The sequence below is a fragment of the Kribbella sp. NPDC050820 genome, assembly GCF_040653975.1.
GTDB lineage: Bacteria > Actinomycetota > Actinomycetes > Propionibacteriales > Kribbellaceae > Kribbella.
In genome coordinates, this window is record NZ_JBFAHB010000017.1 from 1 (window position 1) to 55,409 (window position 55,409).

58 protein-coding genes (1 of these 58 running past the window's edge) are annotated in these 55,409 nt (G+C 68.6%); 26 read left to right on the forward strand and 32 right to left on the reverse strand.

The window, feature by feature from the left end:
- Positions 1-228 precede the first annotated feature (228 nt).
- Complete coding sequence (gene cutA, locus AB0H36_RS17235; protein ID WP_360523407.1) at positions 229-657, reverse strand: divalent cation tolerance protein CutA; 429 nt, start codon at positions 655-657, stop codon at positions 229-231.
- Between the two features lie 161 nt (positions 658-818).
- Between cutA and AB0H36_RS17240 the strand changes: the two genes are divergently transcribed.
- Together AB0H36_RS17240 and AB0H36_RS17245 are read left to right on the forward strand one after the other, a co-directional pair.
- On the forward strand, positions 819-1,304 hold the full coding sequence (locus tag AB0H36_RS17240; RefSeq protein ID WP_360523410.1) for a DUF6326 family protein: 486 nt from the start codon (positions 819-821) through the stop codon (positions 1,302-1,304).
- 368 nt (positions 1,305-1,672) lie between these two features.
- Positions 1,673-2,563, forward strand: coding sequence for an aminoglycoside phosphotransferase family protein (locus AB0H36_RS17245; protein ID WP_360523813.1), 891 nt, complete (start codon positions 1,673-1,675; stop codon positions 2,561-2,563).
- Here the strand turns inward: AB0H36_RS17245 and rarD are convergent.
- The gene (gene rarD, locus AB0H36_RS17250) at positions 2,560-3,501 is read right to left on the reverse strand and encodes an EamA family transporter RarD (protein WP_360523413.1); all 942 of its coding nucleotides are present in this window, start codon (positions 3,499-3,501) and stop codon (positions 2,560-2,562) included. The two genes, AB0H36_RS17245 and rarD, sit on opposite strands and share 4 nt — an antisense overlap.
- Positions 3,502-3,588: 87 nt before the next feature.
- Between rarD and AB0H36_RS17255 the strand changes: the two genes are divergently transcribed.
- The gene (locus tag AB0H36_RS17255) at positions 3,589-4,479 is read left to right on the forward strand and encodes a LysR family transcriptional regulator (RefSeq protein ID WP_360523416.1); all 891 of its coding nucleotides are present in this window, start codon (positions 3,589-3,591) and stop codon (positions 4,477-4,479) included.
- Here the strand turns inward: AB0H36_RS17255 and AB0H36_RS17260 are convergent.
- Entirely contained in the window at positions 4,461-5,081 is a 621-nt protein-coding gene (locus AB0H36_RS17260) for a dihydrofolate reductase family protein (protein ID WP_360523419.1), read from the reverse strand. The two genes, AB0H36_RS17255 and AB0H36_RS17260, sit on opposite strands and share 19 nt — an antisense overlap.
- 213 nt (positions 5,082-5,294) lie before the next feature.
- On the opposite strand from AB0H36_RS17260, the gene AB0H36_RS17265 reads away from it, so the two are divergent.
- From AB0H36_RS17265 to AB0H36_RS17280, 4 genes are all read left to right on the forward strand, one after another.
- Entirely contained in the window at positions 5,295-5,822 is a 528-nt protein-coding gene (locus AB0H36_RS17265) for a helix-turn-helix domain-containing protein (protein ID WP_360523422.1), read from the forward strand.
- On the forward strand, positions 5,819-7,060 hold the full coding sequence (locus tag AB0H36_RS17270; RefSeq protein WP_360523425.1) for an MFS transporter: 1,242 nt from the start codon (positions 5,819-5,821) through the stop codon (positions 7,058-7,060). Before AB0H36_RS17265 ends, AB0H36_RS17270 begins: the two co-directional genes overlap by 4 nt.
- 74 nt (positions 7,061-7,134) lie before the next feature.
- Entirely contained in the window at positions 7,135-7,998 is an 864-nt protein-coding gene (locus tag AB0H36_RS17275; RefSeq protein WP_360523428.1) for a DUF1028 domain-containing protein, read from the forward strand.
- A 6-nt stretch (positions 7,999-8,004) separates the two neighbouring features.
- Positions 8,005-8,565 carry a hypothetical protein gene (locus AB0H36_RS17280; protein ID WP_360523431.1) on the forward strand — a complete coding sequence of 187 codons (561 nt, stop codon included), beginning with the start codon at positions 8,005-8,007 and terminating at the stop codon, positions 8,563-8,565.
- Positions 8,566-8,568: 3 nt separating this feature from the next.
- Here AB0H36_RS17280 and AB0H36_RS17285 read toward each other — a convergent pair whose 3' ends face one another.
- The gene (locus AB0H36_RS17285; protein WP_360523434.1) at positions 8,569-9,789 is read right to left on the reverse strand and encodes an MFS transporter; all 1,221 of its coding nucleotides are present in this window, start codon (positions 9,787-9,789) and stop codon (positions 8,569-8,571) included.
- Between the two features lie 113 nt (positions 9,790-9,902).
- On the opposite strand from AB0H36_RS17285, the gene AB0H36_RS17290 reads away from it, so the two are divergent.
- The 3 genes from AB0H36_RS17290 to AB0H36_RS17300 all read left to right on the forward strand — a co-directional run bounded on the left by AB0H36_RS17290 (position 9,903) and on the right by AB0H36_RS17300 (position 12,895).
- Entirely contained in the window at positions 9,903-11,204 is a 1,302-nt protein-coding gene (locus AB0H36_RS17290; protein ID WP_360523437.1) for an amidohydrolase family protein, read from the forward strand.
- Between the two features lie 99 nt (positions 11,205-11,303).
- Positions 11,304-12,272 (forward strand): ring-cleaving dioxygenase, encoded by a 969-nt coding sequence (locus AB0H36_RS17295; RefSeq protein WP_360523441.1) that lies wholly within the window; start codon positions 11,304-11,306, stop codon positions 12,270-12,272.
- Positions 12,269-12,895: an alpha/beta hydrolase gene (locus AB0H36_RS17300; RefSeq protein WP_360523444.1), complete on the forward strand. Its 627-nt coding sequence runs from the start codon at positions 12,269-12,271 to the stop codon at positions 12,893-12,895. Before AB0H36_RS17295 ends, AB0H36_RS17300 begins: the two co-directional genes overlap by 4 nt.
- 12 nt (positions 12,896-12,907) lie before the next feature.
- Here AB0H36_RS17300 and AB0H36_RS17305 read toward each other — a convergent pair whose 3' ends face one another.
- On the reverse strand, positions 12,908-13,663 hold the full coding sequence (locus AB0H36_RS17305) for a DUF4118 domain-containing protein (RefSeq protein WP_360523447.1): 756 nt from the start codon (positions 13,661-13,663) through the stop codon (positions 12,908-12,910).
- A gap of 71 nt (positions 13,664-13,734) precedes the next feature.
- On the opposite strand from AB0H36_RS17305, the gene pta reads away from it, so the two are divergent.
- Both pta and AB0H36_RS17315 read left to right on the forward strand, forming a co-directional pair.
- Positions 13,735-15,813, forward strand: coding sequence for a phosphate acetyltransferase (gene pta / locus AB0H36_RS17310; RefSeq protein WP_360523450.1), 2,079 nt, complete (start codon positions 13,735-13,737; stop codon positions 15,811-15,813).
- Positions 15,814-17,010, forward strand: coding sequence for an acetate kinase (locus tag AB0H36_RS17315; RefSeq protein ID WP_360523454.1), 1,197 nt, complete (start codon positions 15,814-15,816; stop codon positions 17,008-17,010).
- 270 nt (positions 17,011-17,280) lie between these two features.
- Here the strand turns inward: AB0H36_RS17315 and AB0H36_RS17320 are convergent, their stop codons facing one another.
- Positions 17,281-17,877: an HAD-IA family hydrolase gene (locus tag AB0H36_RS17320; RefSeq protein ID WP_360523457.1), complete on the reverse strand. Its 597-nt coding sequence runs from the start codon at positions 17,875-17,877 to the stop codon at positions 17,281-17,283.
- A 47-nt stretch (positions 17,878-17,924) separates the two neighbouring features.
- On the reverse strand, positions 17,925-19,208 hold the full coding sequence (locus AB0H36_RS17325) for an MFS transporter (RefSeq protein WP_360523460.1): 1,284 nt from the start codon (positions 19,206-19,208) through the stop codon (positions 17,925-17,927).
- Between the two features lie 139 nt (positions 19,209-19,347).
- Here AB0H36_RS17325 and AB0H36_RS17330 point away from each other — a divergent pair, with 139 nt between their 5' ends.
- Positions 19,348-20,010 carry an aminoglycoside phosphotransferase family protein gene (locus AB0H36_RS17330; protein ID WP_360523462.1) on the forward strand — a complete coding sequence of 221 codons (663 nt, stop codon included), beginning with the start codon at positions 19,348-19,350 and terminating at the stop codon, positions 20,008-20,010.
- On the opposite strand, the gene AB0H36_RS17335 is transcribed toward AB0H36_RS17330, so the two are convergent.
- Positions 20,007-20,603 carry a class I SAM-dependent methyltransferase gene (locus AB0H36_RS17335; RefSeq protein ID WP_360523465.1) on the reverse strand — a complete coding sequence of 199 codons (597 nt, stop codon included), beginning with the start codon at positions 20,601-20,603 and terminating at the stop codon, positions 20,007-20,009. The genes AB0H36_RS17330 and AB0H36_RS17335 overlap by 4 nt on opposite strands.
- 126 nt (positions 20,604-20,729) lie before the next feature.
- Here AB0H36_RS17335 and AB0H36_RS17340 point away from each other — a divergent pair, with 126 nt between their 5' ends.
- Complete coding sequence (locus AB0H36_RS17340; protein WP_360523468.1) at positions 20,730-21,350, forward strand: dihydrofolate reductase family protein; 621 nt, start codon at positions 20,730-20,732, stop codon at positions 21,348-21,350.
- Here the strand turns inward: AB0H36_RS17340 and AB0H36_RS17345 are convergent.
- Positions 21,316-21,936, reverse strand: coding sequence for a hypothetical protein (locus tag AB0H36_RS17345; protein WP_360523471.1), 621 nt, complete (start codon positions 21,934-21,936; stop codon positions 21,316-21,318). The genes AB0H36_RS17340 and AB0H36_RS17345 overlap by 35 nt on opposite strands.
- A 131-nt stretch (positions 21,937-22,067) precedes the next feature.
- Between AB0H36_RS17345 and AB0H36_RS17350 the strand changes: the two genes are divergently transcribed.
- Positions 22,068-22,598, forward strand: a complete 531-nt coding sequence (locus tag AB0H36_RS17350) for a DUF6458 family protein (protein WP_360523473.1) — start codon at positions 22,068-22,070, stop codon at positions 22,596-22,598.
- A 30-nt stretch (positions 22,599-22,628) separates the two neighbouring features.
- On the opposite strand, the gene AB0H36_RS17355 is transcribed toward AB0H36_RS17350, so the two are convergent.
- Positions 22,629-23,648, reverse strand: coding sequence for a GNAT family N-acetyltransferase (locus tag AB0H36_RS17355; protein ID WP_360523476.1), 1,020 nt, complete (start codon positions 23,646-23,648; stop codon positions 22,629-22,631).
- A gap of 111 nt (positions 23,649-23,759) precedes the next feature.
- Here AB0H36_RS17355 and AB0H36_RS17360 point away from each other — a divergent pair, with 111 nt between their 5' ends.
- From AB0H36_RS17360 to AB0H36_RS17370, 3 genes are read left to right on the forward strand one after another with little or no spacing between them, the layout of a single operon-like run.
- A complete protein-coding gene (locus AB0H36_RS17360) occupies positions 23,760-24,401 on the forward strand; it encodes a DNA/RNA non-specific endonuclease (protein ID WP_360523479.1) in 642 nt (213 codons plus the stop codon).
- A 9-nt stretch (positions 24,402-24,410) separates the two neighbouring features.
- Positions 24,411-24,830 carry an immunity protein YezG family protein gene (locus tag AB0H36_RS17365; RefSeq protein ID WP_360523482.1) on the forward strand — a complete coding sequence of 140 codons (420 nt, stop codon included), beginning with the start codon at positions 24,411-24,413 and terminating at the stop codon, positions 24,828-24,830.
- Positions 24,827-25,636, forward strand: a complete 810-nt coding sequence (locus tag AB0H36_RS17370) for an aldo/keto reductase (protein ID WP_360523485.1) — start codon at positions 24,827-24,829, stop codon at positions 25,634-25,636. The genes AB0H36_RS17365 and AB0H36_RS17370 overlap by 4 nt, the downstream gene beginning before the upstream one ends.
- On the opposite strand, the gene AB0H36_RS17375 is transcribed toward AB0H36_RS17370, so the two are convergent.
- The 4 genes from AB0H36_RS17375 to AB0H36_RS17390 all read right to left on the reverse strand — a co-directional run bounded on the left by AB0H36_RS17375 (position 25,620) and on the right by AB0H36_RS17390 (position 30,490).
- The gene (locus AB0H36_RS17375; RefSeq protein WP_360523488.1) at positions 25,620-26,840 is read right to left on the reverse strand and encodes an MFS transporter; all 1,221 of its coding nucleotides are present in this window, start codon (positions 26,838-26,840) and stop codon (positions 25,620-25,622) included. The two genes, AB0H36_RS17370 and AB0H36_RS17375, sit on opposite strands and share 17 nt — an antisense overlap.
- 33 nt (positions 26,841-26,873) lie before the next feature.
- Entirely contained in the window at positions 26,874-27,569 is a 696-nt protein-coding gene (locus tag AB0H36_RS17380) for a DUF4386 domain-containing protein (protein ID WP_360523491.1), read from the reverse strand.
- Positions 27,566-27,805 carry a hypothetical protein gene (locus AB0H36_RS17385; RefSeq protein ID WP_360523494.1) on the reverse strand — a complete coding sequence of 80 codons (240 nt, stop codon included), beginning with the start codon at positions 27,803-27,805 and terminating at the stop codon, positions 27,566-27,568. The genes AB0H36_RS17380 and AB0H36_RS17385 overlap by 4 nt, the downstream gene beginning before the upstream one ends.
- Positions 27,806-27,868: 63 nt before the next feature.
- Positions 27,869-30,490 (reverse strand): LuxR C-terminal-related transcriptional regulator, encoded by a 2,622-nt coding sequence (locus AB0H36_RS17390; RefSeq protein ID WP_360523497.1) that lies wholly within the window; start codon positions 30,488-30,490, stop codon positions 27,869-27,871.
- Between the two features lie 126 nt (positions 30,491-30,616).
- Between AB0H36_RS17390 and AB0H36_RS17395 the strand changes: the two genes are divergently transcribed.
- Positions 30,617-31,006: a universal stress protein gene (locus AB0H36_RS17395; RefSeq protein ID WP_360523500.1), complete on the forward strand. Its 390-nt coding sequence runs from the start codon at positions 30,617-30,619 to the stop codon at positions 31,004-31,006.
- A 115-nt stretch (positions 31,007-31,121) separates the two neighbouring features.
- Here AB0H36_RS17395 and ppk2 read toward each other — a convergent pair whose 3' ends face one another.
- Genes ppk2 through AB0H36_RS17420 form a run of 5 tightly spaced genes read right to left on the reverse strand, consistent with a single transcriptional unit; the run spans position 31,122 to position 32,935 of the window.
- Positions 31,122-31,925 carry a polyphosphate kinase 2 gene (ppk2, locus tag AB0H36_RS17400; RefSeq protein WP_360523502.1) on the reverse strand — a complete coding sequence of 268 codons (804 nt, stop codon included), beginning with the start codon at positions 31,923-31,925 and terminating at the stop codon, positions 31,122-31,124.
- Positions 31,926-31,976: 51 nt separating this feature from the next.
- Positions 31,977-32,105 carry a hypothetical protein gene (locus tag AB0H36_RS17405; RefSeq protein WP_360523505.1) on the reverse strand — a complete coding sequence of 43 codons (129 nt, stop codon included), beginning with the start codon at positions 32,103-32,105 and terminating at the stop codon, positions 31,977-31,979.
- On the reverse strand, positions 32,099-32,317 hold the full coding sequence (locus AB0H36_RS17410; RefSeq protein WP_360523508.1) for a hypothetical protein: 219 nt from the start codon (positions 32,315-32,317) through the stop codon (positions 32,099-32,101). Before AB0H36_RS17410 ends, AB0H36_RS17405 begins: the two co-directional genes overlap by 7 nt.
- Positions 32,314-32,496: a hypothetical protein gene (locus tag AB0H36_RS17415; RefSeq protein ID WP_360523511.1), complete on the reverse strand. Its 183-nt coding sequence runs from the start codon at positions 32,494-32,496 to the stop codon at positions 32,314-32,316. Before AB0H36_RS17415 ends, AB0H36_RS17410 begins: the two co-directional genes overlap by 4 nt.
- Positions 32,497-32,512: 16 nt before the next feature.
- A complete protein-coding gene (locus tag AB0H36_RS17420) occupies positions 32,513-32,935 on the reverse strand; it encodes a DUF1801 domain-containing protein (protein ID WP_360523514.1) in 423 nt (140 codons plus the stop codon).
- Between the two features lie 107 nt (positions 32,936-33,042).
- Here AB0H36_RS17420 and AB0H36_RS17425 point away from each other — a divergent pair, with 107 nt between their 5' ends.
- On the forward strand, positions 33,043-33,546 hold the full coding sequence (locus AB0H36_RS17425; RefSeq protein ID WP_360523517.1) for a hypothetical protein: 504 nt from the start codon (positions 33,043-33,045) through the stop codon (positions 33,544-33,546).
- A 3-nt stretch (positions 33,547-33,549) separates the two neighbouring features.
- Here the strand turns inward: AB0H36_RS17425 and AB0H36_RS17430 are convergent, their stop codons facing one another.
- Both AB0H36_RS17430 and AB0H36_RS17435 read right to left on the reverse strand, forming a co-directional pair.
- Positions 33,550-35,007 carry an SDR family oxidoreductase gene (locus tag AB0H36_RS17430; RefSeq protein ID WP_360523520.1) on the reverse strand — a complete coding sequence of 486 codons (1,458 nt, stop codon included), beginning with the start codon at positions 35,005-35,007 and terminating at the stop codon, positions 33,550-33,552.
- Positions 35,007-35,438 carry an SRPBCC family protein gene (locus tag AB0H36_RS17435; protein WP_360523523.1) on the reverse strand — a complete coding sequence of 144 codons (432 nt, stop codon included), beginning with the start codon at positions 35,436-35,438 and terminating at the stop codon, positions 35,007-35,009. Before AB0H36_RS17435 ends, AB0H36_RS17430 begins: the two co-directional genes overlap by 1 nt.
- A 67-nt stretch (positions 35,439-35,505) precedes the next feature.
- On the opposite strand from AB0H36_RS17435, the gene AB0H36_RS17440 reads away from it, so the two are divergent.
- Entirely contained in the window at positions 35,506-36,381 is an 876-nt protein-coding gene (locus tag AB0H36_RS17440; protein ID WP_360523526.1) for a hypothetical protein, read from the forward strand.
- Here AB0H36_RS17440 and AB0H36_RS17445 read toward each other — a convergent pair.
- From AB0H36_RS17445 to AB0H36_RS17475, 7 genes are all read right to left on the reverse strand, one after another.
- Positions 36,378-37,202: a class I SAM-dependent methyltransferase gene (locus tag AB0H36_RS17445; protein ID WP_360523529.1), complete on the reverse strand. Its 825-nt coding sequence runs from the start codon at positions 37,200-37,202 to the stop codon at positions 36,378-36,380. The genes AB0H36_RS17440 and AB0H36_RS17445 overlap by 4 nt on opposite strands.
- Before the next feature lie 90 nt (positions 37,203-37,292).
- Positions 37,293-37,655, reverse strand: coding sequence for a BlaI/MecI/CopY family transcriptional regulator (locus AB0H36_RS17450; protein WP_360523531.1), 363 nt, complete (start codon positions 37,653-37,655; stop codon positions 37,293-37,295).
- A gap of 33 nt (positions 37,656-37,688) precedes the next feature.
- Complete coding sequence (locus tag AB0H36_RS17455) at positions 37,689-38,564, reverse strand: M56 family metallopeptidase (RefSeq protein ID WP_360523534.1); 876 nt, start codon at positions 38,562-38,564, stop codon at positions 37,689-37,691.
- Positions 38,565-38,674: 110 nt separating this feature from the next.
- Positions 38,675-39,739, reverse strand: a complete 1,065-nt coding sequence (locus AB0H36_RS17460) for a cation diffusion facilitator family transporter (RefSeq protein WP_360523537.1) — start codon at positions 39,737-39,739, stop codon at positions 38,675-38,677.
- Positions 39,736-40,143, reverse strand: a complete 408-nt coding sequence (locus AB0H36_RS17465) for a metalloregulator ArsR/SmtB family transcription factor (RefSeq protein ID WP_360523540.1) — start codon at positions 40,141-40,143, stop codon at positions 39,736-39,738. Before AB0H36_RS17465 ends, AB0H36_RS17460 begins: the two co-directional genes overlap by 4 nt.
- Positions 40,144-40,165: 22 nt before the next feature.
- A complete protein-coding gene (locus tag AB0H36_RS17470; protein ID WP_360523543.1) occupies positions 40,166-41,485 on the reverse strand; it encodes an NAD(P)/FAD-dependent oxidoreductase in 1,320 nt (439 codons plus the stop codon).
- Entirely contained in the window at positions 41,482-42,111 is a 630-nt protein-coding gene (locus AB0H36_RS17475) for a VOC family protein (protein ID WP_360523546.1), read from the reverse strand. Before AB0H36_RS17475 ends, AB0H36_RS17470 begins: the two co-directional genes overlap by 4 nt.
- A 179-nt stretch (positions 42,112-42,290) precedes the next feature.
- Between AB0H36_RS17475 and ftsH the strand changes: the two genes are divergently transcribed.
- Positions 42,291-44,264, forward strand: a complete 1,974-nt coding sequence (gene ftsH, locus AB0H36_RS17480; protein WP_360523549.1) for an ATP-dependent zinc metalloprotease FtsH — start codon at positions 42,291-42,293, stop codon at positions 44,262-44,264.
- 8 nt (positions 44,265-44,272) lie between these two features.
- Here the strand turns inward: ftsH and AB0H36_RS17485 are convergent, their stop codons facing one another.
- Positions 44,273-44,638, reverse strand: a complete 366-nt coding sequence (locus AB0H36_RS17485; RefSeq protein WP_360523552.1) for a VOC family protein — start codon at positions 44,636-44,638, stop codon at positions 44,273-44,275.
- 64 nt (positions 44,639-44,702) lie between these two features.
- The gene (locus tag AB0H36_RS17490; RefSeq protein ID WP_360523555.1) at positions 44,703-47,402 is read right to left on the reverse strand and encodes an AAA family ATPase; all 2,700 of its coding nucleotides are present in this window, start codon (positions 47,400-47,402) and stop codon (positions 44,703-44,705) included.
- A gap of 146 nt (positions 47,403-47,548) precedes the next feature.
- Between AB0H36_RS17490 and AB0H36_RS17495 the strand changes: the two genes are divergently transcribed.
- The gene (locus AB0H36_RS17495) at positions 47,549-49,120 is read left to right on the forward strand and encodes an alkaline phosphatase D family protein (protein ID WP_360523558.1); all 1,572 of its coding nucleotides are present in this window, start codon (positions 47,549-47,551) and stop codon (positions 49,118-49,120) included.
- Between the two features lie 54 nt (positions 49,121-49,174).
- On the opposite strand, the gene rox is transcribed toward AB0H36_RS17495, so the two are convergent.
- Positions 49,175-50,593, reverse strand: a complete 1,419-nt coding sequence (rox, locus tag AB0H36_RS17500) for a rifampin monooxygenase (protein WP_360523561.1) — start codon at positions 50,591-50,593, stop codon at positions 49,175-49,177.
- A gap of 147 nt (positions 50,594-50,740) precedes the next feature.
- Positions 50,741-52,198 (reverse strand): PHB depolymerase family esterase, encoded by a 1,458-nt coding sequence (locus AB0H36_RS17505; protein WP_360523564.1) that lies wholly within the window; start codon positions 52,196-52,198, stop codon positions 50,741-50,743.
- Positions 52,199-52,541: 343 nt separating this feature from the next.
- Between AB0H36_RS17505 and AB0H36_RS17510 the strand changes: the two genes are divergently transcribed.
- The 3 genes from AB0H36_RS17510 to AB0H36_RS17520 all read left to right on the forward strand — a co-directional run.
- The gene (locus tag AB0H36_RS17510; RefSeq protein WP_360523568.1) at positions 52,542-53,741 is read left to right on the forward strand and encodes a trypsin-like peptidase domain-containing protein; all 1,200 of its coding nucleotides are present in this window, start codon (positions 52,542-52,544) and stop codon (positions 53,739-53,741) included.
- A gap of 114 nt (positions 53,742-53,855) precedes the next feature.
- A complete protein-coding gene (locus AB0H36_RS17515; RefSeq protein ID WP_360523571.1) occupies positions 53,856-55,016 on the forward strand; it encodes an FAD-binding oxidoreductase in 1,161 nt (386 codons plus the stop codon).
- A 25-nt stretch (positions 55,017-55,041) separates the two neighbouring features.
- A protein-coding gene (locus AB0H36_RS17520; protein WP_360523574.1) for an aldehyde dehydrogenase family protein crosses the window boundary here: on the forward strand, positions 55,042-55,409 show its 5' end (the start). Its footprint extends 1,168 nt past the window's final position; only the first 368 of its 1,536 coding nucleotides appear in the window; its start codon is at positions 55,042-55,044; its stop codon lies off the right edge, out of view.

The following is a 55,409-nucleotide window of genomic DNA, read 5'->3' on the forward strand; positions in this document are numbered from 1 at the left end:
TCGTGGTCACCCCCGACGCGAACCAGGACCAGACGGTCGACTGGCAGGACGGCGCGATCGCGTTCCGCTCGATCATGACCGGGCCGAAGGGCGGCCCTTCGTCGCGTCCTGCACCGGCGGCTCCCGCCCACCCATGGGGCCTCGTGCCGTCGCCCGCTTTCGACTACACAGTGGTCGGGGGCCAGTGTGGACACCTTGCTGTGGCGCAGATGGGCCTGCGGGCCTTGACTACTCCTTCGCCGTGGAGCTTTCGAGCCAGGCCAGGTATCCGACCGATCCGGTCACGATCGGAGTTGCGGCGATCTCGGGGTTGTCCCACGGATGCTGGGCGAGGAGGAGTTCCTCGAGTTCGGAGTAGCGGGCCTCTGTGGTCTCGAACAGGACCTGCGACTCGTCGCCTTCGCCGTATTCGCCCGCATGCCAGAACACCGACACGACCGGACCGACGACTTGGGCCCAGCCGCGAGACCGGCTCGCACAGCCGCTCCGGCCAGCCTCACGGCGTCGTCGCGAGTTGGAAGCCAAGCCCGGCCGAGCGATGCCCTCGACCAAGGCGGCGGCCGCGAACACGCCCACCAGCAGCCAGTCGAGCCGACCGATGGGTGGGGCGTCAGCAGGCCGCGGCTCATGCCAGATGGAGCGCCAGACAGTGACCACGGCTCCAGCCTAGGGGTCGGCGCGCCTCGGCGTACCGCCGAAAGAACGAGAGCCAGACCATGCTATCGGCCAGGCGAACCCCAGCCTCCGGGCCGAGGCGCCCGCTGCCGGGCTCAGCGATCGTGGACCTACCGATCCTCGCCACAACAACGGAGCCCATGATGAGAACACCTCAACCCACCACACTGGAAGACCAGCCGATCCCGGTGAGAGCCAAGCTCGCCGCAGCGTGGACAAGCTTCATGTTCCTGTACGTCTACGTGGACATTCTCAACTTCTTCACGCCCGGCGTCATCGAAGACATTCTCGACGGCAAGGTCTTCGAGTTCGACCTCTCCCAGACCTTTTCGACCACGGCGCTGACCCTCGTGGCCATCCCGATCCTCATGGTCGTGCTGTCGATGACGCTGCCCGCCCGGGCGAACCGCATCACGAACCTCATCGTCGCCTCGCTCTACGTCCCCGTCACGGCATTCAACGCCGTGGGCGAGTCCTGGCTGTACTTCTACGGCCTTGGCATCGCACTGGAATTGATCCTTCTCGCCCTCATCGTGCGGTACGCCTGGACCTGGCCCCGCACCGCACCGTCGGCGATCATGGCGACCAGCCCGGACCGTGAAACCGTTCGCGCCCAGCCACAAGCGTGAACCCACAGCAGTCCCCATCCTGTCCGGAGCCATCTGCCTCGGAGCCGCGCTGTGGGCCTCCTGGCGGTGGGACACCAACTACCACTGGGACGTCGCGTGGGGGCCTTCCAAGGCCCCTACCCAGGAGGTCCCTGGTCATGATCACCACACCAACCGTGTCCGGGAAACCGGGTCAGGCTCCCACGGGTCTATCCTGCGAGCTGTACCACTAATCGGCTCTCACAGCACCTGGACCGATCCTCGGGGGCCCGTCACTTTCACCGGCCGGCGCGACAAATCAGTCGCGGGTGGGGGCGTCCGGGTGGTGGGGTGGCACGGTGATCAATCGTGGTGATCTGGGGGCTGTACGGCCGTTGACGTTGGAGTGGGTGGGGCGGCAACTGGGGGTTGGGGAGGGGGTCGTCAAGGTCGAGGCGCTGCATGGGGGGATCAGTGCTGAGATGCGGAGGTTGACGATTGGCTCCCGGGACGGCGGGACCCGTGAGTTGGTGCTGCGGAGCTTTGTTGACGTGGAAGGCGCCGAGGAGTGGTTGAACCGGGAGGCTGGGGCGCTGACGATGCTCGCAGGGACCGGGGTGCAGGCTCCAGGTCTGGTTGCGGTTGATGCGACCGGCGCGCATTGTGAGTATCCGTCGCTGTTGATGACACATCTGGCGGGCCAGACAGTGCTCGACGACGACGGGCTGGAGACGCGTGTCCCTATGCTCGCCCGTCAGCTCGTGGCGATCCATGCGTTGCGTCCCGTCGAGCGGCCTGGGAAGTACGTGGCGCTGACGACGGCCGACACCGTCGTGACTCCGGAAGGCGCCGACGAGGATGCATGGGCGGCGGCGATCGACACTATCCGCCGGCCGGCACCGCCGTACGAAGGGCGCTTTTTGCACCGGGACTTCCAGCCCGGCAACGTGCTGTTCAACGGGGCGGCAGATGCCCGGATCACCGGCGTCGTCGACTGGGCATCGACGTCCTGGGGCCCGGCGGATCTCGATGTCGCGCACTGCTCTGTCAACCTCGCGCTGCTGCACGGCCCGGCGTGGGGTCTGCGGTTCGCCGAGGCATACGAGCAGGCCGGCGGCGTACTGGCCGCGACCGCAAGCGAGCGACTGTACTGGCTCGTGCGGGACGCCCTCGCCTCCTCAGAAGAAGTGCAGCAGGTGTCGCAGCCCTGGCGAGAGGCAGGCAGAACAGACCTGACAACCCGAGCCGTGGAGCAACGCCTGGACGCCTACGTCACCACCCTGATGAACACGCTGGGCTAAGGACAAGGTTGTGGGGTGGGGGTGCGGAGTTTGTGGAGGTGGTGGAGGGTGCCGCCGGAGAAGATTGCAAGGGCGGTCCAGATGAGGGCGAAGCCGAGGAGGCGGGCGGGGGGCATGGGTTCGGCGTACAGGTAGACGCCCAGGAGGAACTGGATGGTGGGGGTCAGGTACTGGAGGAGGCCCAGGTAGGTGAGGGGGATTCGGGTGGCGGCGCCGGCGAAGAAGAGGAGGGGGATGGCGGTGGCCGGGCCGGCGGCGATGAGCAGGAGCGTTGTCGTCCAGCCGGCGTGGATGAACGCGGCGCGGCCGGCCAGGTCGAGCCAGATCAGGTAGCCGAGGGTGAAGGGGAGGATGATCGTCGCCTCGACGGCCAGGCTTTCGACGGCTCCGGTGGCTGCCTTCTTCTTCAGTACGCCGTACGTCGCGAAGCTGACCGCGAGCCCAATCGCGACCCATGGCACGCGGCCGTAGTCGATCGTCAGCCACGCCACCGCCGCCACGGCCAGGTAGATCGCGAACCACTGCGGTCGCCGGAGGCGCTCCCGGAACAGCAGGACGCCGAGCATGACTGTGACGAGTGGGCTGATGAAGTAGCCGAGCGAAGTCTCGACCACCCGCTCGTTCTGGACGCCCCAGATGTACATGTACCAGTTGAAGGCGATGATCACCGCGGCCGCGGCGAGCAACCGTAGAGCTGCGGGGCGCTGCCGAAGGTCGCGCCACCAGCCGGCCCGGGGACGGACCCACAGCAGCAGCGCGCAGATCCCGAGCGCCCACACGAACCGGTGGGCGAGCGCCTCGACCGCGCCGACGTTGTCGAGAAGACGCCAGTACAAGGGAAACAGACCCCAGATGCCGTAGGCGGAGGCGCCGAAGATCAGGCCCTTGTTGAGGGTCGCCTGACTGTCGGGCGCTTGTACTGAGGTGTGTGCTGACATCTTGGGCCTCCTTCACGATCAGCATGGATCGATGGATTGATGACGTCTAATGCCAAATTTTGAAAATCGCATTGATATCTTTGATCTATGCTGAATCTGGTCCATCTGAACGTTCTGGCCGCGGTGGCGCGGCACGGGTCGGTGACCGAAGCCGCACGAGAGCTGCACTACTCGCAGCCGTCGATCAGCCATCACCTGTCCCGCCTGGAATCGGCCACCGGCGTCAAGCTCGTGCAGCGCGTCGGTCGGGGGATCCGGTTGACGCCGGAAGGGCATCTGCTCGCCAACCGGGCCGCCGAGATCATCGGCCGCGTCGATGCGGCAACCAACGAGTTGGCGGCCCAAGTCGGGCTGCAGACCGGCCGGGTTCGCCTGGCCGCCAACGCTTCCGTGCTGAGCACGCTCGTGCCGAAGGCGGTGCCGATGGTGACTGAGGCGTATCCCGGGATCGAGCTCAGCCTGGTCGAGCGTCACCCGGTCGAGGCGCTGCAGATGCTGCGGCACGGCGAGATCGACGTCGCGCTGATCTTCCGGTACGCGCAGGCGCCGGTCGAGGCCGACGGATTCCGCCTCCTGCACGTCTGCGACGACTCGATCTATCTCCTGAGCCTGCAACCCGGCGACAGCATCGCGAACCATCGCGACTCACCCTGGATCGGCGGGTGCGAGCGGTGCCAGGAGGAAGTGGTCAACGTGTGCCAGTCGGAAGGTTTCTCCCCACGCTTCGCATCACTCAGCGACGACATCATCGTCGTGCAGTCTCTGGTCGCCGCCGGCGTCGGGGTGACGACGATCCCTGGCTTCGCGCTCGAAGCGCATCACCGGCCCGACATCCACAGCACTGAGCTGACCCACTTCCGCCGGCAGATCTGCGCCGTCACGTACGGCGAGCCGCCGGACCCGCCGGCCACGACCGCGCTGATCGAAGCCCTCCTGGAGGCCGGCCGACAACCGCGGGCTCAGCTCAGCACGCGATAGGTCACGTGCGTCACGAGACTCGCGCCGCGTGCCTTCACCTGCTCGAGTTTCAGTTGCGGAACACCCTCGAACAGCCGGGTGCCGGCGCCGAGCGTGAGCGGCGCGATGTGCAGCTGCAGTTCGTCGAGCAGGCCGGCCGCGAGGTACTGGTTGATCGTGGTCGCACCGCCCATGATCGCGACGTTGCCGTCCCCAGCCGCCTCGCGTGCCTGAGCCAGCGCCGACTCGATTCCGTCGGTGACGAAGTGGTACGTCGTACCGCCGTCCATCGGCTGCGGATCGCGGGCGTGGTGGGTGAGCACGAAGACAGGGGCGTGGTACGGCGGCTCGTCGCCCCACCAGCCGTTCCAGTCCCGGTCCCACTCGCCGCGCACCGGGCCGAACATGTTGCGGCCCATGATGAACGCCTTGGCGTTCAGCATCTCGTCGATCTCGGCCTGGTTCTCGTCGCGGGTCTCGGAGTACCAGGCGTGCAGCTTGTCGCCCCAGCCGTCGCCGCCGTCGTCGCCGAACGGGCGCTCCTCGGTCTGGTTGAGGCCGGCCGAGTACCCGTCGATCGAGATGGTGATGCCGGAGAGCACCTTGCCCTTACCTGTCGTCATGCTCCACTCCCTGGGCGGTCTCGCGCTGATCTTGCTGTCATGCTCCACCCTGGCCCGTGCCGCCGTATGACGTCCAATGCCAATCCCTGACAGAACTCATCGAGATCCTTGATATGTTCCCGGCAACCCTCGGACTGCCCAATAACTGTTTGACGGTTGATGCGGTCGTCGGGCAGGGTTACTGCCAAAGACTTGTTTGGGGGTGGAGGTGCGGTGACCGGTGACGATGTGCGGGAGCTGCGGGCGGTGGCCCATCCGGTGCGGTTGCGGATGCTCTCGTTGCTGACCGGGTCGGCGATGAGTGCTGCGGAGGTGGCCCGGGAGCTTGGGTTGACGCATGCGAATGCGTCGTACCACCTGCGGATCCTGCTCGAGTCGGGGACGGTTGTGGAGGCGGGGGAGGAGCGGATCCGGGGCGGGGTCGCGAAGCGGTACCGGTATCCGCACGAGGACCGCAGCCGGCGGCGTTCACCCGCGACGACGGAGAGCCGGATCGCCGAGGTGCGGGCGCTTGGCCGCGAGCTTGAGCGGCGGATGATGCAGCGTAAGCGGAGTGGACCGAGTCACCTCAGTGATCTCGACGGCTGGGTGGAGCCCGAGGTGTGGGAGCGCGTGCGCGAGCTCCTGGGGGAGGCGTCTGCCTTGATGCACGACAACAACAAGCCGCCGCGGACGCCGGGCACCGTCCATGTCAGCGCCACGTCCTGGACGTTCGAGATGACCAAGAAGGAGCGGTCATGAGCGAAGCACTCGCGCCGCTCCGCGAGCCGAACTTCCGCTACTACTGGATGTCCCGGCTGATCGACCGAGCCGGTACGACGATGGCCGGCGTCGCGCTCGCCTTCGCCGTACTCGAGGTCAGCGACTCGGCGTCCGCCCTCGGGACGGTCCTGGCCGCCTACAGCATTCCGATGGTCGTGTTCCTCCTGGCCGGTGGCGTGCTGGCCGACCGGTTCGGCCGAACCCTCGTGATCCAAGCGGCCAATGTCCTGTCGGGTCTCAGCCAGCTGGCGTCGGCCGTGCTGGTGATCAGCGGCACCGCCGAGGTGTGGCACCTGGCGGCGCTGGCCGCGATCAACGGCACCGCCAGCGCAGCGGGCATGCCGGCCCTGGCGGGCGTGCTCCCGCAACTGGTCCCACGTGACCAACTAAAGGCGGCGAACCTCGTACTCGCGGTACCCGAGAACGCACTGATGGTCCTCGGCCCGGCGGCCAGCGGCGTGCTCGTGGCCGTCGTTGGTCCGGGCTGGGCGCTGGCCGTGGACGGAGCGACGTACCTGCTTGCGACGTTGGCCCTGACTCGAGTGCGCATCCCGCGCCCGGACGGCGGACAGCACAGCCAGGGCGCTGTCGCCGACCTTCGCGCGGGCTGGACCTACCTCCGCAGCACCACGTGGCTCTGGGTGGTCGTCGCCGCGTTCTCGTTGCTCAATGCAATCGCCAGCGGGGCGTTCAACACCCTCGGCCCGGTGCTCGCGACCCAGACCGACATCGGCGAGGCTGGGTGGGGCCTGATCCGCTCGGCCCAGGCGGTCGGCTTCCTGGTGTGCTCGCTGATCCTGATCCGGCTCTCGCTACGCCGGCCGCTCCGGTGGGGAATGCTCGCGATGGCGCTCGCCGGGCTCCCAATGGTCGTGCTCGGCTTCGAGCCCGTGCTGGTGGCGGGGATGGCTGCCGCGTTCCTGGCCGGCCTCGGCAGCCAGGTCTTCGGGCTCGGCTGGGACCTGGCCATGCAGGAGCACGTGCCTGACGAGATGCTGTCCCGCGTCTACTCCTACGACATGCTCGGCTCGTTCATCGCGATCCCGATCGGCCAGTTACTGTTCGGTCCGCTCGGTCTGGCTTTCGGCATCCAGCGGGTCATGGTGATCGCCGGCTTGGCCTACATCGCCATCGCCATAGCGACACTCGCTTCGCGCTCAGTCCGCGACCTGCCGCGGGCGACCACAGTCACGACCGTCACCGCTCCTCAGCAGTGAGCACTCCGGGTGGCGATTGAAGACGCCTACACTGCTGTGCGCTGCTTGGACAGGACCGGCGACTGGAGCGTGGGATGACCTTTTCTGTGGTGGCGTTCGATGCGGAGTCCAGCTCTTGGGGGATCGCGGTTGCGTCGAAGTTTCTGGCGGTCGGCGCGGTGGTGCCTTGGGGGCGGGCCGGCGCTGGGGCGGTTGCTACGCAGGCGATGGCGAACCTGTCGTACGGGCCGGACGGTCTCGAGTTGCTCGCCGGTGGTGTTTCCGCTGAGCAGGCGGTCGCGCAGTTGACGGACGTGGACGACGAGCGCGAGCACCGCCAGGTCGGGATGGTCGACACTCACGGGCGCGGTGCGACGTTCACCGGCGGGTCGTGCCTGGACTGGGCCGGCGGGCGAGCCGGGGACGGATTCGCGGTTCAGGGCAACATCTTGGCCGGACCGCACGTGGTGGCGGCCATGGCTGATGCCTGGAAGGCAAGTGCTGGTGAGGCGTTTGAGCGGCGGCTGGTGGCGGCGCTGGCGGCCGGGGACCAGGCTGGTGGGGATCGGCGTGGTCGGCAGAGTGCGGCGCTTCGGGTGTGGCGGGAGGGCGCCGCGTACGGCGGGGTGCTCGACATCGCCATCGATCTGCGCGTCGACGACCATCGAGCGCCAGTCGACGAGCTTGGCCGCCTGCTGGACCTCCATGAGTTGTACTTCGGCAAGCCGGCGCCGGAGACCTTGCTGCCGCTGGAAGGCGACCTGGCCGCTGAGGTAGCCGCCCGCCTGGAAACCCTCGGTTACTCGACCGCCGGCGGGAACGGCGTAGTCGAGGCACTCGACACCTGGGCAAGCACCGAGAACTTCGAGGAGCGGCTCGTGGCCGGCAAGCTCGACCCAGTCGTGCTGGACCAACTCCGCCGCCAGGCAGACGAACGCAACGCTGGCGGGGCCTCCTGATGCGCGATGCAGTCTGACGATCTGGGGTTGCTGGCTCAGCTTGCGTGCATCCCTGCGGCCGAGCTGAGCGACGAGCACATTCGGTGGCAGGTCTATAGCCGGGTCCTGCCGTTGCCCGACGCGCATGACGTGCTCCGGAGGGCGCTGCTCGGCGAGCCAGTCCCAACCTTGGCGTCGGCCGTGGTGGTCGCGTTGTTCGACCACGTGCCGCCTGGTGACCGGGCCGGCTGGGTGCAGGTGCTGCCTGCCAATCTGCAGGTGTTTCCAACGCAGCGGATAGCGGAGCTGGCGGTTCTCGACAGGTACCAGACCCGTCCGCACGACGTTCAGGAGACGGCCACCGAGGCCGCTGGAGTCGAGCCGCTTGAGCCGGGGCTCGAGCGGGCGCTGCAGGTACTGCGAGACAACCCGGACCAACGGCCGAGGTTCGAAGCCGCACTCATCTCTCTGCTCAGTCCTGTCAAACCGGGGATGGTGGAGCTGGTCTCCTTCGTGATGCATGAGCTTCGGTGGGACGCCGTACGGGCGATGCACGACAGGCGGCGGCACCGGGACCTGGACGCCTGAGGGTCAGCGGACGCGGCGGGGGAGGCACAGGTAGGCGGCGAGGAGGCCGGCGGTGGCGGTCAGGGTCCAGAGGGTCCAGGGGGCCAGGGCGTAGAGGGCGCCGCCGATGAGGGGGCCGATGCCGGTGCCGGTGGTGTAGGCGGCGAAGTAGAGGCCCTGGTAGCGGCCGGTCATGCGTGGGGGAGTGAGGCTGCCCAGGTAGGCGTTGGCGACGGAGCTGGTCATCATCTCGCCGAGTGTCCAGATCAGGACCGTCGCGGCCAGCAGGATCAGGTCGGTCGCCAAGCCGGTGAGCGCGAGGCCGGCCCCGATGAGTACGTTGCCGATGGCAAGGACGTACGGGAGCCGGTACCGGGAGACCACGGCGGCGGTCGGCAGCTCCAGCGCCAGCACCACGAGACCGTTGAGCCCGATCAGCAGGCCGAAGTCGCGCGCCGTCAGGCCGACGTCGCTGACGTGCAAGGGCAGGCCGACGGTGGTCTGGATGTAGACGAACTCCGCGACCAGCGTCATCACCAGGAACCTCACCAGCGTGCGGTCGGCGAGCGCCTGCCGGTATCCGACCGCCTGCTCCGCCTCCGCCGATGACTCGTCCTGAGCGGGCCCTTGCTGGGGCCTATCCCGCAGCAGCACAGCCATGACCACGCCGAACAGCAGACACGCGACAGCGTTGCCCAGGAAGAGCTCCGTGTAAGACGTACTCGCCAGCACACCCCCGACCACGCCGCCCAGCGCAGCGCCGACGTTCATCGCGAACCGGAACACCGCGAACGCGGCGAGCCGTTGCTGAGGCGTCGACACGGAATCGAGCAGTACGGCGGCCGCGGCCGGCCGGTACACCTGCGACGTCACACCGATCAGTCCGACCACCGCGACGATGAGCGCGTACCTGCCGAGGAACGGCACGACCGCCGTCAGCGCCGAGGTGGGTAGCGCGGACACCACGATCGTCCAGCGGCGCCCGATCCGGTCGGTGAGGTAGCCGCCGACGGTGTTGCCGAGCACGTTGGCCAGGCCGGACACACCCAGCACGAACCCCGCGGCACTGGCGGAGTACCCGCGCCCGATCAGATAGAGCACGATGAACACCGGCAGGAAGTTGCCGACCCGGTTCACCATGACGCCGAGACTGACGATCCACACCCGCCCGGGCAGGGTGCGCAACGCGTCCCGAAATCGCGGTTCGACCGTACTCGTCGGACTGCTGTCGTCGACATCTCCCATGACGGCGTAATCTGCTCCTCTGAGGTAGGGCTCGCACATCGGGAGTACTCCCTATCCCGGCGCCGGCCGTCGTGGGTGATCGCGTCTAAGGCCTCGCGGTGCGACGATGAGGCGTGCGGTTGTCTTGGCGCCTTGGCGGGGTTGTCGTCGGGTGCGGGGCGCTTTTGCTGCTGCCGCTCGCCGCGACGAGTCCTGCTGCGCCTGAAGTGATCTACCGCAACGGGATCGTGCTCACGATGGACGACGGGCGGCCGCGCGCCGAGGCGGTTGCGGTGCGCAACGGACGGATCCTGGCGGTCGGCAGCGACGACGAGGTGCTGGCGTTGCGGGATCGCCCGACGCGCGTCGTGGATCTCGGCGGGCGGACGGTGCTGCCGGGGTTCATCGACTCGCACGCGCACTGGATCGGCGACGGAAGCATGATCGGGTACAACGCCGACCTGGCGATCGACGCGGCCCTCAGCCGGGGCTGGACCAGCATCAACGAGCAGTTCGTCAACTATCAGCGACTGGCCGACCTGCGTGCCCTCGACGCGGCCGGCCAACTCCGGTTGCGGGTCAACGCCTACCTGCCTGTCAACTTCGAGGACGAGAAGTTCGGGCAGTGGTTCCGCGGGTTCGAGCCCCGGCACGCGTACAGCCCGCACCTGCGGCTGGGCGGCATCAAGCTGTTCCTCGACCACGACTGGGGTACGCGGTTCCACTGGGACCAGACCGAGCTGGACGAGTACGTCCTGTCGGCGCACCGGCTCGGCTGGCAGGTGACCGCGCACGTGATCAGTGCGCAGGCGGTCGACCAGTACTTGACGGCGGTCGCGGGGGCACAGGCTGCGCAGCCGGTCCCGGACGCACGCCACCGTGCTGAGCACGTGATCCAGCTCCGGGACGATCAACTCACCAGGATGGCTGAGCTGGGAGTGATTGCCTCCATCCAACCCGGGATCCCGGGGGACCTGGCGACGGAGGCGGGCTTCCCCGAGTTGGTTGCTCGCGGCGAGACCCGCTGGATCGCGCGCTGGCGGGATCTGGTGGAGAGCGAGGTCCGCACCATCGGCAGCACGGACATCCCGTGGCTGGTGCTTGCAGTAGGCAACCAGATGCCGCACGGATCACCTCTCGAGGCGATCCATCAGGCGATGACCCGGCAGAGCTACCAAGGCCGTCCACCGGAGGACTGGCAGCTCGCGCAGCGCCTGACCGTCGATCAGGCACTGCGACTGTTCACCATCGACGCCGCCTACGGCACCTTCGAGGAGGACGTGAAGGGCAGTCTGGCTCCCGGCAAGTACGCCGACCTCGTGATCCTCGCGGACAACCCGACGACCGCCTCGGTGGATTCGCTACCGAACATCAAGGTCCTCGCGACCGTCGTCGGCGGTCGCGCGGAGTACTGCGCTGACTCCGCTCTGTGCTGATCCCGGGGATTCAGATTCGTGCTGTTCGGGCGTGGTCGCGGCGGACATCCGGTCGTACTGTCGAAGGGTTGGGCGTTCGCAATGGGGAGGGGTCGGGCGATGGTCGAGTCGGTCGCGCCGCACGGGCTGCACCATGTGACGGCGATTGCGGAGGATCCGCAGCGGAACGTGGATTTCTACACCAACGTGCTGGGGTTGCGGCTGGTGAAGCGGACGGTCAACTTCGACGCCCCGGACACGTATCACCTGTACTACGGCGACTCCTCGGGCCGGCCATCGACTCTGTTGACGTTTTTCCCGTGGCCGGGAGCGCCGTACGGCCGGCAAGGCACCGGGCTTACGACGGCGACCGCGTTCAGTGTCCCGCCGGAGTCGCTCGGGTGGTGGCAGAAGCGGCTGCGGGCGCTCGATGTCGATGCGGACGAGCCGGTTGCGCGCGCCGACGAGGAGGTGCTGCGGCTGCGTGATCCCGATGGTCTGGTGATCGAGTTGGTCGCGTCCGAGGGTGACAGCCGGTCGGGGTGGGACGGTGTCGCCTCGATCCCGTTCGACAGCGCCATCCGTGGCCTGTTCTCGGTCACGATGACGGAGAAGCTACTCGACCCGACGGCCGAGATGCTCGCGGGCATGCTGGGCATGAGCCACGGCCAAGACACCGCCGACGGGTCACGGTTCGTGATGTCGGGCGGCGCTCAGGGTACGGCGGTCGACGTCAAGCCCAAGAATGTGTCGCGCGGACTCCAGGCGGCCGGGACCGTGCACCACATCGCCTTCCGGGCGCCGGACGGTGAGACCCAGGCGAAGTGGCGCCTGGAGCTGATCGAGGCCGGTGTGCAGGTGACCGAGATCCTCGACCGGCGCTACTTCACGTCGATCTACTTCCGGGAGCCGGGCGGAGTCCTGCTCGAGATCGCCACCGACCAGCCGGGCTTCACGGTCGACGAGCCGCTGCTCGAGCTCGGCCAGCACCTGAAGCTGCCGCCCTGGCTGGAGCCGAACCGGGAGCAGATCCAGGCCTCGCTGCCGCCGCTGCGCGTGCCGCCCGCCCCGCGGCCGGTCGACGGATGAGTGAGGACCTGCTCCGGCGCCCACACGTCTGGCAACCGGGCACGTCCACGCCGCCGCTTCTGCTGCTGCACGGGACCGGTGGCGACGAGCACGACCTGCTCGTACTGCGCCAGCACCTGGCACCCGACGCCCCGGTGCTGTCACCTCGGGGCACGGTGTCGGAGCAAGGTATGTACCGGTTCTTCCGCCGGATCCGGGAGGGCGTCTTCGACGAGGACGACCTCCGCCGGCGCGCCGACGAGTTGGCCGGTTTCCTGACCGCCGCCGAGCAGAAGTACGACGTCCCGGCCGGCTCCTGGCTGGCGGTCGGCTTCTCCAACGGCGCCAACATGGCCTCCGCCCTGCTGCTGCGCCACCCCGAGTCGCTGGCCGGCGCCGTCCTGCTCGCCGCGATGGTCCCGTTCGCCGCCGACGAACCGCGGGACGACTCGCTGGCCGGCAAACCCGTCCTCATCGTGAACGGCGACCACGACCCGATGGCCACCGAAGCCCAAACCCGCCGTCTCACCGAACAACTCCGCCACCACTCCGCCGACGTCCACCTCCACCACTTCTCCGGCGGGCACACCATTGCAGCCGACCAGTTGCCCCACATCAAGTCCTTCATCGACGCGATGGACTGAAGCGGCACCCGGTCAGGTTGGGCGGTGGTGGGTGGCGAGGGCGGCGCCGACCTGGTCGGCCAGGGCTACTGCGACCTGGCGCTGGGCGAGTGACGGGCGGGCCAGCCGGGTGGACGCGACCAGGACGAAGCGGCCGCGGGTGATGCCGTCGTGGTGGACCCGGAGCTCGATCTCGCAGTCGGTGGGCAGGCCGAAGCGTTCGACCTCGAGCTCGCGACCTCGCCGTACGACGGAGCCGTCACGGACGAGGGCGGCCGGGGCCTCGTCTCGGGTGTCGCTGTCGAAGTAGCAGTCGTCCACGCCGAGCAGGTCCACGAGCTGGTCGGCGACGTGCACGATGACGCCCTCGGTGTGTGAGCTGCCGGCCGCGACGATGCCCGCCGTACGGAGAATGCCGTCGAGGTACACCTGCTGCTGGTCCGCCCGGACCTGCCGCCGCCGGCTCCAGAGGATCTCCGCCGCCGCGATGCCGACGACGGAGAGCAGCGCGGCGGTGGCGATGTCCGCCCCGTCGGTCATGGTGAACTGCTGGTACGGCTGCGCGAGGAAGAAGGCCCAGCACACCGTGCCGGACAGGGCGGCGATGATCCCCGCGCGCCGGATGCCGGTCGCCGCGGCGGCGATGACGACCAGGACGAGCACCAGGGCCGCGTTGGTGTTCTCGATTCGGGCCCGGAACGGCACCGTCGCCGCGCAGACCAGCGCGGGAACCGCTGCCGCTCCCGCGACCACGGCGGCGTGCGCGCGCGGGGGGAGGTGGACTCGCATCCCCCAATGATGGCGGGTCGCGGACCATCCGGGTGGGCCGGGTCGGAGCGGCGGGTGGTTAGGGTGCCGGTATGGGCAGCAGCGTGTACGTCGCTTCGGTCGAGGGGTTCACCGGCAAGTCCACGGTGGCGCTCGGGGTGCTCGAGCAGTTCTCGCGGCGGGTCGGGCGGGTGGCCGTGTTCCGGCCGATCGTCCGCGCGGACACCGCCGGGCACGGCGGTCGCGACTACGTCCTCGACCTCCTCACCTCTCACGATGCCGTCACCGTGCCGTACGACGACAGCGTGGGCGTCACGTACGACGAGGTGCACGCGGACCCGGATGCCGCGCTGGACACGATCGTGCGGCGTTTCCACGCGGTCGCCGAGCGCGCCGACGCGGTCGTCGTGGTGGGCAGCGACTACACCGACGTGGGGACGCCGACCGAGTTCTCGTACAACGCGAAGATCGCGGCGAACCTCGGCGTACCGGTGCTGCTGGTTCTGAACGGGTACGAACGCACTCCGCGCGAGGTGCGGACGATCGCCGACATCGCGGTGGCCGAGTTGCACGCGAACCACGGCTCGCTGTTCGCGGTGATCGCGAACCGGGTCGGCAAGGAGCTGCTGAATCCCGTGGTCGACGCGCTGGCCGGTGCCGGCGCCCCGGCGTTCGCGATCCCGGAGGAGCCGGTGCTGAACCAGCCCTCGGTCGCGGACCTCCTGGCTCCGATCGACGGCCGCCTGCTCAGCGGTGATCCGCAACTGCTGTCCCGCGAGGTCACGGGGCTGGTGGTCGCCGCGATGACCATGCCGAACGTCTTGGACCGGCTGGCCGAGGGCGCCGCGGTGGTGACGGCCGGCGACCGTCCGGAGGTCGTGCTCGGGGTCCTGATGGCGCACGCGTCCCGGAACTTCCCGCAGATCTCGGCCATCGTCCTGAACGGCGGCTTCGAGCTGCCGGACCAGGTCCAGCGCCTGATCGGCGGGCTCGGCGTCACCTTGCCGATCCTCGAGACCAGTCTCGGTACTCAGGCGACGTCGGCCGCGCTCACCGCCGTACGCGGGCGGTTGACCAAGGACTCGCCGCGGAAGGTGGACGTGGCGCTCGCGCTGTTCGGTCAGTACGTCGACGGTCAAGCGCTCCTGGATCACCTTGCGGTGGCGCGCACCAGCGCGGTGACTCCGCTGATGTTCGAGCACCAGTTGCTCGACCAGGCAGTTGCCGACCGCAAACACATCGTCTTGCCGGAGGGTGAGGAGGAGCGGATCCTGCGCGCTGCCGACGTACTCCTGCGTCGCGGGGTCGCGGACCTGACGCTGCTCGGCGACCCGATCGCGGTCAGCGCGAAAGCCGCCGCGCTCGGCGTGGACGTCGCTTCGGCTCGGGTCGTCAGCCCAGAGGACGATCCGCTGGCGGAAGAGTTCGCCGCGGAGTACCACCGGCTCCGGCAACACCGGGGCATCGACCTCGAGCGGGCCCGCGAGCTGGTCAAGGACGTGTCGTACTTCGGCACGATGATGGTCCAGCTCGGCCTGGCCGACGGGATGGTGTCAGGCGCCGTACACACCACCGCGCACACGATCCGGCCGGCGCTCGAGGTCGTCAAGACCGTTCCGGACGTCTCCGCCGTCTCGTCGGTGTTCTTCATGTGCCTGCAGAACCAGGTGCTCGTGTACGGCGACTGCGCGATCATCCCGGATCCGACCGCCGAGCAGCTCGCCGACATCGCGACCTCGTCGGCGGCGACCGCGGCGGCCTTCGGCATCGAGCCGCGGGTCGCGATGCTGTCGTACTCGACCGGCACCTCCGGCACCGGGACGGACGTCGAGAAGGTGTCGAAGGCAACCACCATCGTCCGCGAACGCGCGCCCGGTCTGCTCGTCGAGGGGCCGATCCAGTACGACGCAGCCATTGACGCCGCCGTCGCCCGGACCAAGCTGCCGGACTCGCCCGTCGCCGGAAAGGCCACCGTGTTCGTGTTCCCCGATCTGAACACCGGCAACAACACGTACAAGGCGGTGCAGCGCTCGGCGAACGCGGTCGCGGTCGGACCCGTCCTGCAAGGTCTGCGGAAGCCGGTCAACGACCTGTCGCGTGGGGCGACGGTTCGGGACATCGTCAACACGGTCGCGATCACGGCGATCCAGGCACAGCAGGGCGGCAAGTAGATGAGCGACCACGTGCTGGTGATCAACGCGGGGTCGTCGTCGCTGAAGTACAGCCTCGTCGACGGGAGGTCGGGGGAGAGCCTGGCGGGTGGCATCGTCGAGCGGATCGGGGAGGCGGGCGGGAGTCAGACTCATCGCGGGCCTGATGGGGAATCGCGTGGCGATGAGACGATCGGGTCGCACGAGGAGGCGTTGCAGTGGGCTGTCGAGGCGTTCTCGTCGTACGGACCTTCGCTGGACTCGTCGGATCTCGCTGCCGTCGGGCATCGCGTCGTACATGGTGGGTCTCGGTTCGGTTCGCCTGCGTTGATCGATGATGAGCTGATTGCCGAGGTGAAGGATTTGGTGCCGTTGGCGCCGTTGCACAATCCGGCGAATCTCGAGGGGATCTCAGTGGCGCGGCGGTTGCTGGGGGAGGTGCCGCATGTGGCGGTTTTCGATACTGCGTTTCATCAGACGTTGCCGCCGTACGCGTACACCTATGCGGTGCCGCATTCGTGGGCGGAGGAGCATGGGATTCGGCGGTATGGATTTCATGGGACTTCGCACTCGTTCGTGGCGGAGCAGGCGGCTCGGTTGTTGGGGCGTGAGCCGGCTGAGGTGAACGTGATCGTGCTGCATTTGGGGAACGGGTGCTCGGCCACCGCCGTCCGGGGTGGGGAGTCTGTGGACACGTCCATGGGGCTGACGCCGCTGGAGGGGCTGGTGATGGGGACTCGGTCGGGGGATGTGGATCCGGCGATCCTCGGGCACTTGGCGCGGGAGCTCGGGTGGTCGGTGGACGAGATCGATCGGGCGTTGAACTCCGAGTCCGGGCTGAAGGGGCTGAGCGGCGAGAACGACTTCCGCGAGTTGTCACGGCGGCGGGAGGCTGGGGATTCGCTTGCTCAGTTGGCGTTTGACGTTTACTGCTACCGGATCAAGAAGTACGTCGGGGCGTACTACGCCGTACTCGGTCGGGTCGACGCGATCGTCTTCACGGCGGGGGTTGGACAGCACTCGGCCGCCGTACGCGCCGCCTCTCTCGAAAACCTGTCCTCCCTAGGCATTGATATAGACCCTGCCCGCAACGCGGAGGATTCATCCACCGCCCGCTTCGTCTCTCCCGACGACAGCCCCGTCGCAGTCCTGGTCATCCCCACCAACGAGGAATGGGAAATAGCCCGCCAATCCTTATCCGTAATCCGCCCCCGGTAGCTTCCCCACGCCGCCGGCCCGCGCGCTCCTGCGTCGCGTGCTCTGCCGCCGGCTCCCGCCCGCCCGCAAGTTGCGTGCTGTCGCCCGCGGTCGACCGCCCGTGGTCTCGGATCGGCGTGGTCGGATGAGCCGTCTCGTGGTCCGGGGTGGGGTGTTCTTCCCACGCCGGCCCGTAGGTAGCGTGCTGTCGCCCGCCCCGTGGTCCCGGGCGTTGGTGTGTTGGCTCGCGGTCGGCGGTGTGGAGACCGGCATGGCTCGGCGTGGATGGCGTTACGTGGTGGTGATGCCGTGCGTTGCGAAGAGGGTGCGGAGGAGGTCGTGGCCCTGGGGTAGGGACCATTGCTCGGCGGGCATTCCGGTTGTGCGGGCAGCCGTGACGTTTCGGTCGGTGTCGTCGATGAAGAGGATTGATTCCGGGGCTGCGCCGATGCGGTGGGCGGCTTGGGTGAAGAAGGCTGGGTCGGGCTTCGCGACGCCGAGGTCGTAGGAGTAACAGCTCACGTCGAACAGGTCGTCGTACCCGAGGACTGTTCGCATGTGAGTGCCGCGGTACCGCTCCTGGTTCGTACCGAGGTGGACGCCGTACCCGTTGCTCCTGAGGGTTCGCACCAGGGCTATCGATTCTTCGACGACGACGATGTTCTTCCAGACGGCGGCGTACACCTCGGCTACCGGGACGACCACGCCGTAGCTTCGTAGGGTCGCCGCGAGGACCGGCAGGTAGTCGCCGCTGCCGGCGAGCATCGGGAGTTCGTCCTTCCACGTCTCGTGGAGGAACTCGCGGGCCCTGTCGCCGAGGTACGGCTCCATGGCCGCGTACCAGCCCCCGGGCAGATCCTGCAGGACACCGTCGGCGTCGAGCAGCACGTGACGAATCCTGGACTTGCCGACCGCCTGCTGGTACTCCGACACCGCTACACCCTCTCCAAATCCTCCATCGGTCGCCAGTCAGTTGAGTCTGCTGGGCTGCTCGTCGGCTTGGTCGGGTGGTCGAGGAGGCGCATGAAGGGCAGGGAGGCGAGGGCGAACGCGATGGCGCCCATGATCAGCGCGGAGACGATCAGGGCGTGGGGAGCGGAGACGGCGTGCATGAGGCGGCCGAAGCCGAGTGAGGCGAGGGCGCCGACCAGGGAGCCGTAGGCGGCTCCTAGGCTGCCCACCCGTCCCAGCAGGTTCTGCGGCGTGCGGCTGTAGAAGGCGGTGTACGGTACGGCGAACATCACGCTGAGCATCGATCCGGCCAGGAAGCTGACGCCGATCGCCGGGATCGATCCGGGCTGCAGGAAGTACAGGCCGAGCAGGGCCGAGGCGTACAGGCCGGTCGCGCCGACCAGCCACGTCCGTTGCGGCAGCTTCTGCGCCAGGGCGGCGAACGTGACGCCGCCGACCATACCGCCGATTGCGCCGGCGCCCAGGAAGATGCCGAGCGCCCGGGAGTCCTGCTGGGCGAAGATGAACCACGCCGGGAAGATCAGGGCCGAGATCGGCACGATGACGGCGCCCATCAGCGGCCCGACCAGCTGCATCTTGCCGAGGAAGGGTTCTTTGACGAGGAACTGCACCGCCTCGCGCAGGTCGCGGTACGTCTGACGCGGTGTCATCGGCTGCTCGTGGGAGATGACCTGCTTCCGCAGCCGGGACACGAGCACGATGCTCATGAGGAACAGGACGGTGGTGACCAGCAGCGTGTTCGCTTCGCCGAACGCCGCGATCAGCAGACCCGCAGTGATCGGACCCACGAATGTCGCCACTCCCTGGAGCGTCTGCGTCAGGCCCATCGCCCGGGTCATCGGCACGCCTTCCTCCTCGGCCGCTGCCGGGACCGTGCTGATCTTGCCGATGTGTCCCGGCCCGTCGAAGAACACCCCGAGCACCTGGGTGATCGCGACGAGCCAGAGCGAGAAGGCGTCGAGCCACAGCACCAGCGCCAGGCTGAGCGCGGTGATCAGGCTCAGGCTGTCGGCAAGGATGGAGACCCGGCGGCCGCCGATCCTGTCGGTCACCAGCCCGCCGGCCAAGGTCCCGGCCAGCGCGGCGATTCCCATGATGAACGCGATGGTGCCGGCGCTCGCGGCACTGCCCGTGCGGGTCAGGACGAGCCACGGTACGACGAGCGCGATCACCTGGTTGGCATAGGTGGACGTGGACTGCGCCGACAACACGGTCAGCAGCTGCCTGGCCCGGAAGAGCCTCTTCATCTCTGACTGTTTCATGTCGACAGTTCCGTTCGGGGTCGGTGGACTGCCCTCGGGTGGGCGGTCGCTCACCCCTTCCACGAACACGGCCGCAGTGATCCGACAACCTGGCCCAAGAAGATGTGGGGTAGCGTCGGCGGCAGTGAGGTGGTTGGACGACGGTTCGCCCGCCGCGGTCGCCGAGGCGCTGAGGGAGGTCGCGCCCGCGCTCGGCGACTACCGGATCGCGGTTCGCGAGTCAGCCGGCGAGAGCGATCCCCTGTGGTGGGCGGGCAGCGCGATCGTCGGGGACCGGTTCGTCGCGAAGTTCGCGTGGTCTCGTCCGGCCGCGCTGCGGGTGGCGCACGAGATCGCCGTACTGGCGGCGTTGGCGCGCGGGCCGGCCGTTCCGGTCCTGCCGGAAGTGGTTGCGAGCAGCACCGATCCGCTGCTCTTGGTGACCCGGCCGGTGCCGGGTGAGGCGTTGTTCGATGTTGTGGACTCGCTCGACCGGGACGACGTGGGTCGGCAACTCGCCCGCTTCCTGGGGGAGTTGCACCACCCGGCGACCCGGAAGCGCGTCGAACCCGCGATCGGCGAGGTTCCGCCTGCGGCGTTGCAACCGGCCACGACCGACGTACTGCGCGAGCAGTTCGTGAGATGGACTCGGCCGGATCAGCGTCCTGCGGTCCTACGGTGGTGCGACTGGGCGGACGACGTACTGGCGACGCCGGGTCCGAGTGTGTTGGTGCACGCTGACCACCGGACAGCGCCGGACTGGGTCGACGATCTGGCCGAACGATTCGACGTACTGGGAATCGACTAGTTGCGTCGCGCGATGAGCGTGGCCTGCTGGCGCTTCTCGCCCATGCGGCTGTCCGTCGCCTCGACCTGGAAGCCTGCTTCGACGAGTCGCTGGGACATGGCCTCGATCGACCAGTAGTAGGCGGTCGTCACCGCATGGTCGAACGGCTCGACCCGCGGGCCTTCGAACATGCCGAGGACCAGACCGCCGCCTTCGCGCAGGCACCGTGCGAACTCGGCGAGAATGCGCGGCACGTCGTCCGGAGCGGTGTGGATGATCGAGTACCACGACAGGATCCCGGCCACTGAACGATCGGGTACGCCGAGGTCGTCGAGCTCACCGATCCGGTACGAGACGCCGGGGAACCGCGATCGGGCGATCGCCACGAACTCAGGCACGAGATCCACACCCTCGATGTCACAGCCCTGGCCGCGCAGAAAGTTGGTCCACTGACCAGGCCCGCAGCCCGCGTCGATGATGCGGCCGGTGAGCTCGCCGGCCCACTGAGACACCAGCTTGCGGTCCCGTTCGTCGATCGCCTCTGTCGAGGCGAACAGGTCGGCGTACTCATCCGCCCGTCGTCCGTACGCGTCCCGGACCTCGTCCACAGCCACAAGCAACCCCTCGCAGTTTCGATCGTCGCCGCCCGTCGGCACGACATACTCTCACCGCGGGCAGCCTTGCTGCCGACGAGATCCGGGCGGGGTTGTCGGATCGGGGCTGAGGCGTTCGTAGCAGGGGTGACAGGTCGCCGTACCGGACTCGAGGAGCATCATGACTGCGAGCTACACCTTCGACATCTTCTGCACCCTCGACGGCTTCGGGTCGTACGACGGCGGCGACTGGGCGGCTACTGGGGTAAGGCGGGCCCCGAGTTCCTCGAACGGCGGCTCGCGATGTACGGCGAGGAGCAGCGGATGGTGCTCGGGGCCAACACGTACCGGCAGTTCGTGGCGGCGCTCGGCCCGAGTGTGGAGGAGGCCAAGGTCGACGACCCGGTGAACACCCGGATGATGACCATGCCGACCACCGTGGTGTCGAGCACTCTGCAAGGCCCGCTCGAGTGGGCGAACGCGACCCTCGCGAACGGCGACGCCGCCGAGGTCGTCGCCCGGCTCAAGGCGGAGTCCGACGTGCCGCTGCGCTCTCACGGCAGCCTGTCCCTGAACCGCGCCCTGATGGCCGCCGGCCTCGTCGACCGCATCCAGGTGACGATCTTCCCCGTGATCACCGGTCGAACCGGCGTAGACCCGGTCTTCCAGAACGCCGCCGACTTCGACCTCGAGCTGATCGAGAGCCGCGTACTCGACACCAACACCCAGGAACTCATCTACCGCCCAACCCTCCACACCCAAGGGTGAGTACGGCGACTTCAGCGCCGTAGCCAACGAGGGTGCCGTGGGGGAAGTACTCGAAGAGTGCGGTGCTCGCAATGAAGACCACGGTGGTCGACCCGAGCAGGGTCGCCCACCAACCGGGGAGGCGGTGCGGCCGGTAGGCGAGGACGCCTGTCGGGATCGAGCAGAGGCAGATTGCCAGCAACAGCGGGATCTCGGCTCCCCAGAGGTATTGCCAGGGCGCCTCTAGGTGAGGGCTGACGTAGCTGATGACCGTCACTGGGGCGCCGAGCATCGTCAGCACCGCGAATGTGACTGTCCAGCGTCCTGCGATCCTTGCGGCGGGGAGGAGCGCCGTACCGATGAGCAAGAATGACGGAGCCACGAGCGTGCCGAACAGGGTGTAGTCGTCGGAGATCGACAGGGCGGCCGCTAGGCGGCGGATCGCGTCGTACGGCGTGGTGTCTGCGAGCCGCTGTGCCCAGATGGGCGCGGCGATGCCGTCCCAGGCGACCAGTTGCGGCGGGAGCAGGAACGCCGCCCAGATCGAGCCGATGACTGCCATCCCGACGTACCACTGTCGCCGGGGTCCAGACTCGACTGGCTTCACCACCCCAGAATCGCGGATCGCGCCGGTGCCGTGGAGGGGACGGATCGCGCCGGTGTCGTGGAGGGGTACGGCGACTCGGGGTGTGGGAGTGGGGTACTGGGGGGAGACGGCAGGCTAGGGATGGAGGCGTGATGAGTATCGGGGCCGGGATCTTCTTGATGACGGCGGGCGCGATCCTTGCGTTTGGCATTCGTGACGACAGTGGGACGGTGGATCTGAACGTCGTCGGCGTGGTCATCATGCTCGCCGGGGCCGCCGGGATCTGGCTCTCGTACTACATCACCAACCGGCGCGCCCGGGTCGAGACCAACGCGATCGACCCGGTCGTGGAGGAGGAGTACCGCACGGTCCAGAACACCATGACCGAACAACACCCCACCCCCAGCACCCGCGAAACCCCACCCCACGCCGCCCGCCCCACCGCCCCACCCACCGACCGCCGCCTCGACCGCACCTCGCGCACCGAGCGGCGAATTGACCTGGATCCGGCGGCGAGTGATCTTCACACGCCTACGCCGTACCGCAGTGCGCCGCCGGCTGCGGCCGCCCCGGAGCCGCTCGGAGTGTCTGAGACTGATCACTCTCGCAGTGAGTCCTTGCGTAAGCAGCTTCGTGGGCGCCTCAAAGTGCCGCATCTTCCCGGTCGGCACGGCAACCGTTGACACGACGCCGGGCGTGAGCAGCGGGGGAGCTCAGGCGGGCGGGACCGGGAGTTGGAAGACTGACCAGGTGTCGGCTGGGTGGAAGCCGAGGAGGGTGTTGACTGCTCGCATGTGGGTGTTGTTTTCGGAGTTGTAGGCGTCGATTACGCGTAGGGCTGGTTCGTGGGTTTGGGTGTAGGCGTGGTTGGCCGACTTTATGAGTAGGCCGAGGCGGTGGCCTCGGTGGGCTGGTTCGACAATGGTGGTCCGCTGGCGGGCGTGTGTGTCGTCGTCCGACTCGAACGACAGCTTGGTGCGGGCGACGATCTGACCGGTCGCGTCGTGTCGCGCTGCGGTGGAGTAGGAGCGGTAGCCGCGGCCCAGTTCGGAAGCCTCCTGGCGCCGTACCCGGGCGGTGTCGTACTTCTGCTGCTCGACCGCCAGGTCGCCGGAGGGAGCGTCAAGCATCAGCCGGCTCTGCAGCGCGGCGATGTCCTCGACGATCTCGTCGGCTACCGCGTCGCGCCACTGCACCAGCGAGTACCCGTCCGCGTGCGTCCATGCTTCAGCGAGCATCGCCTCGTCGCCCTCCGAACGATCGGAGAGCCGGCACCGCGACCTGATGCTGGCTCCGCCCGGCCGGTGAGCGCGGCGGGTGAGATACCGGTAGCCGGCCTCGTCGCGGGCGACACCGCCGGCCAACTCCCGAACCGTCTGGATCTCGATCAGCCGCCGGTCATGCCGTCGGGCGACCGCGTAGACCGCGTCCAACAGCCGGGTCCCGATGCCGCGACACCGGTGCTGCGGGTGGACGATCAAATCCAGATAGACCATCCCCAGGTTCTCCGTCTGAGGCAGTTGGTACGACGCGGCCCCGACCACCCGATCGCCGTCCCGGGCCAGCAACGCCGCTTCGGTGACTCCCGGCGACGGGTGCTCGAACCGCGCCGAGTGTTCCAATCGGCTCGGCATCGGGAAGTCAGGCAGGTCGTAGCGGGTGACCACGACTCTCAGGTCGTACCACAGGTCCATCGCCACCGAGTCGGCCGGCGAGAGCTCGCTGATGGTCATCCCCGCATCTTTCCGGCGGGCACAACCGGCCTGCAATCGAATTGCCCGACCACCGACCAAGGTCGGACAGCACGGTGGCGTGGGGGAGTTGCGGGCCTTAGGGTTGCGGGCGTGGCCGATCGGGACCGTGTCGAGTTGCCCGCTGATGAGTCGGATGTGCGCGCGGTCGGGTATGGGCCAGGAGATGTCGTCCAGGTGCCGGAGCGGTATGCCGGCCTTGTCGTGCACAAAGAGCAGTCGGGCCGCGTGGACCGGTGGAACGATCGGCTGATGGCGCCGGAGCCCTCGGCGGTGTACGTCGTCGACGACAGATACCTCTACGCCACCGACAAAGCAGGTCGCGTCACGCACGCAGAGGGATGGCTCGGCTGGTTGCCCTCGAAGGAGAACGACGAGCGGCGGAACCTGAGCGCGCAACGTGCGGCCGGTGAGCCCGACCGCCAGCGAAACGACGACGGTGGGCACCTGTTCGGTACGGCGTTCGACGGCCCCGGGGAGGCGGTCAACCTCACCGCGCAGTCGCGGAACCAGAACCAGGCGGTGAAGGCCAGCGACAACTGGCGGCGGATGGAGGAGAGCTGGCAGGCGCTGCGCGCGGCGGGCATCCAGGTGCATGCCAGTATCGACGTGCGCTACCCGGACGGGACCACGCGCCGGCCGTCGTCCCGGGCGGTGGTCGACCGCCATGACGGACGAAGATCGCCGCGGCGTATCTTCAAGGAGACCAAGCCCCAGGCGAACCGGGACCGTTGAGGATCGTTGATGACCGAGATGACCAACGAGATGGGCACGATCGAGGCGATCGCGCGGGCCCTGACGTCGGAGTTGCCCGCCGGGTGGCGTGAGGTGCGGGCGACCTACCGCGCGACGGCGCCGTACGCGGAGCTCGACGCGGATGTCGTCGACGCAGAAGGAAATGCCGAGCAGGTGGATCCGCTGGCCGAGGGGCTGGAGGGACACTTCGAGACCCTGCGGCTGCAGATGTACCAGCAGGGCAAGGGAACGTGGCTGACAGCAACCATCTCGATCACCGCGGACGGGCACTTCACGACCGACTTCGACTACGAGAGCGAGCCCGCGTGGTCGATGCCGGTCGACGCCGAGATCTACGCGTCCGACCTGGCCGAGTTCCCGCGCGAGGACCAGTACATCCCCGACTGGCTCCGCGAGAAGACCCAGTGACGGAGCTCGCCGGCCGGGTTGCACTCGGCGTCGCCGGACTCTCGTTCGCCCCTCGGGACCGATCGGGTGACCTGGCGACGCTCCGGGCCGGCATCGCCGCGGGCGCGACGATCCTGGACACCGCGCGGGCGTACGCCCACGTCGATCAGCCCTTGTACGGCGAGGAGCTGGCCGCGGAAGCCGCCCACGGTACGGGCGTCATCGTCGGCACGAAAGGTGGTCACTCCCGAACGGGTGAGACCACCTGGGACGCGGACATCAGCGCACCCCGGATCCGTGAGGACGTGGAGACCAGCCTGCGCGTCTTCGGTGGTGAGCGCCTGGACCTCTACTACCTGCACCGGGTGGACCTCGCCGAACAGCCCGTGGAGGAAGGCATCGCGGCGCTCGCGACCCTGCGCGACGAGGGGAAGCTGGCGCGGATCGGTCTGTCCAACGTCAGCGTCGCCGAGCTCGAACGGGCCACGGCGGTCGCGCGCGTGGACGCCGTACAGAACCAGCACAGCGCGATGGGGCGTGAGTCGGCCGACGTGCTCGCGTGGTGCGAAGCCAACCAGGTGACGTTCTTCGCATACTCGCCGCTGCGATCTGCGAGCGGTCCCAACCTCGCGGCCAAGGCAGAGGAGCGCGGCGTCTCGGTCCAACGCCTGCAACTCCGCGCCCTGCTGGCTTCGTCGCCGGTGCTCTCGGTGATCTCCGGTGCGACCCGCCCGGAGACCGTCCTCGACTCCCTCGCCGCCGAGACCGACCCGTGGGACGACGACCTCCAAGCTGCGTATACGTCCGACCTCAGCGGACACGCTTGACCGGGAGGATCGCCGCGGCCCCGGTGAGGGCCGACACGCCTGCAACGGTGTAGAGCACGGCGTAGCTGCCGCCTCCGACCGCCAGGATCGCCGGCGCGATGGCGGGCGCGACGAAGAAGGGCAGCGCCCCGGCGATGTTGAACACCCCGAGGTCCTTCGCGGCGGATGCCCGATCGGGAAGTACGTCGGCCACGAGTGCCAGGTCGACGGCGACGTACAGGCCGAAGCCGAGACCGCTGAGGCCCATACCGAGCAGATAGCCGTTGAAGTCGTCGGCGACTGCGATCACGAACAGCGCGACGCCGTACAGGATCGACGCGATGACGACGAGGATCTTCCGCCGGCCTGTGCGATCGGAGAGCTCGCCTCCGAGCAGGGACGCGGTGATGAGGGCGGCGGACTGGGCGAGGGTGCCGAGGAAGACCTGGTGCGGTACATCGGCCTCCGGGCTGCCGAGTTGGTCGAGCAGGTAGTAGGCCTGGTAGGTGGTGAGGAAGGCATAGGCCAGCAGCAGCATGAATCGGCTGGCGAACGCCCAAGCGAAGTCCGGGCTTCTGCGCGGGTCGACGTAGAACGTGCCGGCCAGCTCGCGCCAGGACCACGCCGGCTTGTGCGCCTGATCGAGCCGGCGATCCTTCAGCGTGATCACGAACAGCACGACGAAGAACCCGCCGATCGCGCAGGGCACCAGGAACATCGCGAGCCGGTTGCCGGTGAACAGCTGGACGAGGTAGGTGGCGCCCACCGACGCAACCGGCAGACCGATCCCGAGGACACCGGCGACCATCCCGCGTTGAGCGACGGGGACCTGGTCCGGCAGCACCGCGACCTGGGCGGCGAGCAGTGCGTTCAGAAACAGCTGCGCGAGGCACCATCCGATGAGGACGACCAGGACACTGGGTGCCAGGGCGACGATCAGGATGCCCAGACAGCCGCCGGCGAGGCCGGTGACCATCCAGGGCCGGCGCATGCCGTACGGCGACGCCGTACGGTCACTGAGTTTGCCGAAGAACGGGTTGCCGACCATCGCCACGACCGAGCCGACGCCGGCGACGAGAGCCAGGCTGTTCGGAGCCTGCTCGATCCCGACCAGCGAGTTGACCTTCAGGGCCAAGGAGACGAGCAGGGGAGCCAGGAAGACGAGCGAGGTGCCCATGGACGCCAGCGCGTAGAGAGTGATGAAGCGCGGGCTGACCCGGTCCATCTGGCTCTCCTCACGCTGGCGACCCGGGTTGCCTCACGATAGCTGGCGCCGGAATCCCTTGAAGGTCATCCAGATGCCCAGTGAGAGCTCCCAGCCGGCGACGGGGAGAGTTGCCAGCATCGTCACGCCGGAGGTCTGCTCGTTGTGGCCGAACAGGGTCGCGACGTTCGCGGCGATCAGCAGTGGGGCTCCGATGAGTCCGAGGGTGGGGATGATCCGCGGGACCAGCCGCGACTTGTACATCAAGGTGCCGAGCAGTACGGCGTTGATGCTGGCCATGAACCCAGGTCCGAACAGGAACGTCCAGTCACGGACCGCGACGAGCGCCTGGGTGCTGCCGGTCACGCCGGTGACCTCCTGGTTGAGCGTGACGACGGTGAGCAGGCTGACCACGCCGGTCATGATGATCGAGGCCTCGACGAGCCTCGAGGTGACCAGCCCGAGGGCGAACGCCTGGTTCACGCGCTTGAGGACCGGGTACAGCGCCACCGCGCTGCCGATACCCGCGAGGGCGGTGACGAAGTCCAGCAGCCCGGCCGTCAGGAGCCGGTTGTCGTGGCCGGCGGCGACCGTCAGGTCCGGGTTCACGGCCGCCTGGATCAGGGCGAAGGCAGGCAGGGACGCCGCGAAGGTGATCAGGTAGAAGATGCCTGCGACGCGGGCGTGGTTGCGCGTCGGGTCGCCGGCACTGCGGGTCGCGGTCGTGGGTCGTGCTGTGGTGGTGGTCATGACTTGTCTCCAGTGTTCGGGTCGACCTGGGCGATCGAGATGAGTGGCAGACCGAGGTCGTGAAGTCGTTGCAGCACGCCGTACAGGGCGGCCTGGTCCACGACCGGACCTCGGAGGGTGGTGGAGCCGTCGGCTCCGGCGGTGAGCGTGAGCCCGTCGAACCAGTCCGACCAGCGCGGGTCGAGACGCCCGCCAAGGCGGATCTCGTACCAGTTGCTGCCGGCCTTGCTGCTCATGGCTGCAAGCTAGGAGCCGTTGTGGTGAGACGGCCTCACATCATGTGGTGAACTCGGTGATGATCAGCCGGCCTGGCTGCGGGACAGCAGGTTCAGCTGGTGCGCCCGGCGGACTGCCGCGCGGCGGTTGTTGACGCCGAGCTTGGCGTAGATGTTCTTGGTGTGCGTTCGCACCGTGTTGAGCGACACGACGAGCTGGCGGGCGATGGCGGGGCCGTCCAGCTCGCTGGCCAGCAGCCGCAGCACATCCAGCTCGCGCTCGGTCAGCGGCTCGATGAGGTCATCCTGGGCAGGTCTGCCCGCCGGCACGCGGGAAGTCGCCAGGAGTTCGCGCAAGTAGGCCCAACCTGGTCGACGTCGGTCGAGCGACTTGAGCAGCGGCTGGACTTCGCGGGTGAAGACTCGGACATAGCCTTCAGGTTCTGCGAGCGTCAGCGCGCGCTCCAGCGTCGAGTCGTCGCCGGTCGCGAGGGCCAGCAGCACCAGCACCTCGATGACGGTGCCTTGCCTGCCGCCGGCCTCCGCCGCGGCCAGGAGGCGCTCCAGCAAACCGGCGGCGTCGTTCGACCCCTCGGCGAGAAGGACGCGGGCAAGAGTCACATGCTCGTACTCGCGCAGGTATGACAGCTCGTCCTGCGCGCTCACGCCGTACTGCCGCGCCCACGCCAGCGCCGAACCCACGTCCTCGTGCACTGCCTGCATTCGCGCGCGCAGGGCCGGGATCGGTCGCACGTTGGGTGCGAAGTCGCCCACGTACACGCGTTCCGCCTCGGCGAGCAGCCCGAGTGCCGCGTCGAGGTCGCCCTCAGCCTCCCGGAGCAGCGCCATCGCCACCCGCCAGCGGTAAGGGTTCTGCGGCAACCCGAACTGCTCTCCGAGTTCGTCACTACGCCTCAAATACTCGGTGGCTCCGGCCAGATCGTTGCGCTCCAACGCGAGCTGGCTCAGACCGACGTACATGTCCCCGGTGCCCCGCAGGCCTTGGCCCGCCGCGAGTTCGAGGGCGCGCTCGTAGGTGCGTTGTGCTTGGCGCAGCCGGCCCTGTGTGGTTTCGAGATCGGCAAGCGTGATGGAACACCCCAGTACGTCGGAGACGTAGCCGAGCCGGTGCAGTCCGTTGGTGGCATCGGTGTAGCTGCGGTGGGCGGACTCGAGGTCGCCCGTCGTCCACGCGGCGAGCCCAGCCAACGCCTCGGCCGACGCTCGGGTCAGGTCGTCCTCCTCGGGAGCCCGGGCGACCGCCAGTCTCGCGTGTTCCAGCGTGCCTGCCGGGTTGCTCCCGATGAGAGCCAGGCCGGCCCGGTACAGCTCGATGCCACCAGGCAGCCTGGCCAGCTCGCGATCATCCACGACCACGACGTGCTCCGAACCGCTCAGCAGCCGTTCGACATTGCCCAACCGGCGCTGGACGTCGTCGAACTCGTTGCCGGCCATCAGCGCGCCGATGAACTCCATCGCGAGCACCGGCCGACGGTCGACCACGTCGTCCGGCAGCTCATCGATCCACCGCCGCAAGGTGTGCTCCTGCCGATTCCTGCGCAACTCCGGCACAGCCCGCTCGACCAGATCGGCTGCCCGCCCGACGTCCCCGGCCGCAAGTGCATGCCGTACGGCGGGAATCGGTTCGCCGGCGTCGTCGTACCAGGAACTGGCGCGTCGGTGTAGCTCCGCCACGTTGACGCTCTCGGCGACCAGATGGGAGCGGAGGACCTCCCCGAAGAGGTGGTGATACCGGTACCAGCGTCGTTGGTCGTCGAGCGGGACCAGGAACAGGTTGGCGCGGTCGAGCCGCTCCAGCATTGCCTTGCCGTCGTGGTCGCCGGTCACGCGGTCGCACAGCGCGCCGGTGAGCCGGTCCAGGACGGATGTCTGCAGCAAGAAGCGCCGTACCGGGTCGGGCTGCCGGTCCAGGACTTCTTCCACGAGGTAGTCGACGACGAATCGGTCGTCGCCGGCGAACCCGGCGATGAACCTGGTCGGGTCGCTGCGACCACGAAGGGACAGGGCGGCGAGCTGGAGGGCTGCGACCCACCCCTCGGTGCGTTCCTCCAGCGACGTGAGGTCCTCGGTAGTGAGCTGAAGGCCGCTCAGCTCGTTGAGGTAGCTCTCTGTCTCGGCGAGGGTGAAGCGAAGGTCGGCAGCCCGGAGCTCGACAAGCTCGCCGCGGGCGCGCAGGCGGGCCAGTGGCAGGCCGGGGTCCGCACGAGTGCTGATGATCAGCCGCGCCTGTGGAGGCAGGTGGTCGATCAAGAAGGTCATTCCGGGCTGGATGCCCGGGCCGTCGACGAGGTGGTAGTCGTCGAGGACCAGCGTGACTTCGTCCGGCAGCACGCTCAGCTCGTTGAGGAGGACGGTCAGGACATTCTCGATCGGTGTCTGCCCTGCCTGCAGCAGTGCAAGGGCGCCGGTTCCGACGCCCGGAACGACCCGGTCCAGCGCGGTGGCGACGTACGTCCAGAACGTCGAAGCCTCGCGATCTCCCGCGTCGAGGGCGACCCACGCAACCGCGCTCGCGGAGCGTTCCAGCCACTGTCCCAGCAGAGTGGTCTTGCCGAACCCGGCCGGCGCCGAGACCAGGACCAGGCGGCCGCTCCGAGACAGTTGATCGTCGAGGCGTGGCCGCATGACGACTTCGGCCCGTGGTGCAGGGCGGAACAGCTTGGTCTCGACGAGAGCGTCCGTCACGGCAGCCCCTGGTTGTCGACGCTATGTGCACGAGCGTAGGACACGGATTCCCCCAGCCGGAGGACCTTTGGCCCTTGTTCTGGTTCGCGCCGGAGCGGTGGAATAGAGGTGGTGAGGAGGCGCGGGATGATCGTTGTGGGGGTCGACGGCTCGTCCGGTGGGCGGCGGGCGTTGCGGTTCGCGGTCGGGGAGGCCCAGCGTCGGCATGCGCCGATGCGGGTCGTACATGTCGTGCTGTCCGAGTCCGAGGTGGACCAGGCCAGGAAGAACATTCGCGCCGAGGTCGACAGCGCGGGTGGCATGCCGCTGCCGCCGACGGAGGTCGAGATCAGCGTCGGCGATCCGGTGCAGGTGCTGATCGAGGCGTCCGCACGCGCTGAGCTGCTGGTGGTCGGCAGTCACGCCACGACGTCACTCATCCACTCGGCGCTCGGCAGCGTCAGTACGGCGTGTGCCCAGCTGGCCCGCTGTCCGGTGGTGGTCGTCCCGGTGGGCGCCGAGCCAAGAACACGCTGACCTTCAGCGGACAGATCGACAGGCTCCGCCGAGGGCGCAACCGGTGGGGCCGAGGGCCCATTCCCCCCAGGGCCCGGCTCCCACCCGGTGGTCCCCGCCGCCGGGTGGGACGCTCTTACTTGGCCAGGCTCGACGCGTGGTCGGGGACCTGGGTCTGCATCTCGCGCGGCGTGCGTTCGTAGCCGCCGGACGGTGGCCGGGCGGGGAGCTCCAGGGGCGGGCGCTGCACGTCGCGGTACGGGACGGTCGACAGCAGGTGGGCGATCATGTTGATCCGCGCCGCGCGTTTGTCCTCGCTCTCGACGACGTACCAGGGCGCCTCCGGGATGTCGGTGTGCACGAACATCTCGTCCTTGGCGCGGGAGTACGCCTCCCACCGGGTGATCGACTCCAGGTCCATCGGCGACAGCTTCCAGCGCCGCATCGGGTCCTCGAGCCGGCTGCGGAAGCGGTTCTCCTGCTCGGTGTCGCTGACCGAGAACCAGTACTTGCGCAGCAGCACGCCGTCCTCGAGCAGCAGCCGCTCGAAGATCGGGCTCTGGTGCAGGAACCGGGCGTACTCCTGGTTGGTGCAGAAGCCCATCACCCGCTCGACCCCGGCCCGGTTGTACCAGCTGCGGTCGAACAGGGCGATCTCGCCGGCCGCCGGCAGGTGTTCGACGTACCGCTGGAAGTACCACTGGGTGCGCTCGCGCTCTGTCGGCGCGGGGAGCGCGACGATCCGGGCGACGCGGGGGTTCAGGTACTGCGTCACCCGCTTGATCGTGCTGCCCTTGCCGGCCGCGTCCCGGCCCTCGAAGACGACCACGACCCGTGCGCCCTCGGTGCGGACCCACTCCTGCAGCTTGACCAGCTCCGCCTGCAACCGCAGCAGCTCCCGCTCGTACACCTTCTTCGGCAACCGCCCGTTCTTCGCCATCTGACCGCCCCTCCCGTGCTCTCGCCCCTATGAAGAGACAGTACGAGATGGTCAGCAACCCACGCGGAGGATGAGCTGCGGCCAGCCGGTCCGGCGTACGACGTCGCGCAGCCGGGCGCGGTCGGCAGCGTCGGGGTTGAGGAACGACGCGGTCAGCTCGTACGACGTTGCCGTCAGCATACGCGCTGGAGCGCGAGGCCGGACCGGGTCCAGGCTCGTTGGTTCTCCTCGCGGGTGGTGAGGATCGCGACCGCCGGCGCCTGCTCGAACGCGACGAGGTCGGGCAGCGAGCCACGGTGGTGCTTGTTGACCCAGTACAGGTCGGCGTGTTCCGCCCGGGCCGCCTTGCCGAGCCGGTCCAGGACGAGAGGTGACACCGGTTCGTCGATCACGCGCCGCGAGGCGGGTGGCTGCGGGTCAGGTCGCCGTACAGGGAGCTCAGAGCGTGCACCGGGACGCGGCGGTCGGCGAGGAAGATCCGGGCGATCACCTCGGGTACGGCGGGATCGGGATCCAGCGCGATCGTCGTCTCATGACCCAGCATGGCCGCGGCCACCGGGCCCTTCGGCACATTCCGAGGTGTCGAGTCAGGAGTCGCCGGATTCGCGGGCGCGCTGGGTGTAGGTGCCGGAGGTCAGGGACTCGTAGGAGTTGCGGACGATGGTCTCGAGGACGTCGAGGTCGATGTCGGTGAGGTCCTTGAGGTAGAGGCAGCCGACGCCGGTGGTGTGCGGGCCGAGCTTGGCGAGCAGGTCGGCGTGGGCGGCGACTCCGTCGTTCAGGTAGACGGTGGTGGCGGCGGCGCGGGGTGCGAAGCCGGCGGCGGGGGCGTCGCCCTGGCGGCCGCTGGCGTAGTGGTAGTGGTACTGGCCGTACCCGATCACGGTCGCCCACATCCGCGGCTCCTCGCCGGTGACGCGGCCCATCAGCCCGAGCATCGTCTCGGCATCCCGGCGGCGCTTCGCGGAGCGCACTTTCTCGAGGTGTTCGGCAACGTCCGAGTTCGCCATGACAGCATCCTCGCACGCTTGGTCCGCGGCGAAGATTCACCCACAGCGGATGAGCAAGCCGGGCGGCTCGCGGGGAAGACTCGGGTAGGTCGGCCGAGGAGAGTGCGATGAATCAAGGCTTGCTGAACTCGTTGACGGATGCCGAGCGCCTGCTGGTGGCCGAGACGGACAGGAGCACCTTGAAAGGTCTGGACGAGGACGACCTCCTGGACCTGCACCAGCGTATTCGCCGGGCCAGGACGAAGTACGTGAAGAACTACCGGCGGGCCGCGAGTGCCGCCGTCGCGCCGGCCGGTGGCCGGGGGATGTCCTACGCCCGGAACCAGCGGGACCGCGACAAGGCCGAGTTGTTCGAGGCGGCCCTGGCGAGAGTCAGTCGCGAGGTCGCAGTGGCCGCCAGTCGCGCGTCCAAGCAGTTGCGAACCGAGCGCATCGAAGCGGCACGCTCGGTCAAGCCCAGCATCGAGGCTCCGGTGATGCGTGCCGGGGACATGCCGAAACCTCCGGAACCCGTCAAGCGGCGCGCCACCAAGACCACCGGGGGCCTCAAGAAGGACGCCTCGACGCGTGCGACCGGCGCCCGCCGCCAGGCCAAGCGCGACGCCCGCTGAGGATCAGCGCTCGGCTGCTGCGTGCGCGATGTTGCGCTGCATGCCGCCGAAGACGATGCCGTGGAACGGCTTGATCGCCCACCAGTAGAGGTGGCCCGGGAGACCGTGCGGATGGAACAGTGCGCGCTGCCGGAAGACTGTCTTGCCGTCGTCGTCGCTGTCGATGACCAGTTCGAGCCAGGCGAGCCCCGGCAACCGCATCTCGGCGCGGAGTCGGAGTAATCGCCGGTCTTCGATTTCCTCGACCCGCCACCAGTCGAGCGGATCGCCCACCGACAGGTCGCGCGGATTGCGCCGGCCGCGCCGCAGTCCTGGGCCGCCGAAGAGCCGGTCCAGCAGACCGCGGGTCCACCAGCCCAGCCGCCACGAGTACCAGCCGTTGCCGCCGCCGATCCCTTTGATGACTGTCCACAGCCGCTCGGGGCTCGCAGGTACGGCGCTCTCACGCTCGTCGACATACAAAGAACCGCCCGACCACTCCGGGTCGCTCGGCAACGGGTCGCTCGGTGCGCCGGGTGTCGACGCGGACGCCCAGGTCGTGGTGACATCCAGGTCCTGGACCCGCTTGAGGGCGAGCTCGACCGCGCGGTCGAAGCCGATCAGGCCCGGCGCGGGATCGGGGATGTGCCGCGCGATGTCGTGCTCCTTGCAGACGACCTCATGCACCAGGCTGTCGACCAGCGGCCGGGCGATGCTGCTCGGCACCGGGGTGACCAGGCCGACCCAGTGGCTGGACAGCGAGGGAGTGAGCAGCGGCAGCAGCAGGATCCGCCGTTGGTTGAGGTGGGCAACCTTCGCGTAGCGCTGCATCATGTCGCGATAGGTGAGGACGTCGGGCCCGCCGATGTCGAAGCCGCGGCTCACCTCGTTCGGCATCGACGCGCTGCCGACCAGGTAGTGCAGCACGTCGCGGACGGCGATCGGCTGGATCCTCGTGCTCAGCCAGCGTGGGGTGACCATCACCGGCAGTCGGTCGGTGAGGTGGCGCAGCATCTCGAACGACGCCGAGCCGGAGCCGATGATCACGGCCGCGCGCAGCACCGTGGCGGGCACACCAGAGGCCAGCAGGATCTCGCCGACCTCGCGGCGGGAGTCCAGGTGTGGCGAGAGCTCCTCGCCCTCCGGATACAGCCCGCCCAGGTACACGATGCGCCGTACGCCGGCCTCGCGTGCAGCCGTCCCGAAGGTCAGCGCGTTGTGCCGATCCCGCGCCTCGAACCGCCGCCCGGTCCCGAGCGAGTGGATCAGGTAGTAGGCGACGTCGACGCCCGCCATCACTGCCCGCAGCTGGCCGGGATCTCCGGCATCCGCCTCGACGACCTCGACCTCGTCGTACCACGCCCGATCCCGAAGTCGCCCCGGATTCCGCGCCATCGCGCGGACCCGAAACCCGCGCGCGAGCAGTTCCGGCACCAGCCGCCCGCCGATGTACCCGGTCACCCCCGTGACGAGCGCGAGCATCAGAGCCTCTGGAGCGCGTTCCGCAGACCGGCCTCGGCCTCGTCGCCGAGTTTGGCGAACCGCCCGCGGAACAGCGGCTCGACCAGCCGCGCAACACCCTTGAAGGTGAACTCGGCGCGATATCCAACCGTAGTGCGCCCGTCCTGGGTGGCGAACGTCATCGTGTCCACGGCGACGACAGTCTTGTTCTCCCCGCGCAGCTGGAGCAGCTCGCCCTCGTCGCGCCGCAGAACGACGTACTGCAGCTCCGTCTTCCGCCCGGCGAACTCGGAGACGTTGCGGTACGTCGTACCCGGCCCGCCGTCCCCGTCGACCCGCTGCGTCGAGACGGTTCCCGGATCCCACTCCTCCGTGGTCTCGAAGTCGGCCAGATACGTGTAGGCGCGCTCGACCGGAGTGTCCACGACAACCGTGCGCTCGACGATGATCACCCCCGCACGGTATCCACAGTTCCCGAAACCACACCCTGCTCGGCGGCACGGCGGCTACGCTGCCGGGGTGAGGGCCGACGCATGGGCTGAGCAGCAGGTGGCGGCGGTGCGGGATGATCCGGCGGGGCGGCTCGCGTTGATGGAGCGGTGCTACAACGGCCCGTTCGGGAGTGCTCCTCGGCATCTGCCGTACCGGCGGGCAGCGGCTTCAGCGATGCGGTGGCAGCTGAAGCGGGGTGTGCTGCAGCCGCCGTTCAGTGATCAGCCCGGAAGCCCGTGGTGGCGGGCGGTCAATGAGCGTGTCCTCCGAGACGGGTGTGAGGCGGTGGCGCTCAGCGGGGACCTCCCGGGTCCGCCGTCGTCGCGCACTGCCGAGTTCTGGTTGTCCTTCGCGTTGGAGCCGACCGCCCGAGCATGGTGGCGGGCACACAACGGAAGCATCGTCGCCGGGTACGTCGAACACCGCGAGCTGGCCGAGCCCGAGACGGCCGCCGAACGCTTCTTCATGAACGTCGTCCTCTGCCGCGTGCTCTACGCCCATGCGCTGGTCGCCGCGCCACGCATGTCCCTCGGCTGGTTACGCCCTCTCGCCCCACTCCTCGGCGACCCGCGCCTCGGGATGACCGGCATCTTCTTCCAACTGTCCCGCGTGCTCCCCGACGAGTACCCGCTACGCGACGACGTCCGCTTCTACCTCGGCGCCGAACTGGGCTTCGGCCGGCTCCTCGATTACGGCATGATCGTCCCGCGCCTGCAACAGCTGTACGAATGGTCAGCCGGCGAGCTCGAAGTCCCACAACTGCTCGACGCCATCCACGACGGAGCATTGACCTACGCCTGGTCCATCGACGACCGCCACGTCTGGCAAGCACCTCCGTCCATCGTGCTCCAAGCCGCGCGCCGCATCCTCCCGCCGGAGCCGGACGGCTCCGGTCCGGCCTAGTCGGCCGGCTTGGTGAGTAGGTAATAGGCGTAGCGGTGGTCGAGCTCGTTGTGCGGCTCGAGGTTGAGGGCGGCGGGGGAGAAGCCGCAGGCGGTGGCGAGCTGCCAGAAGTCGGAGATGCGGTACGTCGTCATGTCGGCGAGCCGGGAGTTGTAGTCGCGGCGCATCGGACGGGTGCTGAAACGACCCTCGTCGTACTTGGTCTGGATGAGCGCCACGCCACCCGGGCGGAGAAGCTCGAAGGCGATCCGGAGCAGGCGTTCGCCGTACTCGGGGGTCGGGATGAGCTCGAAGACGTAGAAGCTGAGGAAGATGTCGCAGGGACCGTCGACGGAGCGGAGCACTCGCTCGGGGCCGTCGACATGGATCAGGATCGGCTGGTACGGCGTCTCGCAGACGCGGGCAACCTGACGGCCGCACTCGTCTAGACTCGCCGTCGACACATCCACCCCGACGAACTCGTCCGCGCGAGGCGCGAAATGTACGGCGTTCATGCCGCCGCCGCAGCCCCACTCGAGCACGCGCCCCCACCGAGGCGGTTCGTCGAGCATCGCGGAGTAGCGGTCGAACAGGTCGAGGTGCCGGCGCCCGAGCTGCGCCCACAGGTCTGCGTGCTCGTTCGAGAAGACGTCCGCGTCCCGCCAGTGCGAGTTGCCCTTCCAAGTGCTGCCGCCGTCGTCCTCCCAGTACAGCTGGGCGTCCGAGGCCAGGTGCCGATCCGAGTGGGTGAGGCCGACGGTGCTCAACGTCCGCTGGATCAGCGGTTTGCCCCTCGCGCCGAGTCTGCGCACCCGTGCCTGAACCGTGTGATGCAGAGCCATCCCGGACCCCCCTTGGATCAAGGCTCTATCTACTATTCGGGATAGTAGCAACTATCGCGGATAGTAGTAGGGCGCCGGGCGTGGTCGTCCTCAGTCCGGACGGTCGGCCTGGCTCAGCAGTTGCTGCAGTTTGGCGGCCTCTTCCGGCGGGATCTGCTGCACGAACCGCAGCAGCGCGGCCGTCGGGTCGCCGCTCTGGGCGAGCGCGTCGTTCATGAGTTCCGCGGCGTAGTCGGCGCGGCTGCGCGTGGTCCAGTACTCGTGCGCGCGGCCGTGGAGTTCGCGGGCCAGGAAGCCCTTGCGGTACAGGTTGTCCATGACCGTCAGGACGGTCGTGTAGGCCACCTTGCGACTCGTCTGCACTTCCTCGAGCACGCTGCGTACAGTGGCCGGCTCGGACCGGTTCCACAGGCACTCCATGACGACCGACTCCAGGTCACCGAATGTGCGCATACCGCATTGTCACACCATCGGCGCGGCGAGTGGTTAGTGAAGCACCAGGTTGTGTGATCCGGCGATCACAGCGGGCGGCACCAGGGTGATCGCGAGCATGAGGGCGCCGACAGCCACGGAGAGCAGGCGACCGGTCGGCCGCGCGGGTTGGAGGAGGCGGCGGATCCGTTCGGCCGTGTACGACGCCGCGACGCCGAGGAACGGCGACGGCCCCGACGCCGGGCCGGCGGCGGCGCCGACCCTGAAGAGCGCACTGGCTACGGTCTCGCGTCCGCACACGCCGGCGGCCTGGTCGTCGGCTGCCATCTCGACCAGGCGACGAGTCTGCGTGGCGTAGTCGGGGAGGAGTCCGAATGGCGCGAGCAGGCCGGTGATCGTGTCGGCCAGCAGGATCTTCGCGTGGTGGCGCTGACCGAGATGTGCGCGCTCGTGGGCGACCGTCGCGGCCATCTCGGCGTCGGTGAGGAGCCGGCGGCCGGCCGACGTGACGATCACCCGACCCGACCGGCGTCGTCCGGGGACGCAGTACGCGGCGACTTCGGGTGTGTCGAGCAAGTAGACGTCGCGGTCTGCGGTTGGTCGGGCACAGAGTCTGACCAGGAGGCGGTGCCGGCCGCGGATCCGCGCGGCCGCGACAGCTCGCCGTACGACGTCGAGGCTCAAACCGGTGATCAGTACGGCGATCAGCAGTGCCGCCGCCATCCACTCGGGCGACGCCGGGACCTCGTGGGTGAGGAGGAACACGGCTCCGACCAGGGCCGACGGTGTGGCGATACCGCACGCTTGCCAGAGTTGTAGTGCGAGGCGCGGATGGTTCCGGCTCCAGGTGGACCGGCTGAGCCAACGGTCGACGCCCCGCCCTAGTGCGACGCAGTACGTGACCAGCACGCCCGCGAGGAAAGTGCTCATAGGTGCTCCCCGGGGCGGCACGATGGCGGTCGACCCCAGGCCCGACACCTGTCGCACCTACCCTCGCATCCCCTGTCTCCGTTCGCCAAGCGATTGCCCAGGGCACGTGGTCAGCGGTGGTGGCTGATCAGGTCATGGGCTGCGGTGGAGTCGTGGGGGAGGGGCTCGGCGTGGATGGTTGCCGAGGAGAGGCAACGTACGCCGTGGACCAGTTCGTGCTCGACCTGGTGGCTGAGGTGGTGGGCGTCGACCAGAGACATGTTGGAGTCGACGCTGATGCGTGCTTCGGCGCGGAGCGTGTGGCCCAGCCAGCGAAGTTGTACGCCGGTCACGTCGACGACGCCCGGAGTGGAGCGGATGACTTGCTCGGCCTGGTCGACGAGTGCTGGGTCGACCGCGTCCATGAGTCGCCGGTAGACCTCGCGGGCGGCGTCGCGCAGGACGAACAGGATCGCGATCGTGATCAGCAGGCCGATGATCGGGTCGGCCAATCCGAAGCCGAGCCAGGCGCCGGCCGCGCTGAGGACCACGGCGAGGCTGGTGAAGCCGTCGGTACGAGCGTGCAGACCGTCGGCGACCAGGGCGGCCGAACCGATCCGACGGCCGGTGCGGATCCGGTACTGGGCGACGATTTCGTTGCCCAGGAAGCCGATCACGCCGGCGACCGCCAGTACGCCGACATGGCGGACGTCACCGGGATGGATGAACCGCATGATCGCCTCGTATCCGGCGTACGCCGCGGAGGCCGCGATCAGCACCACCACGACAATCCCGGCCAGGTCCTCGGCCCGCCCGTACCCGTAGGTGTAGCTGCGGGTCGCGAGCCGGCGGCCGACGATGAAGGCGATCGCCAACGGGATCGCAGTCAGCGCGTCGGCGTAGTTGTGCAGGGTGTCGCCGAGCAGGGCGACCGAGTTCGTGTAGACGACGATCAGGGTCTGGATCAGCGCGGTGACCATCAGGCCGACGAAGCTGATCTTCAGGCAGCGCATGCCCTCCTTGCTCGCCTCCAGCGCAGAGTCGACCTTGTCGGCGCTGTCGTGCGAGTGCGGGACGAAGATCTCCTTCACCTTGCCCAGCAACCCACCATGATGCCCATGCCCATGCCCATGCCCATGCCCGTGGCTGTGGCCGGTGGTCGCTTCGTGATCGTGATGGTGGCCCGTCGCGCTCATCGGCGTTCCCGCCTCTGCGTGGTGCCGGTTGCCGGGTCGTCGTGAGGTACGGCGTCCGCGGACCGATGGTGCTCGGGAAAGCCCCCGCTGGAGTGCTCGGCGTGGTAGATCGCGTCCTCGACCAACTGACTGACGTGGGAGCTCTCGATCCGGTAGAAGATCTGGTTGCCCTGCCGCCGGGTCCGCACCAGGTGCGCCATCCGCAGCTTGGCCAGGTGCTGGGACACCCCGGCCGGCGACTTGCCGACCGCCGCGGCCAGCTCGTTGACCGGCATCTCGCCGTCCAGCAGCGCCCACAGCAGCCGCACCCGGGTCGCGTCCGACAGCATCTGGAACACCCGAACCGCCAACTCGACCTGCTCGTCGCCCGGAATCGACCTACGCGACTGCGTATCTACGCGCATACGCAGATACTAAGGCAGCGACTCACGTAGTTGCCAGGGCTTTGAGGGCCGGGAGGTAGATCTCGGAGAAGGTCGGGAAGGGCTGGATGGTGTCGCGGAGGACGGTGATCGGGATGCGGGCGCGGATCGCGAGCGTGGCCTGCTGCAGCCACTCGCCGGCTTCCGGCCCGAGGGCGTAGGCGCCGGTGAGGCGTTCGCCGTCACTCAGCAGCGTGAGGAATCCCGGGCTGTTGGCGTACTCGTGCGTGTACGTGGCCGTCTTCGCCACGTCCCGCAGCGCGATGGTCGCGCTGTACGGCGCCGCCGTCGCACCGACCGCCGCGGCCTGCTGATCGGTGAAGACGACCCGCGGTACGGCGTCGTAGTTCGCCTCCCGTGGTTCGCCGAGGATGTTCGCGGCGACGACGCGGGCTTGGTACTTGCCGACATGGGTCAACAGCCAGATGCCCGTCACATCGCCCACTGCCCAGACCCGGTCCGCGACCTGCAGGCGAGCGTTGACCGGCACTCCGTCGGCGTCGGCCGTGACGCCGATCGTCTCCAGCCCGATGCCGTCGACACGCGGCCGGCGACCGGTGGCGATCAGCAGCCGGTCGCCGCGAACCTCGCGATCGTCCTCCAGCACGAGCACGTAGTCGTCACCGTCGCGTCGGGCCGCAGTCGCTCGTGCGCCGGTGATCAGCTCGATCCCGTCGCGTCGTAGCACCTCGCCGAGGGCCTCACCCAGTGGTGCGGCCTCATGGGACAGCAGGTGGTCGGCTGACTCGACCAGGACGACGTCGCCGCCCAAGCGCCGTACCGCTTGCGCCATCTCGACGCCGACCGGTCCGCCTCCGAGCACCACCAAGCGGCGGGGGACCGCCTTCATGCTCGTCGCCTCGCGGCTCGTCCAGACGCCGTCGAGCTCGTCGAGGCCCGGGATGGGCGGCACGACGGCGTCGGAGCCGTTCGCGAGTACGACGTGCTCTGCGGTGTACTGGCGTCCGTCGACCTCGACCACGCCGGTTCCGGCCAGCCGGCCGCGGCCGCGGATCAGGTCGATCTTGTTGTCGGCGAGCCACTTCTCCTGACCGGCGTCGGAGTAGTCCGAGACCATGAAGTCGCGGTACGCCAGCGCCGCCTCGACGTCGACCGTCGCGGGAGCGGCGGCCTCGTTCGCGGCCTGCGCGGCCTCGCCCGGACGGAGCAGGGTCTTCGACGGGATGCAGGCCCAGTACGAGCACTCGCCCCCGACCAGTTCGGACTCGACGACCGCGACCCGCAGGCCGCCCTCGGCGAGGGCCCCGGCGGCGTGCTCACCGGGGGAGCCGCCGCCGATCACGATGACGTCGTAGTCGCTCATTGGGGGAGTTCCTGGCCGGTCCGCTCGGCGACCATGTAGGTGGCGTACCACTCGGGCCAGGCCTCGTCGTACTCGCCGCCGTTGCGCTTCTCGTGCTCGCCGTGAGCCGTCGCTGCGCGAGTCAGCGCCTGCTTCAGGTCGTCCACCGAGGTGTACGTCGTTTCCGCGGGGTCGACCCGGCCGGGCAGCCGCTTGGTGACCTCCTGCAGCAGCCAGCCGTTGCCGTCGGGGTCGGTGAAAGTGGCGAACGAGCCGTAGCTGGCGCGCTCGTCGGCCGGCCCGTTGACTCGGCCGCTGTCGTCGGCCTGGAACTGCGCGCCCGGGGTCGCGGGGTGGAACGCCTCGCTGACCTCGACTCCGCGCGCCGCGAGCTCGCTCCGCGCGGCCTCGATGTCGGAGACGATGAGGTAGAGGCCCTGGGCCGAGCCCGGCTCGGCGGTGGTGATGTTGCTGCCGAACTGCACCGACGCCGGCGAGCCCGGCGGGGTGAACTGAACGACCCGGAAACCGTTGTCGAACGCGAAGTCGACGTCCAGCCGCCAGTCCAGCTGCTCGTAGAACGCCTTCGCCTTGTCCACGTCGGTGACCGGGATGACGACGGCCTCGAACTTGAGATCGGTGCTCACTGCTTCCTCCTGTAGTTGTTCCGACACCATTGACTGTCGCTCCCCGGGCGCGTGCTCGCCCCAGTGGTGATCCCTGGTGTCGTCCCTGGGGCTGGGATGGGACGGTGGTTGCGCCGGACCGGCCGGGCGTGGGACACCTGTTCGAGTCAGGGAAAGATCCCGGCCAGGGGGAGCTGACCATGAGTGACCAGAACCAGCGCCAGGGTGAGCAGCAGCCTGCCGAACGCGACGAGCGGCGGCCCGCCGAGCGTGACCAGGCCGAGCGGCGGCCCGATCAACCGTGGCGGACCGAAGGCATGCCGACCGGAAAGGGAAACCGGCCGCGCCGGCCTGGCTGGCTGAGGTTGGTGGCGTGGATCGTCGGCGGCTACCTCGTGCTGTTCCTGCTCACCACGATGCAGGACCAGATGTCCGGCGGCGCGGAGACGATCGCGTACACCGAGTTCACCACGCAGGTCGAGAAGGGCAACGTCGCGGAGATCTTCGCTCGGGGCGACACGATCGAGGGCCAGCTGAAGGAGGCTGCGTCGGTGCCGGGCAAGACGGACACGTCGTACACGAAGTTCACCACCGAGCGGCCGACGTTCGCCAACGACGACCTGTACGGCGCATTGGAGAAGAGCGGGACGACGGTGCGGGCGACTCCGGTGGTCCAGTCCCGCGGCACGTTGTGGAACTTGCTGATCTCGTTCGCGCCGATCCTGTTGCTGGTCGGGTTCTACCTGTGGTTGTTCCGGCGTCAGCAGCGTGCGGCCGCGGGTGGTCTGGGTGGTTTGCTGGGCGGTGGGCAGAAGAAGCCGGTGGATCCGGAGAGCGTGCGGACGACGTTCGCCGATGTGGCGGGGATCGACGAGGTGAAGGGGGAGATCACCGAGATCGTCGACTACCTGAAGGACCCGGACAAGTACCGCCGGTTGGGTGCGCGGGCACCGAAGGGTGTGTTGCTGGCGGGTGCGCCGGGGACGGGGAAGACGCTGCTTGCGCGGGCAACCGCCGGTGAGGCGGGGGTGCCGTTCTTCTCGGCGAGTGCTTCGGAGTTCATCGAGGCGATCGTCGGGGTTGGGGCGAGTCGGGTGCGGCAGCTGTTCGGGGAGGCGCGGAAGGTGGCGCCGGCGATCATCTTCATCGACGAGATCGACACCATCGGGCGGGCGCGGGGTGGTGGCCGGGCGATCGGTGGCCACGACGAGGGGGAGCAGACGCTGAATCAGATCCTGACCGAGATGGACGGTTTCTCCGGGACCGAGGGCGTGGTGGTTCTGGCGGCGACGAACCGGCCCGACGTGCTCGATCCGGCGTTGCTGCGGCCGGGGCGGTTCGACCGGACGATCACCGTGCACGCTCCTGATCAGCAGGGCCGGGAGGCGATTCTGCGGGTGCACGCGCGGGGGAAGCCGCTGGCTTCGGATGTTGATCTTGCCGCGATGTCGCGGTCCACGCCGGGGATGACCGGTGCGGACCTGGCCAACCTGTTGAACGAGGCGGCGTTGGCTGCCGCGCGGTCGGGTCGTTCGGAGATCCATCACCACGATCTGACTGACGCGTTGGAGAAGATCCAGCTCGGGACGGCGCGCAATGTGGTGATGCCGGAGGAGGAGAGGCGTCGTACGGCGTATCACGAGGGTGGACATGCCCTGCTGGGGATGATCCAGGTCGGTGCGGACCCGGTGCGGAAGGTGTCGATCATCCCGCGGGGCCGGGCGTTGGGGGTGACGTTGTCGACGCCGGAGATGGACCGGTACGGGTACGACGCGGACTACCTGCGCGGTCGGATCATCGGCGCGCTGGGTGGGATGGCTGCCGAGCAGGAGGTGCTGGGCGTGGTGACCACTGGCGCCGAGAGCGATCTGGAGACCGCGACCCGGATCGCCCGCGCGATGGTCGGCCGCTGGGGGATGTCCGCGGCCGTCGGTCCGGTCTCGGTCCTCCCGTCGGACGGGGATCCGCGGGCTGTCGCCTCAGATGGTCTCCTGAACACCGTCGACGAGGAGGTCCGCCGCCTCATCGACGAGTGCTACCAAGAAGCCAGGCGGCTGTTGCGGGAGAACCGCGACCGCCTCGACGGCATCGCCACCCAACTCCTCATCCACGAAACCCTCGACGAACCCGACGCGTACGCGGCGGCCGGCATCCCCCGCGACGCCCGAACCTGAGGAGGTCCTCAGTTCCAGGGTGCATCGCCCACCAGGAGCCACTTGTTGCCATCCGGGTCGTGGAAGGATGCCTGGTCGACGCCTGTTGCGCTCTTCCTGATGGGGCTCGGAGCGGCGCCGCGCTTCGCCAGGTCGGCGATCGCTGCCGGGAGGTCATCCACCCTCAGCACACCGACGGCCGACCCCGGCTGGGCTGACTCGATGCCGGTGCCGATGATGATCGAGCACAGCGAGCCCGGCGGGGTCAGCTGCACGACCCGCACCTCGCCGTCCTGCTGGTCGCAGTCCAGGTGAAACCCGAGCGCACGGTAGAAATGCCGGGTCCGATCGACATCGGACACGGGTACGACGACAGCCTTGAGCTTGGCGTCCATGGGACGACTCCTTCGACGAAGGTCCTCCCATCCTCGGCACCGCAAGCGCTCGTCGCCCCCGTGGTCATCCCTGGTTCTGCGAGTCGAGCGCCTTCCGGAGCTGCCGGCGGGACGTGATCCCGAGCTTCGAGAACGTGTTGCGCAGGTGCCACTCCACGGTCCGGGGACTGATGTACAGCTGCGCCCCGATCTCGACATTCGTGAGCCCGTCCCGCGCCAGTCCCGCGATCTGGGCCTCCTGCGCAGTGAGGTCGTTGAGCGTGTCCGGCGTGCGTTTGCGGACCGTCTCGCCGGTGGCCAGCAGCTCGTGCCGAGCGCGCTCAGCGAACGCCTCGAGCCCCATCGCAGCGAGCTGCTCGTGAGCCGTCCGCAGTTGTTCACGAGCATCCGCACGACGTCCCTCGCGGCGCAACCACTCGCCGTACAACAGCTCGGCCCGAGCCACCTCGACGCGCAGCTTGGTCCGTCGAAGGTGCTCGATCGACTGGCGATAGGCATCTTCGTCCCCGCCGAGCAACGCCCGGACGCGTGCCTCGATGCCGCGCCCCCAGTCCGTCGGAGTCGCGGTGACGCGCTCGGTCACCCAGGCCAACGCGGACTCGACCAGCTTGGTGTCGCCAGTCCTCGACGCCGCCTCGGCGAGCTCCCCGACGACCAGTACGCCGTGCCCGACGACATCTTGCTCGAACACGTGAAGCGCGGCGTCGCGAGCAACGTCGTACCTGCCGAGACCGTTGTTGAGCACCGCATCCGCGTACGACGCGAACGCCGCGATCCGACCCTGGTGATGTTCGGTCGCCTCTTGAATCGTCGCGTCGACCAGCCGGCGGGCCTCACGCTCGTTGCCGCGAAACGCCTCGAACAGCAAAGGCCCGTAGACGACCGGCGGGTTCCCAGTAGATGCCGCAATCTGCCGATCCTCGTCGACAATGCCGGACACCGCGCTCAGTTCGCCCGACAAGCACAACAGATTGGCCCGCGAACTGAGCGCAAACTGCAACTGCACAAGCGCGCCGCTCTCCCGAGCCGCCCGGTCCTGCCACCCCGCAAGCTCGAGCGCGGCATCAAAATCCCAAACCTCAATCGCGACCATCCCACCGACCCGTCCGGCGACCTCGCCCGCGTCGCCACCCGCCGAACGCGCACGCTCAACCGCCGCCATGAGCTGGGGCGCCGCTTCGCCGTACCCACGTGTGACCCGCACCGCAAGCGCCTGCAGCAGCTCATCGGGCGGGTGTGGTGGGGGAGTTGCGGTTGCTGCGGTTGTGAGGATGCTCGCGGTGTCTGGGCCGCTTGCCCAGATGGCTGCCGACATCGCCTCGAGGTAGGCGAGCCGCGCTTGGTCGACGTCGTGGGGCTCGAGTCGGCCAGCTGCGGCGAGCAGAGTGCGGGCCGCCTCGTCGGCTCTGCCTTGGTCGAACGCGATCTGGCCGCGCAGTCGCTGGGCCTCGGCTTCGTGGAGCGCGTTCGGTGGTCCGACGAGCGCGCTGCCGAGAAGATCGAGCGTTGCCTCGAGCGCACCAGCCCGGCGCTTGGCCGCGGCGGCAGCCAACAACCGCTGCGACCGGCGATCAGGGTCGAGCGTCAGCGCCGCCGATCGTTCCAGGAACGCGCCGGCCGCGAAGAACCCGCCTCGCGCCCGCGCGCGGTCGGCAGACCGCTCGAGCTCGGCGGCGACCACCTCATCAGGGAGCGGTGTCGCGTTCGCCCGGTGCCACGCGCGCCGGTCCGGGTCCACGTCGGGATCGGTCACCTCGGCCAACGCTCGGTGCACCGCCTGCCGCTCCTGCGGCGTCGCCAGCCGGTAGGCCGCCGACCGCACCATCGGATGCCTGAACTGAATGTGCCGGCCAAAGGTGATCAGCCCGGTTGCGATCGCCGCAGCCGCGGGATCTGCCCCGAGTTCGAGCTTCTCCGCCGCACGCCAGAGCAATGTCGGGTCGCCGAGCGGCTCCGCGGCTGCCGTGAGCAGGAGCAGCCGGGTGTCTTGCGGGAGCACCTCGAGCCGCCGTACGAAGCCCTCCTCGATCCGGCTCGCAAGCGTGCCCGGACTGGCGCCGTCCGCCAACTCGGTGAGGCTCCACGCGTGCGGAAGCTCAAGCAGGGCAAGCGGATTGCCGCGGGTCTCGGCCACGATCCGGTCCCGCACTCGCGGGTCAACCGGACCGGGCAGCACCGAGTCGAGCAGAGCTCGCGCGTCTGCATCACCCAGCCCGCGAACCTCGAGCTCGGCCAAACCAGTCAGCTCGTGATCCTCACCATCGCGTACGGCGAACACCATCACCACCGACTCAGCAGCCAACCTCCGCGCGACAAACGCCAGGATCCGGGCGGACATCAGATCGATCCATTGCGCGTCGTCGATGACACACAGCACCGGCTGCTTGGTCGCCGCGTCGGACAGAAGATTCAGTACGGCGAGGCCGACCAGAAACTTGTCCGGAGCAGGTCCGCTCTGCTCGCCGAACGCCGTACCGAGCGCGTCATGCTGCGGCCCCGGTAGCCGGTCGGCCAGGTCAAGGAAGGGCGCACACAGCTGATGGAGTCCGGAGTACGCAAGCTCCATCTCGGACTCGACACCCACGGCCCGCGCAACCCGGCAAGCCTCGCTCCGCGCAACCAGCGCGTCGAGCAACGCCGACTTCCCGACCCCAGCCTCGCCACGAAGCACCAGCGCCTCGCTCCGGCCCGCCCGCGCAGCCCCGACCAACCCCTCCAACACGGCAACTTCTCGCCGCCGCCCGCGCAGTCCCCGCACCCCCACAATCTATCCCGTCCGCTTCTTGCCCCATCGATCGGAGTCGGTAGCTGCTCGGCAGGGGTTTCGGAGACATTGGCGCGGGTTTCACCCGAGCTTGGTTCGCCGTGGTTAGACCGGAGGAGTCCTTTCCCCTGCCCCCCGGGAGTGTCATGTCCGAACCGAAGTCCTTCCACCGTCCAGGTCGCCGTACTCTGCTGCTCGGTGGCGCGGCCGCGGGCGCGTCGCTGTTACTGCCGACCTCATCGGCCATCGGCGCGCCGGCTCTGGTGCGGTCGGGTCGCCCCGCAATCACCCATGGCGTGCAGTCCGGTGACGTCTCCGCGTCGCAGGCGGTCGTCTGGGCGCGGTCGGACCGGCCGGCCCGGATGTGGGTCGAGGTGAGTCCGACCGAGACCTTTCGACGGGTACGGCGTCTGAGCGGCCCGATCCTGGATGAGCGCAGCGACTTCACCGGCAAGACTCTGCTCCGCGGCCTGCCCGCCGGTGAGGACGTCTTCTACCGGGTCGTCGTCGCGGATCCGGACGACGACCGGCGCAACAGCGCGCCGGAGTACGGCCGGCTGCGGACCGCGCCGAACGGATCGGCCGACATCCGGTTCCTGTGGTCGGCCGACCTCGCCGGCCAGGGGTGGGGGATCGACCCCGCGCGCGGCGGGTACCGGATCTTCGAGGCGATGCGCCGGCTGAACCCGGACTTCTTCATCTGCTCCGGCGACCTGATCTACGCCGACGGCGTACTGCCCGCGGAGAAGCCGCTGCCGGACGGCACCGTGTGGCGCAACCTCGTCACCGCCGAGAAGTCGAAGGTGGCCGAGACGCTGGCCGAGTACCGCGGCAACTACCGCTACAACCTGCTCGACGAGAACCTGCGGCGGTTCAACGCCGAGGTGCCGCAGATCAACTCCTGGGACGACCACGAGGTCACCAACAACTGGTACCCGGGCGAGATCCTGGACGACAGCCGGTACACCGAGAAGCGGGTCGACGTACTCGCTGCCCGGGCACGTCGTGCCTTCCACGAGTACCTGCCCACCAGCACCCGCACCGACGACGAAGGCCGCGTGTACCGGGTCAATCGGTACGGCGAACTGCTCGACGTCTTCGTGATCGACATGCGCTCGTACAAGGACGCCAACACTGCCGGGCTGGAGGCCGTCAGCGACGGCGGCGTGTTCGGGCGCCGTCAGCTCGACTGGCTGAAGCGCGAGCTCAAGGCATCCCGGGCCACCTGGAAGGTGCTCGCGGCCGACCTCCCGATCAGTCTCGTCGTCCCCGACGGCGCCGCCATCGAAGCCATCGCCCAAGGCGACCCCGGTACGCCGCTGGGCCGCGAGCTCGAGATCGCCGAGCTGCTCGCGTACGCCAAACGCAACCGCATCACCGGCATGGTCTGGGTCACCGGCGACGTGCACTACACCGCTGCCCACCACTACGACCCGTCACGCGCCAAGTTCACCGACTTCGACCCGTTCTGGGAGTTCGTCTCCGGCCCCCTCAACGCAGCAGTCGGCGTCGAGCCGCGCCCGAACCCCGTCGACCCCACCTTCGGCCCCCAGGTCGTCTTCGCCAAGGGCGCCCCCTCCGCCGACGTAGGCAACCCCGCCTACGGCTACCAGTACTTCGGCGAAGTAACCATCGACGCCACCACCCACCACCTAACCGTCAACCTCCGAGACCAATCCGGCACCACCCTCCACACCACCACCCTCCCACCCAACTAGCCCGTCCCCACGCCCCCGCCCGGTGACCACACCACAGTCACCGGGCGGCGCGGCTCAGGTGTTCTTGCGGCCGAACCACTTGGTGAGGTGGGGGTTGAGGGCTTGCTGGGAGTTGCCGAGCCAGGCGATGTGGCCGTCGGGGCGGAGGAGGAGGGCGGGGTGGGGGAGGTCTCCGGTGAGGTGGTCTACGCGGTCTTCCCAGCCGGTGATGGAGAGGGTGCCGGTTTGGTCGAGCAGGATGCCGCGGGCGGTGTGGAGGTGATCGTAGAGGCGGCCCTGTTTGAGAGGGAGGTCCGGGAGGCGGCGGCCGATCAGGTCGTGGTCCTCGCCGAAGTCGTAGCGGATCGCGGTGGCTGTGATCTTCTCGATCAGGAGACGGTGGACGTCCTCGAAATCCATGAGCTCTGACACCAAGCGCCGTACCGCTTGGGCTCCGGGCTCGGTGGACATGAGTTCCATCTGGGCCCGGGTGTTGTCGAGTACGTCGGCAGCCACGGGGTGCCGTTCGGCGTGGTAGGTGTCGAGGAGATCGTCGGGCGCCCACCCGTTGATCTCGGCGGCGAGTTTCCACCCCAGGTTGACCGCGTCCTGGATGCCGAGGTTGAGGCCCTGACCGCCCGCCGGCGGGTGGATGTGGGCGGCGTCGCCGGCGAGCAGGACGCGCCCGGTGCGGTACAGGTCGGCCAGGCGCGTCGCGTCGCCGAACCGGGAGAGCCAGCGTGGTGAGTGCACTCCGAAGTCCGTACCGGCGTACTTCTGCAACTGCCCCTTGAACTCCTCGAAACTAGGCGGGGTCGTGCGGTCCCCGGTCAACCCATCAGCAGGTACGACGACGCGGTACGTCCCATCCTGGAGCGGCATGGCCCCGAACCGCAGCTCGGTCTTGCGGATCTCCATGACGGCAGCCATGAGCGTCTCCGGTGCCGCCGTCACCTCCATCTCACCAAGCAACGTCTCGACCTGACTCGTCTCGCCGGGAAAGCCGACGCCGAGCAGCCGGCGCACCGTACTGCGGCCACCGTCGCACCCCACGAGATACCGCGAGCGCAGCTGACTCCCATCAGCCAGTGCGACGGTCACCCCGTCGGCGTCCTGGCTCAGATCGACCAGCTCGGTGTCGGGCCGGATATCGGCGCCGACCTCGGCGGCATGCTCGGCGAGCAGACGGTCGGTGATGTTCTGCGGGATGCCGAGGACATACGGGTGAGTGCTGTCCAGGTGGACCGGGTTCGGCTTGAGGATCCCGGCGAAGAACCCGCCGACCGGAAACTGCTTCCCGTGCTCCTGGAAGCGCTCCAGCAGACCGCGCTGGTCGAGCACCTCGATACTGCGCGCATGCAGCCCGAGCGCCCGGACGACTTTGGTCGGCCCGGAGTCCCGCTCGAGCACCACCACATGCACGCCGTGCAGCCGCAGTTCACTGGCCAGCATCATCCCGGTCGGCCCGCCACCGGCAACGATCACGTCAATCACAAAACCCCCACTGATCGAGATTCTTCTGGCTGAGAACCGCGATTCTGCAGCACGACCGGGGCCTTGCGGCAAGTCCCCCAGTGCGCTATAGGTTGATAGTGGCAGGGAGTTCCATTCTCCTTGCCTTTCCTTTTGCTTGGGCCAGAACTAACCGTCGTACGTGATGTGCAAGGTCGCTTGAGCTCCGGGGGAGAGGAAGCGGTAGGCGGTGGTTGTGGGGGATTGGGCGAAGCGGAGTTTGAGCTGGGTGGGGCCGGTTCGGTTGATGGCAGTGGGGGAGAAGTCGGTAGAGGTGGCTGGGCCGGTGGCGAAGGGCGGGAGGCTCGCCACGGCTGGAGTCGTTGGCGGGGCGGCCCAGTCAGCGGGTTCGGTGGTGCAGGCGTTGAAGCAACCGGTCTGAAGGTCGATCAGGAGTTGGTTGGAGCCGGCCCAAGGGTCGCCGACGCCTGAGACGGAGGTGACGGTCAGCCAGGCGCGGGTGATGGTGGCGTCGTCGGGGATGGTCGAGGTGTCGAAGGAGAGTACGGCGCGATTCTGCTTGCCGTCCGTGCCTTGGCCGACAGCCAGGTTGGCGAGCGTCCCGACGATGGGGGCGGAGCCGTCGGACTGAGCTTTGACGTAGCCGTCCTGGCTGTCGATGCTCGGGAACATCCGCGTGCCAGGTGAGGTCGGAGCATCGTCGAGACCCCAGAAGCGCGCAATGTGCTCGGCCGCGCAGATGTTGACATCGAGGATGTACGGCGCAGTCGTGCCGCACGTACCGGGATCGATCGGCTGCCCATGATTCATCCCGGTGATCGAGTACGTCTCCACGACCGAAACGCCGGCGCTGTTGCGATACACCTTGTGCGGATAGCCGCCGATGGTGTCCGACACGTCGGCCGTCTGATCCGTGCTGTGCACATTGGTCCACTGCTCGACGAGCTCATTGAGGTTGCTATAGGCAACCGTCGAGTCGGCTGTGCCGTGCCAGAGCGAGATTGTCGGCCACGGACCGGTCGAAGCGGCGCGCACCTTGTCGCCCCACTGTTGTGGTGTCAGGTTCGTGCCGGGTGACATGCAGGAGAAGGCCTGAGCAACACCCGTGGCGCAACGGTACGGCAGGCCCGCAACGACAGCTCCGGCAGCGAACGCCTCCGGGTACGTCGCCAACATCACCGACGTCATCGCACCACCAGCTGACAACCCCGTGACGAAGCTGCTCGCAGTACCGAAGTCCGACCGCATCCGATCGACCATCTGCTTGATCGACAGCGCCTCGCCGGACCCCCGCGTCGTGTCACCCGTCTCGAACCAGTTGAAGCACGAGTTCAGGTTGTTCGAGCTCTGCTGCTGAGGCAGCAGCAACGCGAAGCGCATCCGTTCGGCGACCTCGACCCAACCCGGCTCGACGTCGTACGCGGCCGCCGACTGCGTGCACCCGTGCAACGCAACCACCAACGGCCGCCCCGCCTCGAGCCCGTCAGGCACATACCGAAACATCCTCAGATTCCCCGGATTAGACCCAAACCCAGTCACTTCCTGAACCCCCGCAGCCTGCACAACAGGCGCCGGCACGACGACAAATCCGACAACCACCGCGAGCACCACTACGAACCGCCACATAAGCCACCTCACCTAGAGCCGGGGCGAACTCTTCCCACCGATGGTTCTTGTCAGCGCCCGCGAACACCATGTGCTGGTGCCACACACCTCCGCCTGACTTTGTGTCGCCGACCATGCATGGTGGATCACCCGGGTGGGATTGCCGTGAGCAACTAGTTGCCTACGCCGGGGTGATGTGGGGGTGGGGCTCTGGACGGGTGGGGGTTGCGGACTTACATTCGAGGTGCGGTCGTGGGGGCCGCGGGGGGAAAGTAGAGGGTCGGTGGCACGGGTGGTGCCGGCCTGCCTGGGGGTGTGCCCCTCTGTGCGTTCGTGGGGGAACGGGGAGCACATGATGGGACGGATGCAGAGGGCTGCCGTCGTTGCGGCTCTGCTGGTGCCGCTGGGGGTGATGGCGCCGGTCGCGGCGTCGGCGGCCGAGCCGGTGCAGAGCGCCGAGCTGGAGAAGAGCGTCGTCGCGCTGCACATCAGGACGGTCGCGAACGTGCGCTACCCGACCGAAGGCGGCGGCGAGGACGTCGTCAAGGAGCCGATGGTCGTCGAAGGGGCGTGCTCGGGCTTCCTCGTCAGCGCCACCGGCGACATCGTCACGGCCGGCCACTGCGTCGACCCGCAGGAGATCCGGCGTGACCTGATCATCGAGGCGCTGCTCTACATGGAGAAGGCCAAGCAGATCACCAAGGCCAAGGACTGGCTGGAGTACGCCGCCAAGAACTGGGACGTCGAGGGCGGCAGCAAGGGCAGCAAGCCGGAGACGCGTGTCCGCATCACCCAGCCGGAGTCGGTCGGCGGGCCGGTGAAGTTCGACCACAACGCCCAGATCATCGACTACAAGTCCTTCAACGACGGCGATGTCGCGCTGCTGCGGGTGTCCGGCATCTCGGGCGCACTTCCGTTGCCCATCGCAACGCAGGACCCGGCGGTCGGCACGAAGCTGATCTCGATCGGGTTCCCGGCCGCGGTCGGCCGGGTGATCGACGAGAACCAGCGGGCCAGTTTCAAGACCGGTACGGCGAGCTCGCAGCAGACCTCGCCGAAGGGCGTCCCGCAGACCGAGGTCAACGCCGACCTGAGCGGCGGCATGTCCGGCGGCCCGACCGTCGACGAGGCCGGAAACGTGCTCGGCGTGAACAGCTTCCTGCTGCGCGACCAGCAGAACTTCAACTTCATCACCGACACCACCGACCTCGGTGCCTTCCTGCGCCAGCACGGCGTGAACCCGGTCGCGCCCCGGGCTGCCACCGGGGACGACGCATCCACCGGCAACAACCCGCTGCCGGCGCCGGCCGCCGACTCCGGCGGAGGCTTCCCGTGGTGGCTACCCGGCGGCGTGGCCCTCCTGCTCGTCTTGGCAGGCGGCGTCCTCGTCTGGTACCAGCGCAACCGCACAAGGCCCGTTCCAGTGGAGCAACCAGCCTTCGTCGGTACGGCGATGCCGCAGTACGGACCGCAGCAGCCGGCCGACCCACCCGGCTGTGATCACCGCAACAACCCACCCGGAGCCCGCTTCTGCAACGCCTGCGGAGCACCGCTGTCCCGTTAGCGCGCCCCCACCGCGAGACCGGCGCCCTGTTCTGGCGGCAGGGCGCCGGGCTCGCACAGATACTTGCCCGCGGGGGCTTTCGCGCGGCCGCCGTACCGCGAAAGAGTGGGTGCCATGAGTCGCGTTCGCACCCTCCCCGCGGCCGCCGACGTGGTCGTCATCGGCGGCGGGATCATGGGTGTCAGTACGGCGTACCACCTCGCGTCGGCCGGGCAGCGCGTCGTACTGCTCGAGCAGCGCGCGCTCGGCCAGGGATCGACCTGTCACGCGGCCGGCGGTGTCCGCGGGTTCTTCTCCGACGAGGTCAACATCCAAATTGGTCTGCGCAGCCTCGAGGTCTTCGAGCGGTTCGGTGACCTGTTCGGCACCGAGATCGACCTGCACCAGACCGGCTACCTGTTCCTCGTCGACGATGCCGACGACCTGGCGGTGTTCGAACGCAATGTCGCGCTGCACAACGCCGCCGGCGGCGACAGCCGGATGATCTCGGCGGCCGAGGCGAAGCGGCTCTCACCGCTGATCGACAGCACCGGCATCCTCGGCGCGGCTTGGTCACCCCGAGACGGGCACTGTACGCCGGAATCAGTCGTCCAGGGATACGCGAAGGCAGGCCGCGCAGCCGGCGCGACGCTGCTCACCAACTGCCCGGCCACAGGGATCGAGACCGACGGCAGCCGGATCGTGCAGGTCGTCACCGCCGCCGGGGCGATTCGTACAGACCAGGTGGTTTGCGCGGCCGGTGCCTGGTCGGCGCAGGTCGGCGGCTGGGTCGGCGTGGACCTGCCGGTGGTCCCGCTCCGCCGCCAGATCGCGATCACCGAGCCGATCCCCGGTCTCGACCCGAAGACGCCGTTCACGATCGACTTCACCACCTCGCTGTACTTCCACCGCGAGGGCGAAGGACTCCTGGTCGGCTGTCCCGAGAGCGTCGACTCGTGGAGCTTCGACACGTCGCGGGACCCGGGCTGGTTGACCACGCTGGCAGAGGCGATCGAGCGCCGCGTCCCCGCGCTGGGGGAGGTCGGCATCGGCCGCGGCTGGGCCGGGCTCTACGAGATGACCCCCGACCACAACGCCGTCATCGGCCGCTCGCGAACCGTGCCAGGATTCGTGTACGCGTGCGGCTTCTCCGGCCACGGATTCCTGATGGGACCGGCGATCGGGGAAGTGCTGCGTGACCTCTGCCTCGACCGCGAGCCGGTGGTCGACGTCACCTCGCTGGACGCCGAGCGGTTCAGTGCGGCCGGCGCGCGCCCGGAGCTGAACGTTGTCTGACCACCCGATCCCACAAGGAGCGACAATGTCCCGTACCGAGATTCCCGGTCCCGAGATCCTGGGCGCCCAGGCGCTGGCCGCTGCTCAGGCGTGTGGCGTCGACGCCGCCACCATCGCCGGTGAGCGGGACCACCGGTCGCCGATCAACGGGGGCGACCTAGGTGGTGTGCGCTGGGACGAGGCAGGCACCGTCGACGATGTTGTCGCTCGCGCCAACGCTGCCTTCCTGGAGTGGCGGAAGGTCCCGGCTCCGGCCCGTGGCGCGGTCATCAAGCGCTTCGGCGAGCTGCTCACCGAGCACAAGGCGGACTTGGCGACGTTGGTCAGCGCGGAGGTCGGCAAGATCACCTCCGAGGCCCTCGGTGAGGTGCAGGAGATGATCGACATCTGCGA

Coding starts and splice junctions, on each gene's coding strand:
- pta (WP_360523450.1), top strand. CDS start 13,735: ATGGGCAGCAGCGTGTACGTCGCTTCGGTCGAGGGGTTCACCGGCAAG.
- AB0H36_RS17300 (WP_360523444.1), top strand. CDS start 12,269: ATGAGTGAGGACCTGCTCCGGCGCCCACACGTCTGGCAACCGGGCACG.
- ppk2 (WP_360523502.1), bottom strand. CDS start 31,925: ATGGCGAAGAACGGGCGGTTGCCGAAGAAGGTGTACGAGCGGGAGCTG.
- AB0H36_RS17260 (WP_360523419.1), bottom strand. CDS start 5,081: ATGACGACAGGTAAGGGCAAGGTGCTCTCCGGCATCACCATCTCGATC.
- AB0H36_RS17380 (WP_360523491.1), bottom strand. CDS start 27,569: ATGACCACCACCACAGCACGACCCACGACCGCGACCCGCAGTGCCGGC.
- AB0H36_RS17450 (WP_360523531.1), bottom strand. CDS start 37,655: ATGCGCACATTCGGTGACCTGGAGTCGGTCGTCATGGAGTGCCTGTGG.
- AB0H36_RS17430 (WP_360523520.1), bottom strand. CDS start 35,007: ATGCTCGCGCTCGTCACGGGGGTGACCGGGTACATCGGCGGGCGGCTG.
- AB0H36_RS17485 (WP_360523552.1), bottom strand. CDS start 44,638: ATGGACGCCAAGCTCAAGGCTGTCGTCGTACCCGTGTCCGATGTCGAT.
- AB0H36_RS17350 (WP_360523473.1), top strand. CDS start 22,068: ATGAGTATCGGGGCCGGGATCTTCTTGATGACGGCGGGCGCGATCCTT.
- AB0H36_RS17255 (WP_360523416.1), top strand. CDS start 3,589: ATGCTGAATCTGGTCCATCTGAACGTTCTGGCCGCGGTGGCGCGGCAC.
- AB0H36_RS17455 (WP_360523534.1), bottom strand. CDS start 38,564: ATGAGCACTTTCCTCGCGGGCGTGCTGGTCACGTACTGCGTCGCACTA.
- AB0H36_RS17355 (WP_360523476.1), bottom strand. CDS start 23,648: ATGACCATCAGCGAGCTCTCGCCGGCCGACTCGGTGGCGATGGACCTG.
- AB0H36_RS17305 (WP_360523447.1), bottom strand. CDS start 13,663: ATGCGAGTCCACCTCCCCCCGCGCGCGCACGCCGCCGTGGTCGCGGGA.
- AB0H36_RS17295 (WP_360523441.1), top strand. CDS start 11,304: ATGGTCGAGTCGGTCGCGCCGCACGGGCTGCACCATGTGACGGCGATT.
- AB0H36_RS17365 (WP_360523482.1), top strand. CDS start 24,411: ATGACCGAGATGACCAACGAGATGGGCACGATCGAGGCGATCGCGCGG.
- AB0H36_RS17510 (WP_360523568.1), top strand. CDS start 52,542: ATGCAGAGGGCTGCCGTCGTTGCGGCTCTGCTGGTGCCGCTGGGGGTG.
- rarD (WP_360523413.1), bottom strand. CDS start 3,501: ATGTCAGCACACACCTCAGTACAAGCGCCCGACAGTCAGGCGACCCTC.
- AB0H36_RS17420 (WP_360523514.1), bottom strand. CDS start 32,935: ATGGCGAACTCGGACGTTGCCGAACACCTCGAGAAAGTGCGCTCCGCG.
- AB0H36_RS17465 (WP_360523540.1), bottom strand. CDS start 40,143: ATGCGCGTAGATACGCAGTCGCGTAGGTCGATTCCGGGCGACGAGCAG.
- AB0H36_RS17285 (WP_360523434.1), bottom strand. CDS start 9,789: ATGGGAGATGTCGACGACAGCAGTCCGACGAGTACGGTCGAACCGCGA.
- AB0H36_RS17425 (WP_360523517.1), top strand. CDS start 33,043: ATGAATCAAGGCTTGCTGAACTCGTTGACGGATGCCGAGCGCCTGCTG.
- AB0H36_RS17325 (WP_360523460.1), bottom strand. CDS start 19,208: ATGAAGAGGCTCTTCCGGGCCAGGCAGCTGCTGACCGTGTTGTCGGCG.
- AB0H36_RS17375 (WP_360523488.1), bottom strand. CDS start 26,840: ATGGACCGGGTCAGCCCGCGCTTCATCACTCTCTACGCGCTGGCGTCC.
- AB0H36_RS17395 (WP_360523500.1), top strand. CDS start 30,617: ATGATCGTTGTGGGGGTCGACGGCTCGTCCGGTGGGCGGCGGGCGTTG.
- AB0H36_RS17445 (WP_360523529.1), bottom strand. CDS start 37,202: ATGGCTCTGCATCACACGGTTCAGGCACGGGTGCGCAGACTCGGCGCG.
- AB0H36_RS17515 (WP_360523571.1), top strand. CDS start 53,856: ATGAGTCGCGTTCGCACCCTCCCCGCGGCCGCCGACGTGGTCGTCATC.
- AB0H36_RS17270 (WP_360523425.1), top strand. CDS start 5,819: ATGAGCGAAGCACTCGCGCCGCTCCGCGAGCCGAACTTCCGCTACTAC.
- AB0H36_RS17460 (WP_360523537.1), bottom strand. CDS start 39,739: ATGAGCGCGACGGGCCACCATCACGATCACGAAGCGACCACCGGCCAC.
- AB0H36_RS17275 (WP_360523428.1), top strand. CDS start 7,135: ATGACCTTTTCTGTGGTGGCGTTCGATGCGGAGTCCAGCTCTTGGGGG.
- AB0H36_RS17505 (WP_360523564.1), bottom strand. CDS start 52,198: ATGTGGCGGTTCGTAGTGGTGCTCGCGGTGGTTGTCGGATTTGTCGTC.
- ftsH (WP_360523549.1), top strand. CDS start 42,291: ATGAGTGACCAGAACCAGCGCCAGGGTGAGCAGCAGCCTGCCGAACGC.
- AB0H36_RS17280 (WP_360523431.1), top strand. CDS start 8,005: ATGCAGTCTGACGATCTGGGGTTGCTGGCTCAGCTTGCGTGCATCCCT.
- AB0H36_RS17470 (WP_360523543.1), bottom strand. CDS start 41,485: ATGAGCGACTACGACGTCATCGTGATCGGCGGCGGCTCCCCCGGTGAG.
- AB0H36_RS17315 (WP_360523454.1), top strand. CDS start 15,814: ATGAGCGACCACGTGCTGGTGATCAACGCGGGGTCGTCGTCGCTGAAG.
- AB0H36_RS17240 (WP_360523410.1), top strand. CDS start 819: ATGAGAACACCTCAACCCACCACACTGGAAGACCAGCCGATCCCGGTG.
- AB0H36_RS17385 (WP_360523494.1), bottom strand. CDS start 27,805: ATGAGCAGCAAGGCCGGCAGCAACTGGTACGAGATCCGCCTTGGCGGG.
- AB0H36_RS17405 (WP_360523505.1), bottom strand. CDS start 32,105: ATGCTGACGGCAACGTCGTACGAGCTGACCGCGTCGTTCCTCAACCCC.
- AB0H36_RS17495 (WP_360523558.1), top strand. CDS start 47,549: ATGTCCGAACCGAAGTCCTTCCACCGTCCAGGTCGCCGTACTCTGCTG.